Annotated in this window: 51 protein-coding genes and 2 pseudogenes (1 of these 53 cut by a window edge); 17 read left to right on the top strand and 36 right to left on the bottom strand. The window is 64.7% G+C overall.

The features are described 5' to 3' along the window. From AYJ54_RS30135 to hemH, 3 genes and pseudogenes are all read right to left on the bottom strand, one after another. Nucleotides 1-920: pseudogene (locus AYJ54_RS30135) on the bottom strand (SPFH domain-containing protein); the annotation flags it as partial. A 370-nt stretch (nt 921-1,290) separates the two neighbouring features. After that, nucleotides 1,291-2,268: an ABC transporter substrate-binding protein gene (locus AYJ54_RS30140; protein WP_063704764.1), complete on the bottom strand. Its 978-nt coding sequence runs from the start codon at nt 2,266-2,268 to the stop codon at nt 1,291-1,293. 10 nt (nt 2,269-2,278) lie between these two features. Further along, nucleotides 2,279-3,313, bottom strand: a complete 1,035-nt coding sequence (hemH, locus tag AYJ54_RS30145; RefSeq protein WP_063704766.1) for a ferrochelatase — start codon at nt 3,311-3,313, stop codon at nt 2,279-2,281. A gap of 84 nt (nt 3,314-3,397) precedes the next feature. Between hemH and AYJ54_RS30150 the strand changes: the two genes are divergently transcribed. Continuing rightward, nucleotides 3,398-3,796, top strand: coding sequence for an MAPEG family protein (locus tag AYJ54_RS30150; RefSeq protein ID WP_063704767.1), 399 nt, complete (start codon nt 3,398-3,400; stop codon nt 3,794-3,796). Nucleotides 3,797-3,961: 165 nt separating this feature from the next. Here the strand turns inward: AYJ54_RS30150 and AYJ54_RS30155 are convergent, their stop codons facing one another. From AYJ54_RS30155 to AYJ54_RS30165, 3 genes are read right to left on the bottom strand one after another with little or no spacing between them, the layout of a single operon-like run. Continuing rightward, the gene (locus tag AYJ54_RS30155; protein WP_063704769.1) at nt 3,962-5,086 is read right to left on the bottom strand and encodes a nickel/cobalt transporter; all 1,125 of its coding nucleotides are present in this window, start codon (nt 5,084-5,086) and stop codon (nt 3,962-3,964) included. Then, on the bottom strand, nt 5,077-5,715 hold the full coding sequence (locus AYJ54_RS30160) for a DUF1007 family protein (RefSeq protein WP_063704771.1): 639 nt from the start codon (nt 5,713-5,715) through the stop codon (nt 5,077-5,079). The genes AYJ54_RS30155 and AYJ54_RS30160 overlap by 10 nt, the downstream gene beginning before the upstream one ends. After that, nucleotides 5,715-7,805 carry a M3 family metallopeptidase gene (locus tag AYJ54_RS30165; RefSeq protein WP_063704773.1) on the bottom strand — a complete coding sequence of 697 codons (2,091 nt, stop codon included), beginning with the start codon at nt 7,803-7,805 and terminating at the stop codon, nt 5,715-5,717. Before AYJ54_RS30165 ends, AYJ54_RS30160 begins: the two co-directional genes overlap by 1 nt. A gap of 137 nt (nt 7,806-7,942) precedes the next feature. On the opposite strand from AYJ54_RS30165, the gene AYJ54_RS30170 reads away from it, so the two are divergent. The 6 genes from AYJ54_RS30170 to AYJ54_RS30190 all read left to right on the top strand — a co-directional run bounded on the left by AYJ54_RS30170 (nt 7,943) and on the right by AYJ54_RS30190 (nt 12,904). Next, a complete protein-coding gene (locus AYJ54_RS30170) occupies nt 7,943-8,197 on the top strand; it encodes a hypothetical protein (protein ID WP_063704775.1) in 255 nt (84 codons plus the stop codon). A 675-nt stretch (nt 8,198-8,872) separates the two neighbouring features. Beyond that, nucleotides 8,873-10,015, top strand: coding sequence for a type III PLP-dependent enzyme (locus tag AYJ54_RS30175; RefSeq protein WP_063704777.1), 1,143 nt, complete (start codon nt 8,873-8,875; stop codon nt 10,013-10,015). A 146-nt stretch (nt 10,016-10,161) separates the two neighbouring features. Then, entirely contained in the window at nt 10,162-10,749 is a 588-nt protein-coding gene (locus tag AYJ54_RS30180) for a GNAT family N-acetyltransferase (protein ID WP_063704779.1), read from the top strand. Between the two features lie 12 nt (nt 10,750-10,761). Beyond that, the gene (locus AYJ54_RS51505) at nt 10,762-10,932 is read left to right on the top strand and encodes a hypothetical protein (protein WP_201724279.1); all 171 of its coding nucleotides are present in this window, start codon (nt 10,762-10,764) and stop codon (nt 10,930-10,932) included. A gap of 91 nt (nt 10,933-11,023) precedes the next feature. Next, the gene (locus tag AYJ54_RS30185) at nt 11,024-11,413 is read left to right on the top strand and encodes a RidA family protein (RefSeq protein WP_063704780.1); all 390 of its coding nucleotides are present in this window, start codon (nt 11,024-11,026) and stop codon (nt 11,411-11,413) included. Between the two features lie 48 nt (nt 11,414-11,461). Then, on the top strand, nt 11,462-12,904 hold the full coding sequence (locus AYJ54_RS30190) for a homospermidine synthase (RefSeq protein ID WP_063704782.1): 1,443 nt from the start codon (nt 11,462-11,464) through the stop codon (nt 12,902-12,904). A 252-nt stretch (nt 12,905-13,156) separates the two neighbouring features. Here the strand turns inward: AYJ54_RS30190 and AYJ54_RS51510 are convergent, their stop codons facing one another. The 12 genes from AYJ54_RS51510 to AYJ54_RS30250 form a co-directional block, all read right to left on the bottom strand. Next, nucleotides 13,157-13,504, bottom strand: a complete 348-nt coding sequence (locus AYJ54_RS51510) for a hypothetical protein (RefSeq protein ID WP_063704897.1) — start codon at nt 13,502-13,504, stop codon at nt 13,157-13,159. Between the two features lie 101 nt (nt 13,505-13,605). Further along, a complete protein-coding gene (locus tag AYJ54_RS30200) occupies nt 13,606-14,322 on the bottom strand; it encodes an MgtC/SapB family protein (RefSeq protein WP_063704784.1) in 717 nt (238 codons plus the stop codon). Nucleotides 14,323-14,428: 106 nt separating this feature from the next. Continuing rightward, entirely contained in the window at nt 14,429-17,632 is a 3,204-nt protein-coding gene (locus AYJ54_RS30205) for an FG-GAP-like repeat-containing protein (RefSeq protein WP_063704785.1), read from the bottom strand. A 208-nt stretch (nt 17,633-17,840) separates the two neighbouring features. Next, on the bottom strand, nt 17,841-18,860 hold the full coding sequence (locus tag AYJ54_RS30210) for a WD40 repeat domain-containing protein (protein WP_063704787.1): 1,020 nt from the start codon (nt 18,858-18,860) through the stop codon (nt 17,841-17,843). Continuing rightward, entirely contained in the window at nt 18,860-19,912 is a 1,053-nt protein-coding gene (locus AYJ54_RS30215; RefSeq protein ID WP_063704789.1) for a CobW family GTP-binding protein, read from the bottom strand. Before AYJ54_RS30215 ends, AYJ54_RS30210 begins: the two co-directional genes overlap by 1 nt. Nucleotides 19,913-19,967: 55 nt before the next feature. Next, nucleotides 19,968-20,834: a metal ABC transporter solute-binding protein, Zn/Mn family gene (locus AYJ54_RS30220; protein ID WP_063704791.1), complete on the bottom strand. Its 867-nt coding sequence runs from the start codon at nt 20,832-20,834 to the stop codon at nt 19,968-19,970. Nucleotides 20,835-20,840: 6 nt separating this feature from the next. Further along, complete coding sequence (locus AYJ54_RS30225) at nt 20,841-21,710, bottom strand: metal ABC transporter permease (RefSeq protein WP_063704792.1); 870 nt, start codon at nt 21,708-21,710, stop codon at nt 20,841-20,843. Nucleotides 21,711-21,716: 6 nt separating this feature from the next. Next, nucleotides 21,717-22,469 carry a metal ABC transporter ATP-binding protein gene (locus AYJ54_RS30230; RefSeq protein ID WP_063704794.1) on the bottom strand — a complete coding sequence of 251 codons (753 nt, stop codon included), beginning with the start codon at nt 22,467-22,469 and terminating at the stop codon, nt 21,717-21,719. Nucleotides 22,470-22,471: 2 nt separating this feature from the next. Continuing rightward, entirely contained in the window at nt 22,472-22,696 is a 225-nt protein-coding gene (locus AYJ54_RS30235; RefSeq protein WP_063704796.1) for a hypothetical protein, read from the bottom strand. A gap of 43 nt (nt 22,697-22,739) precedes the next feature. After that, entirely contained in the window at nt 22,740-23,240 is a 501-nt protein-coding gene (locus AYJ54_RS30240) for a hypothetical protein (RefSeq protein WP_063704798.1), read from the bottom strand. Next, entirely contained in the window at nt 23,237-23,848 is a 612-nt protein-coding gene (locus AYJ54_RS30245) for a permease (RefSeq protein ID WP_063704800.1), read from the bottom strand. Before AYJ54_RS30245 ends, AYJ54_RS30240 begins: the two co-directional genes overlap by 4 nt. Before the next feature lie 306 nt (nt 23,849-24,154). Next, a complete protein-coding gene (locus AYJ54_RS30250) occupies nt 24,155-24,751 on the bottom strand; it encodes a superoxide dismutase (RefSeq protein ID WP_026312923.1) in 597 nt (198 codons plus the stop codon). Between the two features lie 244 nt (nt 24,752-24,995). Here AYJ54_RS30250 and AYJ54_RS30255 point away from each other — a divergent pair, with 244 nt between their 5' ends. Further along, nucleotides 24,996-25,523 carry a GNAT family N-acetyltransferase gene (locus AYJ54_RS30255; protein ID WP_063704802.1) on the top strand — a complete coding sequence of 176 codons (528 nt, stop codon included), beginning with the start codon at nt 24,996-24,998 and terminating at the stop codon, nt 25,521-25,523. 97 nt (nt 25,524-25,620) lie between these two features. Then, nucleotides 25,621-26,061 (top strand): DUF2147 domain-containing protein, encoded by a 441-nt coding sequence (locus tag AYJ54_RS30260; RefSeq protein ID WP_063704803.1) that lies wholly within the window; start codon nt 25,621-25,623, stop codon nt 26,059-26,061. Nucleotides 26,062-26,366: 305 nt separating this feature from the next. Here the strand turns inward: AYJ54_RS30260 and AYJ54_RS30265 are convergent, their stop codons facing one another. Next, entirely contained in the window at nt 26,367-27,512 is a 1,146-nt protein-coding gene (locus AYJ54_RS30265) for a DUF3095 domain-containing protein (protein ID WP_063704899.1), read from the bottom strand. Between the two features lie 221 nt (nt 27,513-27,733). Between AYJ54_RS30265 and AYJ54_RS30270 the strand changes: the two are divergent. Next, a pseudogene (locus AYJ54_RS30270) lies at nt 27,734-28,119 on the top strand (hypothetical protein). A gap of 96 nt (nt 28,120-28,215) precedes the next feature. Here AYJ54_RS30270 and AYJ54_RS30275 read toward each other — a convergent pair. From AYJ54_RS30275 to AYJ54_RS30300, 6 genes are all read right to left on the bottom strand, one after another. Then, on the bottom strand, nt 28,216-28,806 hold the full coding sequence (locus AYJ54_RS30275) for a hypothetical protein (RefSeq protein WP_136624031.1): 591 nt from the start codon (nt 28,804-28,806) through the stop codon (nt 28,216-28,218). A gap of 96 nt (nt 28,807-28,902) precedes the next feature. Then, nucleotides 28,903-29,103, bottom strand: a complete 201-nt coding sequence (locus AYJ54_RS30280) for a hypothetical protein (protein ID WP_063704808.1) — start codon at nt 29,101-29,103, stop codon at nt 28,903-28,905. A gap of 126 nt (nt 29,104-29,229) precedes the next feature. Beyond that, entirely contained in the window at nt 29,230-29,952 is a 723-nt protein-coding gene (locus AYJ54_RS30285; protein WP_063704810.1) for an SDR family NAD(P)-dependent oxidoreductase, read from the bottom strand. Next, a complete protein-coding gene (locus tag AYJ54_RS30290; RefSeq protein ID WP_063704812.1) occupies nt 29,945-31,327 on the bottom strand; it encodes a class I adenylate-forming enzyme family protein in 1,383 nt (460 codons plus the stop codon). The genes AYJ54_RS30285 and AYJ54_RS30290 overlap by 8 nt, the downstream gene beginning before the upstream one ends. Then, nucleotides 31,314-31,559 carry an acyl carrier protein gene (locus tag AYJ54_RS30295; RefSeq protein WP_063704814.1) on the bottom strand — a complete coding sequence of 82 codons (246 nt, stop codon included), beginning with the start codon at nt 31,557-31,559 and terminating at the stop codon, nt 31,314-31,316. The genes AYJ54_RS30290 and AYJ54_RS30295 overlap by 14 nt, the downstream gene beginning before the upstream one ends. Before the next feature lie 411 nt (nt 31,560-31,970). Next, nucleotides 31,971-33,785, bottom strand: coding sequence for a long-chain-acyl-CoA synthetase (locus tag AYJ54_RS30300; protein WP_063704816.1), 1,815 nt, complete (start codon nt 33,783-33,785; stop codon nt 31,971-31,973). 337 nt (nt 33,786-34,122) lie between these two features. Between AYJ54_RS30300 and AYJ54_RS30305 the strand changes: the two genes are divergently transcribed. Together AYJ54_RS30305 and AYJ54_RS30310 are read left to right on the top strand one after the other, a co-directional pair. Further along, nucleotides 34,123-35,103 (top strand): Bug family tripartite tricarboxylate transporter substrate binding protein, encoded by a 981-nt coding sequence (locus AYJ54_RS30305; protein WP_063704818.1) that lies wholly within the window; start codon nt 34,123-34,125, stop codon nt 35,101-35,103. A gap of 90 nt (nt 35,104-35,193) precedes the next feature. Beyond that, entirely contained in the window at nt 35,194-35,607 is a 414-nt protein-coding gene (locus tag AYJ54_RS30310; RefSeq protein WP_063704901.1) for a hypothetical protein, read from the top strand. Nucleotides 35,608-35,621: 14 nt separating this feature from the next. On the opposite strand, the gene AYJ54_RS30315 is transcribed toward AYJ54_RS30310, so the two are convergent. Together AYJ54_RS30315 and AYJ54_RS30320 are read right to left on the bottom strand one after the other, a co-directional pair. Then, on the bottom strand, nt 35,622-35,891 hold the full coding sequence (locus tag AYJ54_RS30315; protein ID WP_063704820.1) for a DUF3551 domain-containing protein: 270 nt from the start codon (nt 35,889-35,891) through the stop codon (nt 35,622-35,624). 91 nt (nt 35,892-35,982) lie between these two features. Then, nucleotides 35,983-36,261 carry a DUF3551 domain-containing protein gene (locus tag AYJ54_RS30320; RefSeq protein ID WP_063704821.1) on the bottom strand — a complete coding sequence of 93 codons (279 nt, stop codon included), beginning with the start codon at nt 36,259-36,261 and terminating at the stop codon, nt 35,983-35,985. 427 nt (nt 36,262-36,688) lie between these two features. On the opposite strand from AYJ54_RS30320, the gene AYJ54_RS30325 reads away from it, so the two are divergent. Continuing rightward, nucleotides 36,689-39,829: a multidrug efflux RND transporter permease subunit gene (locus AYJ54_RS30325; RefSeq protein ID WP_063704823.1), complete on the top strand. Its 3,141-nt coding sequence runs from the start codon at nt 36,689-36,691 to the stop codon at nt 39,827-39,829. Nucleotides 39,830-40,072: 243 nt separating this feature from the next. On the opposite strand, the gene htpG is transcribed toward AYJ54_RS30325, so the two are convergent. Both htpG and AYJ54_RS30335 read right to left on the bottom strand, forming a co-directional pair. After that, nucleotides 40,073-41,950 carry a molecular chaperone HtpG gene (gene htpG / locus AYJ54_RS30330; RefSeq protein WP_063704825.1) on the bottom strand — a complete coding sequence of 626 codons (1,878 nt, stop codon included), beginning with the start codon at nt 41,948-41,950 and terminating at the stop codon, nt 40,073-40,075. A gap of 270 nt (nt 41,951-42,220) precedes the next feature. Continuing rightward, nucleotides 42,221-43,420: an MFS transporter gene (locus AYJ54_RS30335; RefSeq protein WP_063704826.1), complete on the bottom strand. Its 1,200-nt coding sequence runs from the start codon at nt 43,418-43,420 to the stop codon at nt 42,221-42,223. Nucleotides 43,421-43,603: 183 nt separating this feature from the next. Here AYJ54_RS30335 and AYJ54_RS30340 point away from each other — a divergent pair, with 183 nt between their 5' ends. Further along, entirely contained in the window at nt 43,604-44,746 is a 1,143-nt protein-coding gene (locus tag AYJ54_RS30340) for an OpgC domain-containing protein (protein WP_063704827.1), read from the top strand. A 104-nt stretch (nt 44,747-44,850) separates the two neighbouring features. Next, nucleotides 44,851-45,459 (top strand): TetR/AcrR family transcriptional regulator, encoded by a 609-nt coding sequence (locus AYJ54_RS30345; protein ID WP_063704829.1) that lies wholly within the window; start codon nt 44,851-44,853, stop codon nt 45,457-45,459. Nucleotides 45,460-45,653: 194 nt separating this feature from the next. Here the strand turns inward: AYJ54_RS30345 and AYJ54_RS30350 are convergent, their stop codons facing one another. The 3 genes from AYJ54_RS30350 to AYJ54_RS30360 all read right to left on the bottom strand — a co-directional run bounded on the left by AYJ54_RS30350 (nt 45,654) and on the right by AYJ54_RS30360 (nt 48,593). Beyond that, entirely contained in the window at nt 45,654-46,598 is a 945-nt protein-coding gene (locus AYJ54_RS30350; RefSeq protein ID WP_063704830.1) for a fatty acid desaturase, read from the bottom strand. A gap of 15 nt (nt 46,599-46,613) precedes the next feature. Beyond that, nucleotides 46,614-47,630, bottom strand: coding sequence for an alpha/beta fold hydrolase (locus tag AYJ54_RS30355; RefSeq protein ID WP_063704832.1), 1,017 nt, complete (start codon nt 47,628-47,630; stop codon nt 46,614-46,616). A gap of 159 nt (nt 47,631-47,789) precedes the next feature. Continuing rightward, a complete protein-coding gene (locus AYJ54_RS30360; protein ID WP_063704834.1) occupies nt 47,790-48,593 on the bottom strand; it encodes a hypothetical protein in 804 nt (267 codons plus the stop codon). A 193-nt stretch (nt 48,594-48,786) separates the two neighbouring features. On the opposite strand from AYJ54_RS30360, the gene AYJ54_RS30365 reads away from it, so the two are divergent. Beyond that, a complete protein-coding gene (locus tag AYJ54_RS30365) occupies nt 48,787-49,989 on the top strand; it encodes an MFS transporter (protein WP_063704835.1) in 1,203 nt (400 codons plus the stop codon). Between the two features lie 284 nt (nt 49,990-50,273). Here AYJ54_RS30365 and AYJ54_RS30370 read toward each other — a convergent pair whose 3' ends face one another. Continuing rightward, nucleotides 50,274-51,887, bottom strand: coding sequence for an acyl-CoA synthetase (locus tag AYJ54_RS30370; RefSeq protein WP_063704837.1), 1,614 nt, complete (start codon nt 51,885-51,887; stop codon nt 50,274-50,276). Between the two features lie 213 nt (nt 51,888-52,100). Between AYJ54_RS30370 and AYJ54_RS30375 the strand changes: the two genes are divergently transcribed. Beyond that, the gene (locus AYJ54_RS30375) at nt 52,101-53,303 is read left to right on the top strand and encodes an ABC transporter substrate-binding protein (protein ID WP_063704839.1); all 1,203 of its coding nucleotides are present in this window, start codon (nt 52,101-52,103) and stop codon (nt 53,301-53,303) included. Between the two features lie 55 nt (nt 53,304-53,358). Here AYJ54_RS30375 and AYJ54_RS30380 read toward each other — a convergent pair whose 3' ends face one another. The 3 genes from AYJ54_RS30380 to AYJ54_RS30390 all read right to left on the bottom strand — a co-directional run. Continuing rightward, nucleotides 53,359-53,847 (bottom strand): DUF2059 domain-containing protein, encoded by a 489-nt coding sequence (locus tag AYJ54_RS30380; RefSeq protein ID WP_063704902.1) that lies wholly within the window; start codon nt 53,845-53,847, stop codon nt 53,359-53,361. Nucleotides 53,848-53,887: 40 nt separating this feature from the next. Then, complete coding sequence (locus tag AYJ54_RS30385) at nt 53,888-55,105, bottom strand: OpgC domain-containing protein (RefSeq protein ID WP_063704840.1); 1,218 nt, start codon at nt 55,103-55,105, stop codon at nt 53,888-53,890. A gap of 646 nt (nt 55,106-55,751) precedes the next feature. Then, nucleotides 55,752-56,253: the 3' portion of a transcriptional regulator GcvA gene (locus AYJ54_RS30390; RefSeq protein WP_063704904.1), read on the bottom strand. It continues 482 nt past the right edge of the window; only the last 502 of its 984 coding nucleotides appear in the window; its start codon lies beyond the right edge, outside the window — the gene reads right to left on this strand; it ends in the stop codon at nt 55,752-55,754.

Below are 56,253 nucleotides of genomic sequence, written 5' to 3' on the forward strand. Positions count from 1 at the left end.
GCCGCGCTTTCGCCGAACGTCGCCTTCGCGATCTCGCCGATGCCGGCGAGCGAGCCGAGCATGCTGACGGCCTCCACCGGCAGCATGATGATCTTCTGGTTCGGCGCGTCCTCGAACTGGCCGAACGCCTTTATATATTTGTCGGCGATGAAATAGTTCAACGCGGCAACGTCGCCCTTGGCGATGGCTTCCGACACCGCCTGGGTCGCCTTGGCCTCGGCTTCGGCGAGACGCTCGCGCGCTTCGGCATCGCGGAAGGCAGCCTCGCGGCGGCCTTCGGCCTGAAGGATCTGCCCCTGCTTGGCGCCCTCGGCGCGCAGGATCTCGGACTGGCGCTGGCCTTCGGCGGCGAGGATGTCGGCGCGCTTGACGCGCTCGGCCTTCATCTGCCGGCCCATCGCCTCGACGAGGTCGGCGGGCGGCACGATGTCCTTGATCTCGATGCGGTTGACCTTGACGCCCCAGGGCGAGACCGCGGCGTCGACGACGCGCAGCAGACGCTCGTTGATCTCGTCGCGATGCGACAGCACCTGGTCGAGATCCATCGAGCCCATCACCGAGCGGATGTTGGTCATGGTCAGGACCGTGATGGCCTGGGTGAGGTTGGCGACCTCGTAGCTCGCCTTCGCCGCGTCGAACACCTGGAAGAAGGCGACGCCGTCCACCGTCACGGTGGCATTGTCCTTGGTGATCACCTCCTGCTCGGGGATGTCGATCACCTGCTCCATCATGTTGATCTTGCGCCCGACGCGATCGAAATAGGGCACGATCAGATTGAGCCCGGGGCTCAGGGTCTGGGTGTATTTGCCGAACCGCTCGATGGTCCAGTCGTAGCCCTGCGGCACCGTCTTCACGCCGGCAACCAGCGTCACGATCACCAGCAACACCAGAACAATCGCGAAAATATCGAAACCGCTCATAGCTCCTCCAAGGCGGGAAAACGCCTTCCCCGCAGCCTCCCATTGGTCGGTATCGCTACCCTACCGGTTCAGCGACACAAATTCACGTCGGCGCCGACCGAACTCCCCACAAGAAGTACGGAGCAGGAACCGCAGGGATTAAGTATTTGGAAGGAGGTTCTTGAAAGCGCGCGAGCGCAGCCTAGCGTTGTGACTCTGAGAGTCCATTCCGTCATTCCGGGGCCCGAGCGGAGCGAGGGAGCCCGGAATCCATCGGGCCACAGCGTACGCGGGTGAATGGATTCCGGGCTCACGACTTCGTCGCGCCCCGGAATGACGTCCCCTGAATGACCTTGAGTGAATCAGACGTCAGAGGCGCAGCACTACCAGCCTATTCGATGACGTCGTTCGCGGTTGCGAGCAGGTGCGCGGGGATCGTGACGCCGATCGCTTTGGCGGTCTTCAAATTGAACGCGAGCTCGAACTTGGTGGGATTCTGAACCGGAAGATCGGCGGGCTGCGCGCCTCTGAGAATGCGATCGATATAGGACGCGGCACGGCGCACCTGCTCGGCGCTGTCGGTGCTGTAGGACATCAGCCCGCCCTCGTCGACGAAGCTGCGGCTCCAGAACACCGCGGGGACGCGCGCTTCGGTGATCGCCGCGAGCAGATGCGCCCGGTTGGCCATGGTGAAGAAGTCGGGCAGGACGAGCAGGCCGCCGTCCCTGCGCGAGGCGAGCGCAGCGATGGCGGCGACGTCATGCACCGGCGCGGTCTCGACCGTGACACGAAGCGCGCGCGCCGCGTCCTCGATTGTCTGCAGCATGAGGCCGGCGAACGGCGCGGTCGCGGGATTGTAGACGACGGAGACGCGGGCGACCTTTGGCGTGATCTGCGAGAGCATCTCCAGCCATTTGCCGGCCATTGGGCCGTCATAGTCGGTGAAGCCGGTGATGTTGCCGCCGGGATGGGCGAGGGTTTTGACAAAGCCCTGGCTGACGGGGTCGGTGACCACGGCGAACACGATCGGCGTCGTCGTGGTGCGCCTGTGCAGCTCCTCGACCGACGGGGTGCCGACCGCGAGCAGGATGTCGGGCTTGAGCGCGACCAGCTCGTCCGCGAGCCGCGCGATCCGCTGCCTATCGCCGCCGCCGCTGCGCCAGTCGATCCGAAGGTTGGCCTGCTCCTTCCAGCCGTGCGCGGCCAGCGCCTCAACCAGGATGGCGCTGCGCGTCTGCCCGGCCGCGTCGTCGTCGGCCGTGACCGAGAGCACGCCGAGCCGGCGCGTCGCGTCCGGTTGCTGGCCCAGCGCCGCGCGCGGCAGCGCGGTCATCATCCCGAGAAGCGCCAGGACCTCGCGACGGTTCATGGGGCGTCCATCATATCCAACCCTGAAGCTCGCGCAGCACCAGGGTGCGGATCACGTCCATGCCGGGATCGCTGTCGTTGAGGCAGGGGATCGCGGCAAACTGTTCGCCGCCATTGTGCTTGAAGATCTCGGCGTTCTCCTGCGCGATCTCCTCCAGCGTCTCCAGGCAGTCGGCGGCAAAGCCTGGCGTCACCACCGCAATGCGGCGCACGCCTTCCTTGGCAAGACGCTCCATCGTCTTGTCGGTGTAGGGCTGGAGCCACTCGTCATTGCCGAAGCGGGACTGGAAGGTCAGCAGCAGCTTTGACGTCTCCATCCCGAGCCGGCGGCGCAGCGCCTCGGTCGTCGCGATGCAATGGCCCTGATAGGGATCGCCCTTGTCGACATAGGATTTCGGCATGCCGTGGAAAGAGGCGACGATCAGTTCAGGCTTGAACGGCAGCGTCGCCAGATGCGCCTCGATCGAGGTCGCGAGCGCCTCGATGTAAGCCTCGTCCTCGTAATAAGGCGGCGTCACCCGCAGCGTCGGCTGCGCCCGCAGCCGGGAGAGCACGCGGAACACCTCGTCGCAGACGGTGGCCGATGTCGAGGCGGAATATTGCGGATAGAGGGGCACGGCGAGAATGCGCTCGCATCCCTTGGCGATCAGCGCGTCGATGCCGGCGCGGATCGAGGGATTTCCGTAGCGCATCGCCCAATCGACAACGACGTGCTCGCGGTCCGACAATGCGGATGCGAGTTTGTCGCTCTGCGACCGCGTAATCGTCTTGAGCGGCGACTCGTTCTTCTCGTCGTTCCAGATCTTGCGATAGTCGAGCGCCTTGGTGCGCGGCCGGCGGCGCAGGATGATGCCGTTCAGCACGAGCTGCCAGATCAGGCCCTGGTCCTCGATGACGCGCGGGTCCGAAAGAAATTCCCTCAGATAGACTCGCACGCCGGGAGCATCGGCCGTATCGGGCGTGCCGAGATTGATCAGGAGCACGCCGACGCGCTGGCCGGGTTGCACGGCCGGCTTCGCGGTCTCGATGGGGACAACGGTCGTCATGACAGTGCGTGGGTTCGCGCGTTGCACCGAACTTGTCAAGATCAGCCCGATTTCGCTAGGGTCTACCTAAGCGGGGGAGGACCGATGACACTCGCGGAATGGTGCGTATTTGGAGCGCTGCTGCTTTATCTCGCGACGATCGCCTCGATCAAATGGATCAGGTTTCGCCGTTTCGACAATTCCCGGCCACGCGATCCCGCCTTCTATGAGGATGGCATCTCGCAGCGCGCACTCGGCGCGCACCAGAACGGCATCGAGACCTTTCCGTTCTTCGCCTTCGCCGTGCTGCTCGCCGAATTCCGGGATTCGCCGCAGCGCCTGATCGACGAGCTTGCGGTGCTGTTCCTGATCGTGCGGATCGCCTACGTGCTGACCTATCTCGGCAACCGCCCGACGCTGCGCTCGATCCTCTGGAGCATCGGCTTTGCGATCAATATCGCGATCTTCTTCATGCCGGCGCTGAAACGGTTTCTGCCAGTGTGAGCTTTCTTCCTTCTCCCCATGTGGGAGAAGGTGGCGCGAAGCGCCGCATGAGGGGTCTCTTCCCACGAACTACCGCGCCAGGGCCATTCTCGGAGAGAGACCCCTCACCCGTCTCGCCGCTACGCGGCGAGCCACCCTCTCCCACAAGGGGAGAGGGAAAACAGCTCAAAAACACGTCGTCCGTTCGGCAGCGATGTAGCCGAACAACAGGCCGACGCCGAACAGCAGCACGAGGCCGGCGGCGGCGAATTCGATGCCGCGCATGAACAATGCGCCGCCGCCGTCGCGGGCCGCGCTCAAGCGCTGCGCGATGTCCTTGGCGGAGACGGCGACGACCGCGATGGCCGCAACCGTGATCGCGGTGCCGAGCCCCATCAGCAAGGTCGCGGCGATGCCGGCCCAGAACAGGCCCTGGGCGAGCGCGAACACCAGGACCAGGATCGCACCCGAGCAGGGGCGGATGCCGACGGTCAAGATAGCGGCGAATCCGCGCCGCCAGCCGCCGGGCCCGGCCAGTTCGCTTGGCGCGGGGCCGTGGGAATGGCCGCAATGCTCGTCATGGACGTGGTCATGCCCGTGGTGCTGATGGACGTGGGCCTGACCATGGCCGTGGTGATGATCATGGCCGCGATCATGATGAACACGCGCATCGTGATGGTGATGGTCGCGATCGTGGTTATGCGGCACGCCGGCGATCGCCGGCACCGGCTGGGCCGTCTGCAACGCGCGGATGAAGGCGCCGCCCTTGACCCAGACGAGGCGCAGGCCGAACGCCGCGATCAGCGCGTAGCTCGCAATCTCGATCGTTCCTTCCGCCTTGCACATGGTTTTCGCGGTCGCATTCAGCGCCCAGGCCGAGATGCCGACGATGAGGATCGCCACCAGCGCCTGCATCAGCGCAGACGCAAACGACAGCGCGATGCCGCGCCGCGCGGTCTCGCGGTTGGCGACGAGATAGGAGGCGATCACCGCCTTGCCGTGGCCGGGACCGGCGGCGTGGAAGATGCCGTAGGCGAAGGAGATCGCGAGCAGCGTCCACACCGCCGAGCCGTCGGATTTCGCGGCACGGATGGTCGCGGACATCTGGCGATAGAATTCGGACTGCTTGGCCAGCAGCCAGCCGATGATGCCGCCGGCCTCGGGCTCGGCCGCCGGCCGCGGCCCGCCGAACGGATTCTGCGCGAAGAGATCGTGGAGCGCGGCATCCGCCAGGCTCAACACGAGGAGGACCGCAGCGCAGGCGAGCAGCCCGTGCGCAAGCCGGGAATGGAGGCGCGGGATCAAGGGCAATCCACCGTGATCTTGTTGGCGAACATCATGCCGAAATTGGCGTTCGGGCCATCCATGAAGGTCTGCTCGTTGAGCTTCTGCGCGGTCGCGGTGCCGTCGCTCGGCCGGTCAAGCTTCATCTGACAGCCGGAGGGCGCGCCAACCAGCCCGACCGGGTTGTCCTTGGCCATCTGGAAATCGATGAAGAAGGAGCGGTCGAACACTTCGAGCACCAGTTGCTTGGGCTTGACCGGGTCCTTCAGCGGCAACGTGAAGTGCAAAGTCAGAACCGTATCCTTGTAGTCGAGGAAGTAGTCGACCGGCTCCTGGAAGCGCTCTTTCTTGCCGTCGGCTCGCGCGAAGGTGAAGTAGGCATATTCCTTCAGCGACTCGACATTGGTCTGCGCCAGCGGCCCCAGCTCCTCGCGCGTGTAGGCGCCCTTCTTTTTGCTCTCGAGCCCCTGCACCGCATAGGCCGAGAACATATCGTCGAAGGTCCAGGCGTGACGTACGCCGGTGATGCTGCCGTCCTCGGCGTAGAGCAATTCGCTGGTCGCGGTGATCCAGACATGCGGATGTGCGCTTGCGGCACTCGCCGCGAGCGAGAGGCCGGCGGCGAGCAGCCATCCCAGCAGCGCGCGCATGCCCATCAGGCCGCCTTGGCGTCGTCGAGCAGGCCGCGGCGGCGGAGCAGCGCGTCGGGCTCCGGCGGGCGGCCGCGGAAGGCCTCGTAGGCCGCCTCCGGATCGACCGATCCGCCGCTCGAGTAGATGTCGTCGTGCAGGCGCTTTGCGACCGCCGGGTCGAAGATGTTGCCAGCCTCCTCGAACGCGCCGAAGGCGTCGGCGTCCATCACCTCCGACCACATGTAGCTGTAATAGCCGGCGGCATAATGATCGCCGGAGAAGATGTGACCGAACTGCGTCGGCCGGTGGCGCAGCGAAATCTCCTCGGGCATGCCGATCTTCTCCAGCTCCTTCTTCTCGAAGGCCCGGACATCCTGCGCGGCGGAAGCCGGCTGGGTGTGGAATTCGAGGTCGACCAGCGCCGAGGAGACGAACTCGACGGTGGCAAAGCCCTGGTTGAACTTGCGCGCGGCGAGGAAGCGCTGGAGCAGATCGTCGGGCAGCGGCTCGCCGGTCTGGTAGTGGCGGGCGAACTGCTGCAGCACCTCGGGCCGCTCCTGCCAGTGCTCGTAGAGCTGGGACGGCAACTCGACGAAGTCGGTGAACACGGCGGTGCCCGACAGCGACGGATAGGTCACGTTGGACAGCATGCCGTGCAGGCCATGGCCGAACTCGTGGAACAGGGTACGGGCATCGTCCGGCGACAGCAGCGAAGGCTCGCCGCCTGCTCCTTTCGCGAAGTTGCAGACATTGATGATCAAGGGCGCGATCTCGCCGTCGAGCTTCTGCTGGTCGCGCAGCGAGGTCATCCAGGCGCCGGAGCGCTTCGACGGCCGGGCATAGTAGTCGCCGTAGAACAGCGCCTTATGCTTGCCGTCGCGGTCCCGGACCTCCCAGACCCGGACGTCCGGGTGCCAGGTGGGGACGTCCTTGCACTCCTCGAAGGTAATGCCGAACAGCCGCGTGGCGCAGTCGAAGGCGGCGGCGATCATGTGGTCGAGCGTAAGGTACGGCTTGATCGCGGCGTCGTCGAAATTGGCGCGCTGCAGGCGGAGCTTTTCGGCGTAGTAGCGCCAGTCCCAGGGCGCGAGCTGGAAATTGCCGCCCTCGGTCGTGATCAGCGCCTGCATCTCGTCGCGGTCGGCGAGCGCCCGCGCCCGCGCCGGTTTCCAGACCCGCTCCAGAAGGCCCCGCACCGCGTCCGGCGTCTTGGCCATCGAATCCTCGAGCCGGTAGGCGGCGAAGGTTGGATAGCCCAGGAGATTGGCGCTCTCCTCCCGCAGCTTCAGGATCTCGACGATGGTCGCGTTGTTGTCGTTGGCATTGCCATTGTCGCCCCGCGCCGTGAAGGCCTTGTAGACCTTCTCACGCAGGTCACGCCTCGCAGAGCTCTTCAGGAACGGCTCGACCGAGGAGCGCGACAGCGTGACGATGGCCTTGCCGGCCATCCCGCGCTCTTCTGCCGCGGCCTGAGCGGCGGCGACGAAGCTCTCGGAGAGGCCCTGGCGGTCGGCCTCGCCGAGCTCCATGGACCACTCCTGCTCGTCGCCGAGCAGATGATGGCTGAAGGTGGTGCCGAGCTGGGCGAGCTTCTCGTTGATCTCAGCCATCCGCGTCTTGGCCTCCTCGGAGAGGCCGGCGCCGGCGCGGTGGAAGCGGGTGTAGGTGCGCTCCAGCAGGCGGAGCTGTTCCGGGGTGAGCTTGAGCGCGGCGCGGTTCTCGTGCAGCTGGGCGATGCGACCAAACAGCACGGCATTCATCATGATTGGATTCCAGTGCCGCGCCATCCGCAAGGAGACCTCCTTGTCGATCTCCAGGATGGCCGGATTGGAATGCGCCGAGACCAGGTCGTAGAAGACCGCCGCGACCTTGTTCAGGAGCTTGCCGGAGCGCTCCAGCGCCGTGATCGTGTTGGCGAAGTCGGGCGTTGCCGGATCATTGGTGACCGCCGCGATCTCGGCGGAGTGGTCGGCGAAGGCCTGCTCGAAGGCCGGAAGGAAGTGCTCCGGCTTGATCTCGTCGAAGGGCGGGGTCGTGAACGGCGTCACCCAGGCCTTCAGCAGCGGATTGGCGTCGGCCGGCGCGGTGCCTGTATTTTGGCGGGGTTCTGACATCGTTGGTCCCGTTTTTTTGAGCTGGTTTGTTAAGGCCAGCTATAGCACGCGATGGGGCTTTTTTGGGCCATTTGGCCTTGCTCCCGGCCGCCTTTTCGGGGAGATTGCGGCCCTCGCAGACCACGGACCTTTTGCCTATGAACGCGCCTGCCTCTTCCTCCCGCCAGATCGTCTGGCGCAGCGTCATCACCGTCCTCAGCGCCGCCATCCTGATCGGCGCCGAGGTGTTCGGCGCGGCGTTCGCCGGCGGCTGGGCGCTCGCGATTCTGTTCGGGCTCGGCGACCAAGGCGCGCACATCCTTCAGGCCGTGCTGTTCACACTCGGCGTGCTCGTGATGACCGCCTTCATCCGCGCAGCTCAGCGCGTCGAGCCCTTCACGAAGCGCGGCTGACGCACGTGCGCGCGAGCGACGCGCGCGCTACGCTGAGAAACTTAACGCCTGTTCATCTTCAGCGTCGCTTGCGCATCACAGCGCAAGCAGATGTTAGGCAATTCTGTCCTCAGCCTAAAAAAATTCTTGCGAACCAGAGTCAAAACGCTTATGTGCGGACTTGCCCAATTTCGCACGTGCCTGTGGTCGTGTGTCAGTCGGTAGGTATCCGGACAAGAGGCCGGACAGCCGCCAAGGGGTGAAGAAGCCGAGGGGCTCTTCGGAAGCGCCGAAGTCGGAAGACTGAAGAGGTCTGAAGACGGAGACGACCGAAGCGTCCAGCATCTCTCTCAAAGAGATGCCTTGTCGAAGGTGACTTCGCTCTTTGCAACCGTGACTGGCAGCCGGAGGCGAACCGGCGCACCTCGTTCTCAACGGGGGACGCGACTTAAAGCAACGACGGATCGGGCTTTTTTGGTCTCTACCGGCATTCCAACGCCGGCGCGGGCTACTGAAAAGGCTTGTCCTTCATTGCCAGGTGAGCGGGCGGGAAAATTCCCAACCAATCCACGGCAGCACAAACTGGTCTGAGTTCTTAGGCTCTGTCGCGTCTCCATCGTGCGGCATCGCCAAAGCGCTCACGTCCAAGAACAATTTGAACGGGTCCTTGTCGCAAAGGGCCGTTTGGAGGGTGCTATGACCGAGCGCATCAGGGAATTTTTGCGCAACCGCCGTACCGAGGGCCTCGATACTGAACCCTGCCTCGTGGTCGACCTCGACGTCGTGCGCGACAACTACCAGAGCTTTGCCAAGGCGCTGCCCGACAGCCGCGTGTTCTATGCCGTCAAGGCGAACCCGGCGCCGGAAGTGCTGGCCCTGCTCGCCTCCATGGGCTCCTGCTTCGACACCGCGACGGTCGCCGAGATCGAGATGGCGCTGGCCGCGGGTGCGACGCCTGACCGCGTCTCCTTCGGCAACACGATCAAGAAGGAGCGCGACATCGCGCGCGCCTTCGCGCTCGGCATCCGCCTGTTCGCGGTCGACTGCGCCGCCGAGGTCGAGAAGGTCGCCCGCGCCGCCCCCGGCGCGAAGGTGTTCTGCCGCATCCTCTATGACTGCGCCGGCGCCGAATGGCCGCTGTCGCGCAAGTTCGGCTGCGACCCCGAGATGGCCGTCGAGGTGCTCGACGTCGCCAAGCGTCTGGGCCTGGAGCCGTGCGGCATCTCCTTCCATGTCGGCTCGCAGCAGCGCAAGGTGAAGGCGTGGGACCGTGCGCTGGCGATGGCCTCGCAGGTGTTCCGCGACTGCGCCGAGCGCGGCATCAACCTCTCCATGGTCAACATGGGCGGGGGCTTCCCGACCAAGTACATGAAGGACGTGCCGCCGGTCGTGACCTACGGCCGGTCGATCTTCCGCGCGCTGCGCAAGCACTTCGGCAACCAGATTCCGGAGACCATCATCGAGCCGGGCCGCGGCATGGTGGGCAACGCCGGCATCATCGAGTCCGAGGTCGTGCTCATCTCGAAGAAGAGCGACGAGGACGAGGTGCGCTGGGTGTATCTCGACATCGGCAAGTTCGGCGGTCTCGCCGAGACCATGGACGAGTCGATCCGTTACGCCATCCGCACCCCGCATGACGGGGCGGACATGACGCCGTGCGTGCTCGCGGGCCCAACCTGCGATTCCGCCGACGTGCTGTACGAGAAGAACCCGTATCCGCTCCCCGTCACGCTCGAGATCGGCGACAAGGTGCTGATCGAAGGGACCGGGGCCTATACGTCAACCTACTCGTCGGTGGCGTTCAACGGCATCCCGCCGCTGAAGACGTATCACATCTGATTTGCCACATCTGATCCGCCTCGCTGTCGAGGCTTGATGAACCGGGAGCCGGCCATGCCGGCTCCTCCCTGACATTTTCGATTTCTGACGACGCCTTGGACCGGCGTGCCTGTGGGCATGTCGGTTCAAGCGGGGACTGACGTGCCATGACTGCTCTTCGGAAGCCACAGGTCGCCCTCACCTCGAAAGCCGCTCCGTTCGCGATCCGTGCGGAGCGTGCTGCCGACGTCGCCGCCCGTGAAGCGCTGCTCGATGCCTGCTTTGGCGAGAACCGCCATGGCCGGACCTGCCAGCGCCTGCGCGACGGACGCGCACCCGCCGCCGGCCTCGCGCTGGCAGCTGTGCGCGAGGGAAAACTCGTGGGTACCGTGCGGCTGTGGCACGTCAGCGCCGGAGGCAGGCCCGCTTTGGTCCTCGGACCACTGGCGGTTGATCCTGCCTGCCGCGAGCTCGGGATCGGCGCCGCGCTGATGCATCAAGCGCTGGCCGCCGCCCGGGCGCGCGGGCACGCCGCCGTGATCCTGCTCGGCGATGGCCCCTACTATGCCCGCTTCGGCTTCTCGGCCGAAAAGACCGGCGAGCTGTCGCTGCCCGGCCCATTCGAACGCGACCGCCTGCTCGCGCTCGAATTCACGGCGGGCGCGCTGGACGGCGTCTCCGGGATGATCGTTGCGAGCGGCGCTATCCTGCCCAAACGGCGGGCATCACGCGCCCAGCACGCGCACGCGGCTTAAGGGATTGCCATCATGGCGAAGACCGAAGCCGCATCCGGCGGCGATGTCCGCACGCGCCCGCGCAGCATCGTCACCACGGTCCTTTTGATCCTGATCTCGGTCATGATCGTCAGGGACCTCCTCGTGCGGCGGTGGAGCGGCACTGCGCCGCCGTCGCAGGACACGACACTTCAGTCCCGCTAGGCTCACCCGCCGTCGCATCGCTTTGGGGTTGCGCGGGCCCGCAAATTGCCCCTAAACCCCGCCCAATCGCCTTCAGCCGAGGTCCAACACCATGTCCCGTCGCCTGATTTCCACCGGCTCCCCCTTCGAGAAGACCGCCGGCTACAGCCGCGCCGTGATCGACGGCGACTTCGCCTTCGTCGCGGGAACCACCGGCTATGACTACACGACGATGACAATGCCGGCCGATGTCACGAGCCAGTCACGTAACTGCTTCAAGACCATCGAGGCCGCCCTGAAGGAGGGCGGATTCGAGATGGCCGACATCGTCCGCGCGACCTACTTCCTCACCGACGCCAAGGACGCAGACGCCCATTTCGCCGTCTGCGGCGAGGTCCTCGGTGATATCCGCCCGGCCGCAACGCTTCTGATCGTCAGCGGGCTCTACAAGCCCGAGATGAAGGTCGAGATCGAAGTGACCGCGAAGCGCCGCAGCGCCTGATCCACCACTCACCATTTGTCCGCCAGTACTTTCCGGAGAAACCATCCCATGAGCCCCACCTCGCAGATCTACGCGAAGATTACCGGCCCCATCGTCATGGTCGGCTTCGGCTCCATCGGCAAAGGCACGTTGCCGATGATCGAGCGGCATCTCGATTACGACAAGTCGCGCATCACCGTGATCGATCCCAAGGACGAGGGCCGCAAGGCACATTGCGAGAAGCACAATGTAAGATTCATCCAGCAGGGCCTGACCAAGGCCAATTATCGCGACTTGCTGACCCCGCTTCTCACTGAAGGCGGCGGCCAGGGTTTTTGCGTCAATCTCTCGGTCGATACCGGCTCTACCGACATCATGGAGCTCTGCGACGAACTTGGCGCTCTTTATATCGACACCGTCAACGAGCCCTGGCTCGGCTTCTATTTCGATTCTTCGAAGGGCCCGGAAGCACGCTCCAACTACGCCCTTCGCGAAGTGACGCTGGCCGCCAAGAAGGCGCGCCCCGCGGGCTCGACGACGGCCATCTCCTGCTGTGGCGCCAATCCCGGCATGGTCTCCTTTTTCGTCAAGCAGGCGCTACTCAATGTCGCCGCTGATCTGAAGCTCAATGCCCCCAGGCCGAAGACCAGAGCCGAATGGGCGGACTTGATGCGGCAAGCGGGTGTCAAGGGCATCCACATCGCCGAACGCGATACCCAGCGCTCCAAGTCGCCGAAAGAGCCGGACGTCTTCGTCAACACCTGGTCGGTGGAAGGTTTCCTGTCGGAAGGCGTGCAGCCGTCCGAACTCGGTTGGGGCACCCATGAAAAATGGATGCCCGAGAATGCGCGTACCCACGAAGCTGGCTGCGGCGCCGCCATCTATCTGATGCAGCCCGGCGCCAACACGCGCGTGCGCACCTGGTGCCCGACCCGCGGCGCGCAGTATGGCTTCCTCGTCACCCACAACGAGTCGATCTCGATCTCCGATTACTTCACGGTGCGTGACGCATCGGGCACGGCGATCTATCGGCCGACCTGCCACTACGCCTATCATCCGGCTGACGATGCCGTGCTGTCGCTGCATGAAATGTTCGGCCGCGCAGCGAAGATGCAGGAAAAGCACCACATCCTCGATGAGAACGAAATCGTCGATGGCATCGACGAACTCGGCGTGCTGCTGTTCGGCCATGACAACAATGCCTACTGGTATGGCTCGCAGCTCTCCATCGAAGAGACCCGCAGACTCGCGCCCTATCAGAACGCCACCGGCCTGCAAGTGACCTCCGCCGTGCTCGGCGGCATGGTGTGGGCGCTGGAAAACCCGAACGAAGGCATCGTCGAAGCCGACGAGATGGATTTCGATCGTCTGCTGGAAATCCAGATGCCATATCTCGGCCCGGTGAAGGGTTTCTACACCGACTGGACGCCGCTGACGGATCGTCCGGGACTGTTTCCGGAAGATATCGATACGAGCGATCCCTGGCAGTTCCGGAATATTCTGGTGCGCTAAGGCGGATTCTCTCTACCCGTCATTTCGGGGCGCGCCACTTGGCGCGAGCCCGGAATCGATCAGGCGGCAGTACGTGCGGACAAATGGATTCCGGGCTCGCGACTTCGTCGCGCCCCGGAATGACAACTCCACACACCGCAGTCCTGCCCCGGGGCATCCAGTACGCTGCGGCGTCTCCGTATCCATACACGGTCTCTGGAATACCGGATCATCCGCTTTCGCGGGTGATGACGCCGCATCGACAGAGGGGGCTTACTGCTTGTCCTTGGTCGGCGGCTCCTTGATCGGCGGCGCGATCTTCTCGGCGGGCGCCTGCGGCAGGACGGGCTTCGCCGCGCCCTGCGTCTGCGGATCGGGGCGCGCGGGCTCGGGCGCCGGCGTGGTCGGGCGCTCGCCGCCGGGCTTTGCTTGCGCCGGAGTCTTGCTCTGATCGTCGGACGGCTTGCCCTGGAGTGGTCCCGTCGCCTGCGCCGTCTGCATCCGATACTCAGCCCGGATCTGCGCCAGCGACAGGCCTGACACCACGGCGCCGGCTGCGAACAGCGCGCTGGCGATCAGCAGGTCTCGTCGAAGTCTGCGTTTGTCAGGGTTGCCGGTCATATCGATCACCGCCATTCATCCGCGGGATCAACGAATTCGCCGGATCGCAGTTCCGCGCCCGGAGAGGCGGAACCTCACGCTTGCGCGCCAAAACGCCGCGCTCACTCCGTTGTGCTGACTTCCCAGGTGGCGTGACGCACGCCGGGCAAATGCTGCAGATCGGTCGCCACCGCGTTCAGTTCATTCGGATCGACCGCGGTCGCCACCAGCTTCGCGACGATCTCCAGAATGTCGTCGCCGATCTCGACCACGTCGACATCGGCCACCGGATATTGCGCGGCGTCGAGCTTGTCGACGAGGCGGTCGCGCATGTCGGGCAAGGCCTCTGTCGTGACCGCGAGCTTGAAATAGTAGGTCGCCTCCAGGGCCCTCTCGTTCAGCGGGATACGGTTGATCGCATTAACCAAGGGTCGCAGCAGCGTGTTGCCAGCGATGATGAATACGGTCAGCACCGTGGCCTGGGCGACCAGGTCGGCGCCGGCGCAGGAGCCGACCGCCGCCGAGGCCCACAATGTCGCCGCGGTGTTGAGGCCGCGCACGTCCATGCCCTGCTTCATGATGACGCCGGCGCCGAGGAAGCCGATGCCGGAGACGACATAGGAGATCACCCGCACCGCGCCATCGGCACCCGTCAGATGCATCGCGAGGTCGACGAAGGCGGCAGCCCCAACCGCGACCAGCACGTTGGTGCGCAGGCCCGCGGTGCGCTGCCGGTACTGCCGTTCGGCCCCGATCAGTGTGCCCAGCACGAAGGCCGTGAACAGGCTGATCAGCGTGTCGATGAAGTCAGCAATCTGGAAAGTCGTCAGAAACCGCATGGCCCCTCGCACGGTCGCCAGACGATCTATGCGAGAGTGTCGCCGAGGTCAATTTGAACGGGCATCGGCTGTGGAAGCCGATGCCCGTCCGCACCCAGTGCAGGCCTCAGTGGGTCGCCGCGAGGAGCGCCTGCTGGGGCGGCTCGTAGCTCAGCAAAGTTCCGCCGAGACCGTCGGACGAGAGCACGAAGGACGAGGCCGAGTACTGCGCGAGCAGAGCCCACGAGTAGCTCTGGCCGCCGTCGGTTGTGACCGTCAGATTGTTCGCGCCATCGACATCGACGCTGCTGATCACGGTGTTGCGGAAATCGATGCGGTCGTCCGCACCGAAATTGGCGATCGAGCCGGCGAGACCCGACGGCGTCTCCAGCACCAGCGTCGCGCCGGCCGTGCCGCCGAAATCGACGTTCTGAAGGACGCCGCCGCCATAGACATGCCCGGTGCCGCCGTCCAGATGCGTGTTCGAGGCCGTGCCGCTCGCGCCGACGTCCTGCTCACCGCCGCCGCTCACGTTCGCGCCGTTCGCCGTACCCGCCACAAACTGGAAGCCACCACCGATCGTGGCGTTGCCGTCGGTGGCGCCGGCGTCCACGTATTGGAAGCCGCCGGTCGCAACCGTCGTCGCGGTCGTCGCACCGCCCGAGCCGACATACTGCCGTCCGCCGGCATTGATCGTGGTGCCGGCGGCATGGCCGTCGGTGAGGATCTGCTGATCGCCCGCGAGCACGACGTTGGTGACGGTTCCGTTGGCGACGTCCTGATAGCCGCCGGCCTCGACCGTGGTGCCATCGGCACTGCCGCCTTGATAGACGTGCTGCCAGCCGCCGCTTTCGACAACAGCGCCGGTCGAGGTCCCGTAGTCGTACTGAACGCCGCCGGCGCCGATGGTCGCACCGTAGCTGCTGCCGCTGGCATATTGCGTGCCGTAGATCGTCGCGCCGTGCTCGTCTCCGCCCGCGGCGAGCTGCATCACGCCGGAGAACTCGATCAACGTGTTGGTTGCATGGCCACCGTTGGCGACGAATTGCTCGCCCCCGGCCTTGATCGTAGTGTGAGCCGCGGTGCCGCGAGCGTAGACCTGCTCGAAACCGTACAACACGGTATCGGTCGCGATCGCGGAGTTGCGCACGTCCTGATAGCCGCCGGCTTCGATCGTCGCCGCGGTTGTGCTGACGCCAATGACGTGCTGCGCGCCGCCGCTCTTGACCACCGATCCGGTCGAGGTGCCGTAGTCCTCTTCGATTCCGTTACGAAGGACAATCGCCCCGACCGAGGTCGCGCCACCGCCGACGACGAGGCTCGGGTTGAAGGTCGAGGGAGACGCCACGACGATCGCGTTCGCAAGTGATGTGCCAGCAGGTATTGTGTAGCCGTAGGCGAGCGGGATGGCCTGCGATATGCCGGTATTGCCGGCTGCGTCGCGCAGACGGGCCGTCACATAGGAAAGTCCGGTTGCGGGAAACAGATTATCCAGCCGCCAGGTGCCGTCGGTGCTGGTGACAGAGAGATCCGTCGCACCGAACGACAGGGTGAGCGTGGCCGGCGCGTCGGCCACATCGAGCGTGCCCAGGACGCTGATGCGGTTGGATGTTGCATCGGAGTTTTCGATGCTCGTGATCGCGAGGACGGGAGCGGTCGTATCGACCGTGAAGTTGAACGCGGGCCCGGGATTGCTGTGGTTACCCAGCGTGTCCGTGGCAGTCGCCACATAGCTGTAGGTCGAGCCGTCCTCAAGGCCCGACACGCCGAGGCTCCAGCTGCCGTCGCTGCCAACCGTGGTGACGCCAACGACGGAATTGTCGCCGGCGTTCGTTACCGTGACGGTGTCTCCGGCATTGCCGGAGCCGGACAGGGTCGTCGTCCCGCCATGGAAATGAGCCGCGTTGATGTAATTGTTGCCGTCGGCGCCCGGCGTCACGTCCGCATCGACAATCGCCAGAGCCGGCGGCGTGCGATTGATCGTGTACACGGTGGTCGTTGGATTGGGAGCGGTGAGCAAAACATCCTCGCCGGTCGAGGCGTTGCTCGTTGTCCACTCCACCACCACGTCGGCCTTTCCGTCTCCATTGAAGTCGCCGATGGTCAGTGGGCCGGCAGTGGCGTCCAGGGGCACCGTCACGGCCGGGCCAAACGTGCCGTCACCGCGGCTGTAGAAGGTCGAAAGCGTGTTGTTGGTCCCTTCCACGACGATGTCCGCCTTGCCGTCGCCATTGACGTCCGCGGCTGTCGCGTACCAAATCGGTGCCGGCGTCAAGAAGGTCTGAGGCGATGCGAAGGTGCCGTCGCCGTTGCCGAGCAGGATTGCAATCGAGTTGTTGGTTCCGAGCGCAAGATCAAGCTTGCCGTCACCGTTGAAGTCACCGCTCAACGTGGTCGATGCAGTGCCGGCCTCGATCGGGGATTGGAACGTGCCGTCCCCGTTGCCAAGGCGCACGGCAACCGGCGAGCTTGACGAGGTCTTCACCAGCAGGTCGATCTTTCCGTCGCCGTTGAAATCTCCGCTCGCGAAGGCACCGGAGACGTCCGTGGCAACCGGCGATCCGAAAGAGCCGTCGCCGTTGCCGAGCAGCAGCGACGTGCCATTGTTGTTCGACATGAGCACGTCGGCCTTGCCGTCGCCATTGAAGTCGGCAAGCGCCCTGATAAAGCCGTTATTACTGCCACCCGTCGCATACTTCGTCGTCGCCGCGAACGTGCCGTTGCCATTGCCCAGCTTGACGTCCAGGGTCCCGGTGGTGATGTTGCCCATCAGGACGTCCAGCTTGCCGTCGCCGTTGACGTCGGCAAGTCGAATCGACCCTTCCAGCTCCGAGGCGCCGGTAAATGTGGTCGACGTGAATTGGCCCGCGCCGCTATTGGTTCTGACATCGAGAAAGTAAGCGGAGGCGCTGACGGTTCGGATGTACACCATATCCTGCTTGCCGTCGCCGTTGACGTCGCCGACCGCGGCCGAGTTGATGATGCTGAAGCGCGGGCCGCTCATTTGCGATTCGGACTGGAAGGGTCCGACATAGTAGCCGCTGGAATCGTGCACGTTGGTGCCGGTCAGTTGCAGCCCCAGCGTGCCGCTCCCCGAGCCGGTGTTCACCGTGACCACGTAGCTCGCGCCGTTGCTGCCGGCCACCGGCGTGATGTCCGTGATGCCCGCACCGCTGATGCCGCCGGTCGTTGCGAGGGTGAACTGGTCGACCGTGACGCCGGACACCGGCTTCGAAAAGGTGACTGTGTAATGCACGACGGAAGCGTCCGTCGATGACGGATCGGTGCCCGTGATGCTCACGAGCGTCGGAAGAACGGGGATGCTTGGCATGGGATTTCCCTGGCGTGGCGCTTTGATGCGAGGATTCGAATTGCACGCAGGCCCGGAAAGACCGGCACCAGGAGCAATTGATCGCGCGACGGCAATTCGAAATTGCACGTCGCGCGCTCTACATCTGCGACCTTACAGGGGCAGCTTGTAAGTTATGTTACACGATAACAAAGATAACATAAATCGAGAAGCTGCGGGCGAGCAAGCCTCACAGCTCCAGCAATCCGCCGTCGCCGTTTTCGTCCGCAAAGGCGAGCAATGTGCCCTTGGCGTTCCAGGCAAGCGCTGCAACGGGCTCCGTGCCGTTGCGACGGACCAGGATCTCGGCGCCGTCCTCCAGCCGCACCATCAGCACGGTGCCGTCGCTGTAGCCGGCGGCGAGGATATCGTTCTTCGGGTGGCAGGCGACCACCGACACGCGCGCCGACAGCGGCGCGAGCATCGCGGGCTCCTTGCCCATCGGACCGTCCTTGCTCGCGAACGGCCACAGGATGACAGTGTCGGCACCCGACGTCGCCAGTGCCTTGCCGCCCGCGCTCCAGGACATCGAGCGGACGCGACCGGGATAGCCGGTCATGCGCATGTGCCGGTTGTCGGCGAGCCGCCAGCCATGGAGCGCCGGTTCGTGCATCGTGGTGACCAGGAATTTGTTGTCCGGGCTGAAGGTGACGCCGAGATGCGAGCCGGCCCAGGGCAGGAATTCGGCTGTGGCCGCCATGTTCGGAAACCACAGCGTCGCGCCGTTGTAATGGGCGATTGCGAGCCGCAGGCCCTTCGGGGCGAACGCAAGGCCGCCGACGGTCGAGGGCACCTCGATCGATTTCTCCTCCAGCTTGCCGCTCTTGACGAAGGCTGTCTTGCCAGCCGACCAGGCGAAGGCGCCATCGGCGTGCAGCGCCACCGCATCGATCCAGCGCCGCTTCGGATCGGTCGCGAGCAGCGTCACCTCGCCCTTGGCGTCGAGCGCGACGACCTTGCCGTCGTCACCGCCCATCACGAGGCGCTTGCCATCACTCGCGGTGGAGAGAATGCCGCCGCTATGGACGGCGACCTTGCTGATCTCGCCCTTGGCATCAACGAGCGCGACGTTCTCCTCGCCGCCGACAAAGGCGGCGCGGTTGGCGAGGAAATGCGCCGAGGTCACAGCCATCCCGAGCGCGACCGGCATGACGCGGTCGGTGACGGAGACGATCGAGGGCGAATCGGGGGCCGGCGTAAACTCTTTCATCACGAGACGATGCAGCTCTCAAAACCCTTGCGGATGGCCTCTTCCGGCAGTTCGCGTCCGATGAAGATGAGGCGGCTCTCGCGCGGCTCGCCGTCCTTCCATTTCCGCTGGTGGTTACCCTCCAGCATCATGTGGACGCCCTGGAAGACGTAGCGGTCATCGTCGTCGTGGAAGGCGAGGATGCCCTTGGAGCGCAGGATCTTCTGGCCTTCCATCTGCACCAGATTCTGGAGCCAGGGCATGAACACGTTCGGATCGAGCGGCTTATCGGTCTTGAGCGACAGCGACTGCATCTCCTCATCGTGATAGTGCTTCAGGCCGTGGCCATGGTCATGGTGGTGATGATGGTCGTGGCCGTCGTGGTGATGATGATCATGGTCGTGGTCATGATCATCGGCCTCCAGGAAGTCCGGCTCGATGTCGAGGATGCGGTCGAGATCGAAGGCACCACGATCGAGCACATCCGCCAGAGCCACCGAGCAGCGCTCGGTCCGGTGGAGTTTTGCATAGGGGTTGATACAGCGGATGCGGGCCTCGACTTCTGCAAGCTCAGGTCTGGTGACGAGATCGGTCTTGTTCAGCACGATGACGTCGGCAAAAGCGATCTGGTTCTTGGCCTCGGGCGCGTCCTTGAGCCGGTCGGACAGCCATTTGGCGTCAGCGACCGTCACGACCGCATCGAGGCGGGCATTCTTCTGCACGTCCTCGTCGACGAAGAAGGTCTGGGCGACCGGAGCGGGATCGGCAAGGCCGGTGGTCTCGACGATGATGGCGTCGAACTTGCCCTTGCGCTTCATCAAGCCGTCCATGATGCGCACGAGGTCGCCGCGCACGGTGCAGCAGATGCAGCCATTGTTCATCTCGAACACTTCCTCATCGGCGCCGATGATGAGGTCGTTGTCGATGCCGATCTCGCCGAATTCGTTGACGATGACGGCGTATTTCTTGCCGTGGTTCTCCGACAGGATGCGGTTCAAAAGCGTGGTCTTGCCGGCGCCGAGGTAGCCGGTCAGGACGGTCACGGGAATCTTGGGGGAGGTCGCTTCAGACATAACAACTCCGGACATCGGGCTTTTTCGCGCGACGCGAGGCAGGGTGGCCCCCGCCCTATTGGTCAAGCGCGCTGGACAGGCCCTTTATATTGTGCCTGACCATGTCAATGTAAGTGGGGGCAGGCCCCTTTTCGCCCGTCAAACCGTCCGAAATCAGGGTCCCGCCGACCTTTGCCCCGGTCTCCGCCGCGATCCGCCGGATCAGCCGGTCATCGCTGATATTCTCCAGGAACACGGCCGGGATTTTTTGGGCCCTGATCTGACCAATGATGGCTGCGATATCGCGCGCGCTGGGCTCGGTTTCCGTAGATACCCCCAAGGGCGCGATGAACTGGATACCGTATTCGGCGGCGAAATAGCCGAAGGCGTTGTGGGTCGAGATCACCTTGCGCCGCTCGGACGGGATCTTCGCCACCGCGTCGCGCACCTCGTGGTCGAGTGTTTCGAGCTTTTCCAGATAGGTGCTGGCCTGGGCGCGGAAGAACTCGGCATCATCGGGGTCGGCTGCGGCCAGAGCATTGACGATGTTCGTCACATAGACCTTGGCGTTCGGGACCGACTGCCAAGCATGCGGGTCGGCGTCCGAGCCGAGTTTCAGGGGGGCGATGCCAGCACTGGCCGTGACCACCTGCGCCTTGCTACCTGCCGATTGCACCAGCCGCGGCAGCCAGCCCTCGAGCCCGAGCCCGTTGACGATGACGAGTTTTGCTTCCGCGACGCGCTTCGCATCGCCCGGTGCCGGTGTGTAGACGTGGACGTCGCCGTCGGGGCCGACCAGCGTCGTGAGGCTGATACGGTCGCCGCCGACATTGCGGACGAAATCGGCGAGGATCGAGAAACTCGCGATCACGTTGAGCCGCTCCGCGGCGTGCAGCGGCGACGCCGTCAGGAGCAGGGCCAAAAGCAGAAGGACGCGCCGCATCGTCCGTCACGCCTCCAGATGGCGGCCAGGAAACATCTGGCGAACAAGGCCGCCGACACGGCCGAACAGGACCGAGCCGACGTAGAACACCGTGGCCACAAGGATGATCGCGGGGCCCGAGGGCACGCGGGTCTGGAATGACAGCACGAGGCCAGCATAGCCCGAGACGGCGGCAGCGATCACGGCGATGCAGATCATGGCGGTGAGATCGCGCGACCAGAACCGCGCGATGCCGGCCGGCAGGATCATCAGGCCGACCGCAAGCAGGGTGCCGAGCGCCTGAAAGCCGTTGACGAGGTTGATGACGACGAGTGCGAGGAAGGCAAGATGCGCCGGTCCCCCGGCGCGGCTGACCGTGCGCAGGAAGAGCGGATCGACGCTCTCGATCACGAGTGGGCGATAGATCACCGCGAGCACCAGGAGTGTGACCGTAGCGTTGAAGGCAACCACCAGCAGCGTCTGGTCGTCCATGGCGAGGATGTTGCCGAACAGCACGTGCAAGAGGTCGATATTGGTACCCTTGATCGAGACGATGGTGACGCCCAGCGCCAGCGAGGCGAGATAAAAGGTCGCGAGCGAGGCGTCCTCCTTCAGCCCGGTCGAGCGCGCGACCACGCCGGCGAGGATCGCGACCGCAAAGCCCGCGATCAGGCCGCCCGCGGTCATCGCGAACAGATTGAGGCCAGAGAGCAGGAAGCCGACCGCCGCGCCCGGCAGGATCGCGTGCGCCATGGCGTCGCCGACGAGGCTCATCCGCCGCAGCATCAGGAACACGCCGATCGGCGCACCGGCGAACGACAGCGCGATGACGGCTGCGAGCGCGCGCCGCATGAACTCGAATTCGGTGAACGGGCCGATCAGGACATCATGGATCATCGGATGTCACGCCGCCTGCGAGCGCCCATCTTCGCCGCAGGCCGCGGCGCTGTCGTCGAAGGCTTCGCACATCCGCATCGCGACCATCAGGTTGTCCGGCGTCAGCACCTCGGCCGTCGGTCCCCACGCCACGGGTCCGCGCGCCAGCACCAGGGTCTCGGTGAAATGGTTGCGCACCATCTCCATATCATGCAGGGCCGCGAACACGGTGCGGCCCTCACCGTGCCAAAGCTTCACCAGCGCCAGCAGATCGGCCGTGGTCTTGCTGTCGATGGCGTTGAAGGGTTCGTCCAGCACGATCAGCCTCGCGTCCTGGAGCAGCACGCGCGCGAACAGCACGCGCTGCATCTGACCGCCGGAGAGCGTGCCGATCGGACGGTTCTCGAAGCCGCTGAGGCCAACGGCCGCGATCGCGCGGAGGATCTTGTCCCGCGCCGCCTTGCCGATGCCGCCAAACAGGCCGGTCCCGCGCCACAGCCCGGTGCCGACGAAGTCGAACACCGAGATCGGAAAGCTGCGGTCGATCTCCGCGCTCTGCGGCAGATAAGCGATGTCCCTGCTGTCGAGCCCGCCAAGATGGATGCTGCCGTCGAGCGGCCTCAGGATGCCCACGATGCCGCGCAGCAGCGTCGACTTGCCGGCGCCGTTCGGCCCAATCACCGCGACCAACGCACCGGGCGCGACCTCGCCATTGAGGTGATGGACGGCCGGATGCCGGTCGTAGCCGAGCGTGACGTTGTGGAGGTGCAGCGCCGCCATGGTCACCTCATCGCCAGAAAGACCAAGCCCCATAGCACGGCGCAGACGGCGAGCGCCGCAGTCAAGCGGCCCGCCATGGTCATGCGCAGGATCGACCAAGGCGCGGCCTGGGCCGGATGCGGCGAGGCGGCGTCATGGACGTGGGCATGCGAGTGGCCGTGCCCATGGGAATGGGCGTGATCGTGGGAGTGGTCGTGATGATGGACATGGGACGCGGCAGGAACCATTTGAGGACGTTATATTATAACATTACGACTGTCCACGTCCGGATTAGGGCTTGCCGATCACCATCGCGATGGCCGCCGCCACGAACGGGAACGGAACCGAGACGGCGCAGCGGAACCAGACGAAACGGGCCGGCATGAACGGGATTTCCCACAGAATCACCCGCTGGAAGGCGAACAGGGCCCAGGCGACGACATAGGCGACCACCTGCGGCACCCCGCCACCCGACTTCAGCGCCACCGTCCCGATGGAGAAGCCGATCACGGGGCCGCCGGGCGTCGCGGCACCGGCGACCACGGCGGTCGCGACCCCAACCCAGCCGCTGTCCGGCCCGAGCCAGCCGGTGATCACCTCCTGGGGGATGATGGCGGCGATATAGCCGGAGCCGATCACGCCGAGCGCGATACGCGGCACGATGTTGACGAAGTCCATCGATCCTTCGCGCAGAGACGCCTTGAACACCGGAGGGCCGCGGCGGAAGGCGATCAGGCCGACGCCGAGCACCGAGCCCCACAGCAGGATGTCGATGAGAAGCGCGGCGCTCACGTCTCGTCGTCCTTCGCGGCCGGCTTCGGATAGAGCCGGACATAGACGAAGCGGCCGAGCGCGCCGGCGAGCACCGGCAGCGGCAGCGAAATGACGATCCGCCACAGCGTGAAATCCGTACCCATGATCGGGATTTCCCAGGCGACCGCGCGGCCATAGCCGATCAGCGTCCAGCTCACGACCATGGCGATGGTGGCGCCGAAATCGGCGCCGACCGCGAGCAGCGCGCTCGCCACTGGATAGGCGGTGAAGGGCCCGCCCGGCAGGATCGCGCCAAAGGCGGTGCCGATCAAAAGGCCCATCAGGCCGGACTTCGGCCCGAGCGAGCGCGAGACTTTTTCGTGCGGCAGTATCTCTGAGATGAACGCGCCGAGCAGGCAGCCGGCCAGCACGCGCGGCAGGATGCCGCCGAACAGCGAGAGGTCGTGGGTCAGGATTTCGAGGACGCCGCTGGTGCCGTCACGTCGCCAGACCAGCGCCGCGCTCACCGCCACCAGCGCCGCGATGATGATCGTCGACCAGCCGATCGGCTTGCGGGTTCGCCCAGGCCGCGGCTCGGACTCCGCGTCCACGGCAGGCGCCGGGTCTTTCGGGGAAGGTTCTGACAACGGGCTCGGGTCGGATCGAGGAGATTCCCGTTCTGATTAAGGGCGCCGTCATGGTGATGCAAACAGAACGAGGACGGGAGCGATGCGTGTATTGCGCAGGGCCATGCGGGGCGCGGAGAATTCCGCACAGCAAAAAGGCGGCCGCGCATGCGACCGCCTCTGTTGCTTCCGTCATTCCGGAGCGCGCGTAGCGCGGAGCCCATTGCGCAATCAGCGCAATGGGGAATCTTGAGATTCCGGGTTCGATGTTCCCGGGCCGCGCCTCGCGGTCCCGTCGCATCGCCCCCAGAATGACGAGTTAAAGCCTCACGCCTTGTCGAACAGGGACTCGACGTATTCCCAGTTCACGAGGTTCTCGACGAACGCCTTGAGATAGTCCGGGCGGCGGTTGCGATAGTCGATGTAGTAGGAGTGCTCCCAGACGTCGCAGCCGAGGATCGGGGTGGCGCCGTGCACCAGCGGATTCTCGCCGTTCGGGGTCTTGGAGATCTCGAGCTTGCCGTTCTTGACCTGGAGCCAGCACCAGCCGGAGCCGAACTGGCCGACGCCGGCTGCCTGGAAGTCAGTCTTGAACTTCTCGAAGCCGCCGAGGTCCTCGTTGATCTTCTTCTCGAGCTTGCCCGGCAGCTTGGTGCCACCGCCATTGGGCTTCATCCAGCTCCAGAAGTGGATATGGTTGTAATGCTGGCCGGCATTGTTGAACACCGCAGGGTTCTTGCCGAACGAGCCCTTGACGATCTCCTCAAGGGACTTGCCTTCCCATTCGGTCCCCTTGAGCGCGTTGTTGCCGTTGGTGACGTAGGCCTGATGATGCTTGTCGTGGTGATATTCCAGCGTCTCCTTCGACATATACTGGCCGAGGGCGTCATAGGCGTAAGGGAGTGGGGGCAGCGTAAAGGTCATGGGTTCTTGTCCGCAACTGGTGGGGAACTAGCTTAACGGAGACTCTTATAGAAGGTTCCTTGGCCGTTAAATACCGCGAAGTTTGCCAAAACGCGTGATGCGGCCGCATGGCCCGATTGCACGATTTCGCCGCAGGGGAAGCGGCATCAAGCCGGCCCGGTCGTTCGCCGCAAAATATCATTGCCTTTGAAGCGCTTATGACAGAACGAATGCACCCCGCAGCCGAGATGCGAAAGAGAGAGCAATGAGCATCGAGATCGACATTTTGAACGGCGACGCCTCGTGGCCGATCGCCGAGCCGCTGCATCAGGCGGTCTGGGATCCGCACATTGTCGAGAAGCTGCCCTGGGGCCACGTCAAATGGGCCAATGCCGATCTCCGCGTGCTGATCGAGACGCCGGAGGATGGCCTCGTCTGCCATGTCGGCATCTACTTCCGCACCATCAGCTGGAACGGGCGCAAGGTTCATGTCGGCGGCATCGGCGGCGTCTGCACGCGTGAGGACTGCCGCGGCCGCGGCTACGCGACGATGGCGATCGAGGCCGCAGTCCACACCATGCGGGCCAATGAGGCCGTCCGCTTCGCGATCCTGTTCTGCGAGCCGCACAATTTCGAATTCTACCAGGCCCGCAACTGGCACCCCTTCACCGGCGAGGTCTATTGCGAACAGCCGGAGGGGCGTATCCGCTTCGACTATATGGCGCCCTTCGTATTCGATGTCGTCCGTGCGCCGCGCCAGGGCACCATCGACCTCTGCGGCCTGCCCTGGTGATTTCGCTGGGACAAATGAACGCAGGAACGTGATTCCATCGAGCGTTGCACTATCCTGATTTGCTGCTATGGAGGCGCCTCCATTTTCGGGGCTCTCCATGTTCGCTAGATTCGCCGCACTCACAGTCCTTCTGGGCACGCTGCTCGGCGTGACCGCCGCCCATGCGCAGAGCACTGACGCGAGCGGGACCTGGCTGACCCAGGCGGGCGATGCACGCGTAAAGATCAGCAAATGCGGCGGCGGCATCTGCGGCGTCATCGTCTGGCTGCGGGAGCCCTACGACACAGCGACCGGCCAGCCAGCCACCGACAGCAAGAACCCCAATCCCGCGCTCGCCCGGCGCCCGATGATCGGCTTGCCGCTGTTCAGCAGCATGCAGCCCACGAGTCCAAACAAATGGTCGGGCCAGATCTACAATGCCGACGACGGCAGCACCTATGCGAGCAGCATCACCGTGACCGGCGCGGAAAGCCTGCGGGTCGAAGGCTGCGTCGGCGCGCTCTGCGGCGGTGAGACCTGGAGCCGTGTCGGGCGCTAGAACATGATGAAGCTAGATTCGGTTGGCTGTGCGAGGTTCACCTCTCCCCATCGGGGAGAGGTCGGATTGCACCTGGCGATGCGAAGCATCGTCCAGTGCAATCCGGGTGAGGGGCCGCAGCGATCGGTGAGACCGTAATCCCTCACCCGGATCGCATCTACCGATGCGACATAGCCGAAGCTTCGCTTCGGCGTCCTTAATTCAAGAACGGCCGCCAAAGGCGGCCTCTGCCTCTCCCTACGGGAGAGGTAATTCGAGTTCCGGGCTCGCACAGATTCGACCAAAACTCATCTCGATTTGCTCGCTCACACCATCATCGCCTTCAAGGCCGTTGCTGCCGACGCATAGCCGCCCCGCGCGCCGTCGATGAAATGCACGTGGTCGCTGCGCAGCGCCGACGGCGTGAAGCAGGTCATCATCGCGGCGTCCTGCCGGTGCAATCCGTAGCGCACGACGCCGTCGCGCGCGCCGGCGGCGAGGCGCTCGCTGAGCGAACGATCGAGCTCCGGCGTGCAGTCGAGGATCATGCGCAGGCCGTCGTCATATTTGCGGAAGTCGGAATTCTCGACCACCTGCCGCTTGTAGAGCTTCGGCGCGAAGCCGCCGATCTTGATGTCGAAGCGCATGATCAGATAAGCGAACAGCGTGTACATGAGCACGCCGGCGCGGCGCTTGAACAACGGCCCGCCGCGCGCCGCCCGCGCCTCATAATCGAGCCCCTGCGGCGGCCATTTCAACGGCGGCCCCTGCGGCGGAACGGGACGGCCGGCATCCGGACTGCGCTCCACGAGGTGGATCACATCCTCGATCACCTTCCGGAACGCGAGCGGATCGGCGCTGCGCGCCGGCACTACCAGTATCGACAGGATCAGGCCGCGCGCGGCCGGGATCTCCTCGAAGCGACAGGAAAGACCCGAGAGATCCGGCTGCGTGCCTACGGGCGCCTGGGCGACCGCGAACTCGCCCCGCTTCATCGCGGCTTCGGCCCAGCCTAGCCCGCCGCCGGAGAACATCGCATAGGACAGGTTCGCCGACGGGCCAAAGCGCGCAACGCGGACATCGAGGCCCTGCGCGCGAATGGCGCTCACCGGCACCAGCGCAACGCGCATCTTCAGATCGAGATCTTCCCTGACCCAGAGGGCGGTCGCAGCCAGCGCCTCGCGGGCGCGATCGAGATCAGCTTGCGCGACCGCAAAGCTCGCGCCGTCGCCGCCGAACACGAAGGGGAATTCCCGCCCCTCCAGCGCGTTGGTCACGGACGCGATCACCGCGGCCCCGGCCATGTTGACCGCCTTGTAGCGCTGCGCCGCGATCGCCTTGGTGGAGTCGACGATGTCGGCGACGCCAACCGTCCAGTCATCCGGCAGCGGCGAATAGAGGGCGGGGTCCATCAGGCTGGTGAAGCCGCGGAAGACGGGGATGCTGCCGTAGAAGGATTCGCCTGATGTCATCGCGTGGTGCCGGATGTTGGAACGCGTCCGAAAGAGATACGTGGCAGGATCGATCCGGGGTTCGCCGGCCGGCGCGCCCTCGACGTCCCGATCTTTGGCCGAAACAGGCGCGGACAACAAGATCGCGCCGCGCCGGCAATGCCGCAGCCGCTCTTTGACCGGCATCAAACAGCCAGCCTGAGACGTCGCTTACTATTCGGTGGTTTGAAGGGATGGTTGGGATGATCGAGGTGTCCGACTTCGGTAACAAGGATTCGACCTCTCCGGTGCGCGGGCGGGGGTCGACGCGATCAGCGCCGTGAAGATGCCGGCGGGGCTGACGGCCGCCGTCGATGCCTGGGCCGAGGCCCATCAACTGGTGCGCTCGGATGCGATCTGCAGGCTGGTCGAGCTCGGCCTGAAGCGTGCGCCCGCAGCGCCGCCGCCATCCAGCGCAACGATCGCATCCGACTTTGCCAGGATCGAGGAGCGCGCGGTGCACGAGATCGATCGTCTGCTCGATCCCGCGCTGCCTGCGGACGAGCGCGAGCGCCGCATTCGCCGCCTCACCGAGGGGCCGCCGGAATTCTCACACGAGCGGATTGATCTGCCGAAGGTGCGGACGTGAGGTGCCGATGCGCTAGTTGACCTCCTGCTCGAAGAGCGGCGCTACGGTGCTGCTTGCCGAGGGTAAGAGGTCCTACACAGGATCTCATCGCTTTGCTCACTCTGCCGCCTTCGACGGATTCCAGACCCCTGCAGGCGACGGCAATGAGGGCATCAAGCTTGCACCGGCAAAGCCTGCCATTTGCGTCGAGATTTCGCAAATCTCCTGCACCGAGCGCTGCATGGATAGGCGGGGATAGGTCTCGGCCAGCGTCGCAGAGGTCGCGGCGTGCGCGGCCGCGGGATCGTCGAGCACCGCCTCGACGGCGGCAGCGATGCTGTCGGCATCCTGAGCGAAGCTGAAACGGGACAGACGCGGGAAATTCTCTCTTGAAAAACTGTCGGCGTCGAAGATCGGCACGGTTGAGGCGCCGAGCGCGAAGAACACCCGGTCATGCACCGAGAGCTCGACATTGGGATTGAGGGAGACTGCGGCAAGATAGGTGCCGAGATTCTCGCGTAGCGTTTCGAACGGCATCGCACCAAGGAAACGGGCATGGCGAGTCTCGGCCTTGAAGTCGTCCCAGCCGCCACCGATGAAATCTACCGGATAGTTCGAAAGCACCGCCCCCACCTCGCGGGTGCGGCAGAAGCTAGCTGCGCCCGCCGCGATGGTTGGTTGAGCCGTCGGTTCGGCGTGCAAGCGCACGCGCTGCGCACCCTGCCAAAGCGGCGGTGCCGATTCGTATCGTCGAAGCGACCGATAAGTTGCCAGTAGGCCTGGGCACGGGCCCATCCGCGAAGACTAGTGCAGCTTCTCATCCTGCGGTTTGCGCAATGCGGAGGCCGGCACGTCGTGACAGCCCACAAGGTGCACGAATTGCTGCGGATACATTTCGTGGCCGTGACCACCGGAATTCTGATGCGACATCGGCTGGCAGTTGATCTCGCCCGGCTTCGCGCGAGATTGCTCTGCCGAGACCCGGTCCTGGTTCGAAGTGGCCATGGACTGCTCCCTGTCGATTAGGGCAGATCGATTGACGTAACCCAACCGATTGCGGGGCATCTTACGACCAAATCCGGTGAAATGAAATTGAGCCGGATCAACTCAACTGCGGCGGCGAGGTTCCGCCTACGCGGTATTCCCCGCGTCGATCGTGAACACGGTGCCGGTCACGTTGCGACCGCCTTCGCCGAGCAGGTATTCCACCATGCGCGCGACGTCGTCCGTCTCCGGCAGCCGTCGCAACGCGCTGCGGCCGGCGATGCGCTTGCGTCCCTCGTCGGACAGATTGTGCGTGAGCTCGGTGTCGATGAAGCCCGGCGCGATCGCGTTCACGGTGATGCCGAGCTTGCCGACCTCGCGCGCGAGCGAGCGGGTGAAGCCGGTTGCGGCCGCCTTGGTCGCACCGTAGACAGAGAGGCCGTTATAGCCGGTGGTGGCGATGATGGATGAGATGTTGATGATGCGGCCCGCTCCATCCGCCATCATCTGGCGCGCGACATATTTGGTGAGGATGATCGGCGACAGCACGTTGAGCTGCACCAGCGCCTCGATCTCGGAATTATGCATGGTGGCAAGCAGGCCCTCGGTGCCGAGGCCGGCATTGTTGATGAGGCCATAGATCGCGCCGAACTCGTCGCGCACGAGCTTTGCGAAAACCGGGATCGCATCGATCACGGCGAGGTCGCAGGCGCGGAAATGCAGGCGGCCTTCGGACTCGCCGATTGCGGCCTTGAGCTCCTCGCTCTCGCGCCGCGCGGCGGCGATCACGTTGTAACCGGCGCCGACCAGGCGCGTGGCGATCGCAAGCCCGATACCGCGGCTGCCGCCGGTGACGAGGACGTTATGCATCGGTGCGCGCCAATTTGCCGGCCGGGGTGACGTCGAGCGTCTCGACGAAGCGGATCACCGCCGGCACCTTGTGCGAAGCGAGCTGCGCCCTGCACTGATCCAGGATCTGGTCGCGGATCTCCTTCGCCCGCGTCGGGTCGGTGCCGTCGGCGAGGATCACATCGGCCACGACGATACCACCCGTGATCGGGCTGCGCCGCGATTTCGCCCGCGACATCCGCACGTCGGGATGACGGTTGATGGCCGCCTCGATCTCCTCGGGATGAACCTTCAGCCCGCCGATGTTGATGATGCCGCCGCGGCGGCCTACGAAATAGTAGCGATCGCCGCGCAGCTCGACCATGTCGCCGCTGTCGACAAATCCGTCACCGTCGGTGAGCGCGGTGGCGTTGCGGCCGATATAAGCGTGGGCCGTGCGCGTCGAGCGGATGCGCAGCGAGCCGTCGACGACTTTCATCTCGACGCCGTTGCGGTTGCCGAGATAGTCGGCCGGAAAGCCTTCGAGCCCGTCATTGACCGCGAAGCCGACGCCGGCTTCGGTCGAGGCGTAGGCATGGCCGACCGAGGCCGGCGGGAACGCCGCCTTCAATCCGTCAAGCACCGCCTGGTCAGCGATCTCGCCGGACAGGCGAACGTAGCGCGGCGCGAATTGCGCCGCCGAGCCGCTCATCAGCAGCTTGCGCCAATGCGAGGGCGTACCGGAGATGTGGGAGACTGCGCGCGCATTCAGCCGCGCGACGTGATCGGCGAGCGCCTCATGCGGGTCCGACAGCACCATCGAGCCGCCGGAGAGGATCGCGCGGAGGAAGATCTGCAGGCCGCCATAGCGGCGAATGTCGTAGAACGTGGCCCATACCGGCGCAGGTCCGCGCGCGGGGCCTTCGGCGACGATCGCGCCGGTCAGCGCTTCCAGCGTATGGCCGACGATCTTCGGCACGCCTGACGTACCCGAGGTGAGCATCAGCCATTCGGTGGCGCGCTCAGTCTGAACTGGTGAGGCCGACGCGAGCGGCAATTGTGCGGTGACGATCAGCGCGACGCCGCTATCGGTCCAGCGCGCCGGCTCGTCGGTGACGACGGCATCGATCCCGGCATCAGCGATCAGCGCGTCGAGATGCGCCGGGTTGAGATCCGGCGGACACAGCAGCATGCGACGGGCGATGCCGTCGAGCTCGATCATGGCAAGGCCCGAGCGGAGCTGATCGGACAGTTTGAGCAGCACTGCGCGGCCAGACAGTTGGCGCAGGCGGCCGCCCAAAACCGTCTGCGACAGGATATCCGTCAGCGACACGCTAACGTGCGCGTCCGACAGGGTGCGGCCCTTCAGCTCAGCGCCGAGATGGTCGCGGAGCGCAAAGATCTCACGCGGGGACATTTTCGTAGGCCCGCACGAAATCGCCCACCGTGGCGGGGAACGCTGCGTCCTCGGAAATGGTGAAGGGATCGACGCCGGTCTCATCCTCCAGGCGCGCGACCAGGATCGCGAAGGCGAGCGAGTCGAAGCCCGTCTCGTGCAGGGACAGCTCGTCCGAGAGTTCGGGAAGCGTGACGTGCTGCTCTTTGGCGATCTGCTTGATCGCTTCAATGACCTTTAACCTTACCGACATGGCTGGCTCGCTTTTCGTTATCGATCGTTCGTGTTGCGGCGGCTCTTGATGACCGCCTCCCCATGGCCCACGTTGTTTACCGGAGAGAAGTAAATGGCTTCTTGGACAATTCAGATAAAATTGGACCCATCTCCGAATTTGCTGCGCTCGTGTTGCGATTCCTTGAGATGCGCGATGTGAGGCCAGCGGACGGACGTGAGGCGGGCACCACACCCGCATTCCCTCCCCCCTTGCGGGGGAGGGGCAGGAAGGGGGTGCCACACGGCACGCTCTCTCTGTTGAACGCAGAGGCGCTGCGTGTTTGAGACGACGGATAGACCTTTTCCTGGGCTACCCCCCTCCCCAGCTCTCCCTCGCAAGGGGGGAGGGAGCGCACCGTGATCGCGGTGAGCGCGTGAGCTCATCATTCCTCTACAGCCTGATCGCGCCGTCCACGATCTGCGCATACGTCTCGGAATCCATTGCGACATAAGCGCCGGATTTCGGATCCGCCATGAACAGCGGATCGGAGACCGCGCTCGGGTCAAATCCCTCGCGCGCAAGCGCGCCCTTCTTCTGCTTGAACGTCTCGGTCGCGTCGAGCTCGCGCGAGATGCGGATGAAGACGGGGCGGGCATAGGCCGGCAGGCGCCGTGCGAGATGCGCCGGCAGCGCGGTGATGTCGAACCCTTCGTTCACGACGACTGCGCTCATGCCGGCGCGGCCGTCGGTGCCGGGAATGCTGACGCCGTAGGTGGTGGCGTCGACCACGCCGGTGAAATCGCGTACGGCGTCGTTGACCTCCGACGTCGCGACGTTCTCGCCCTTCCAGCGGAAGGTGTCACCGATGCGGTCGACGAAGTGGAAGAAGCCCTTGTCGTCGATCCGCATCAGATCGCCGGTGCGGAACCACGCATCGCCCTTGGCAAAGACATCGCGAAGAATCTTCTTCTCGGTCTCGCCGGCATCGGTGTAGCCCTCGAAGCGGCCGCCGCCCTCGTCCGCCGTGCCGATGCGGCCGATGGCTTCGCCGGTCTCGCCGCGGGCGCTGGCGACGCAGAAGCCTTCTTCATTGCGCAGCGGCGCACCGCTGTCGGGATCGAGCTTGACGAGGCTCGCGGGGAAGCGATGCGCGAGCAGTGGCGGAATGCGGCCGATCGCGCCCGGCTGGCCCTCGACATTGAACAGCGAGAAGTTTCCTTCCGTCGCGGCGTAGAATTCGAGGATGCGGGGAATGGAAAAGCGCGCCTGAAAATCTTCCCAGATGTCGCCGCGCAGGCCGTTGCCGCAGATCAGCCGCAGGCGATGGCGGTTCTCGTATTCCGACGGCGGCGCCTTCAGCAGATAGCGGCAGAGCTCGCCGATATACTGGAACAGCGTGCAGTCGTGCCGCACGATTTCGGGCCAGAAGTTCGAGGCCGAGAATTTTTCCGCAATCACCACCGATCCGCCTGCGGCGAGCATGCTGCAGGGCGCGACGATGCCGCCGACCGAATGGAACAGCGGCAGGCAGTCGTACAGGCGATCCTGCGGCGCCGCACCGGTAAGGCCGGCGAACCAGAAACCCCAGTTGAGGATGCGGCGGTGGCTGATGCTGGCCGCCTTCGGCTGGCCTGTCGTGCCGGAGGTGTAGATCAGCAGCGCGCGATCATCGATGGTGACGCCGCCGTGCTCCTCCTGCGAGAGCGGACCGTCGTCGATCGCTGTGAGCGCAACGTCGATGGCGCGCTCGCCGCGGGCGTCGCCATGGATCCAGATCTTGGCCTGCGTCTTCAGATGCGGCGCCGCGCCGTCCAGGATCTCCGCCAGCTCATGGGCGATGATGATGTGCGAGGGCTTTGCGACATCGATGCAATGCGCGAGCGACAGCCCGACGAGCTTGGTATTGATCAGCGCGACTACGCCGCCGACCCGGCTGATGCCGAGCCAGGCGGCGAGATAGTCGATGCCATTCGGCATGATCAGACCGACGGTGTCACCCTTGGTGACGCCGACCAAGCGCGCCCAGCGCGCATAAAGATTGATGCGCTTCGACAGTCCCTCATAATCGAGCCTTGCGTCGTCGGTAACCAGCGCGGCGCGGTCGGGCTGGCGCAGCGCCCAATCATCGACCACATCGGCGAACAGGCGACCCGGCAGCGTCTCGATGCGCGCGGTGAGCTCGATCGCCTTCAGCCAGATCTTTGAAGCCGAGGGCGCGCGCGCGGCTTTCGGCTGCTCGATGACGCCGGTGATCATGTCGTTCATTCTTTCGGGCCGTCTCTGCGTGGTCCGGCAACTTAGACCGCGGGCCCTGCCCAGGTGTTAAGAGACAAGGTAAAACTCGGTTAGCTCACGATTAACTCCAGTCATCCTTTACCAAGCCGACGGGAACGGCGTGCGAGGCGGCGGGATTCTTGCGATAGCAGCTCCAGTCACTCGGGCACGCCGCGCGTGTCCCTCTCCCCGCTTGCGCGGGGGGAGGGTCAGGGTGAGGGGGAGTCTCCACAATTTCGGTGACAGACGACTTGCGGAGACTCCCCCTCACCCGGCGCTTCGCGCCGACCTCTCCCCGTAAGCGGGGCGAGGTGAACTGGAGGCCATCATGATCACCAAGAGACTCTTCCTTCAGACCGCCGCGTACGCCACCGCAACCCTGGCAGCGCCGCGCGCTTTTGCGATCGGCAACCCGTCCTATCCGTCGCGCAGCGTGAAATGGGTGGTGCCGTATGCGCCGGGCGGCGCGACCGACGTGCTGTCGCGGCTGATCTGCCAGCGATTGTCGGATCGGCTCGGCCAGACTTTCGTCGTCGAGAACAAGCCCGGCGCCGGCAGCAATATCGGCACGCAGGCGGTGATCACCTCGGTTCCCGACGGCTACACGCTGCTGCTGACCTCGACCGCGAACGCGATCAACGCCTCGTTCGATCCGACACTGCCGTATGATTTCGCCAAGGGCATCGCACCGGTCGCGGGCGTCGCGCGCATTCCGCTGGTGCTGGTCGTCAACAACGATCTGCCGGTGAAGACCGGCGCCGAGTTCATCGCCTACGCCAAGGCCAATCCCGGCAAGATGTCGATCGCCTCTTCCGGCATCGGCACCTCGCTGCATCTCTCCGGCGAGCTGTTCAAGGCGCTGGCCAGCGTCCAGTTCACGCACGTCCCCTATCGCGGCTCGGCACCGGGACTGACCGACGTGATGAGCGGCCAGATCCAGGGCATGTTCGACAACGTCACCTCGTCGTTCGAGCTCGTGCGCGCCGGCAAGCTGCGCGCGCTCGGCGTCACCACGCGCGAGCGCTCGGAGATTTTGCCCGACGTGCCGCCGATCGCCGAGACGCTCCCCGGCTACGAGACGAGCTCCTTCTACGGGGTCGGCGCCCCGCACGACACGCCGCGCGAGATCGTCGACCTCCTCAATCGCGAAATCGACGCCGCGCTCTCCGACGCAGAGATCAGGACCCGCATCGCCGAGCTCGGCGCGATCCCGCTGCACGGCAACGCGAACGAGTTCGGCAGCATGCTTACCGCCGAAACCGACCGCTGGCGCAAGGTGGTGGAGCTATCGGGGATCAAGAAGGAGTAGCGGCTGGAACGCAGCTTGCGTCCAGCTCATCCACACCCCCCATCCCTAGCGGCTTGCTCTTCTCTCATGTGCGCGCGCATCTTGCCGCGCATGACGGCCAAATCCCGCGAGCGAATCTACGGCGCCTCCGTCCGCGCGGCAGCGGAGCGGGCGGCGGAGGCGCGGAAGGAAGCTGATCGCCTCGCCTGCGAGGCCTGGAACAAGCGGATGCTGGGGTTCCAGGGGCCGGCGCAGCCGTCGCCAACGCTGGGCGACGCGTTGAACGCGGGCTACCTCTATCTTGAAGTAAAATGCCTGGGCTGCGAGACGCACCAGACAGTGGCGCTCGACATCGTCAGGCGCAGGAAGTCGACGCCGATCCACGACCTCGAACGCTACATGCGCTGCCGGCAGTGCTCGGAGCTGGCGGGCCGTCCCTATAAGCGCAGCCATCTCGTGGCGTTGCGCCGCACGAAGATTTCCGCGCGCGACCCACGCTCGGACTGGTGGCCCGGGGAGCGGTGATCGCGATGCGCACGCTAGTAGACCGGCCTGTGGCGACGGCGGGGCGATGGTTCGTTGGTGGCAAAATAGGGATTGAGATCACAGCTCGCGGAAAGGCCGGAGGCCGTGGCGCGGCATTGCGGCAGCGAGGTGAAGGAGCAGTCATACCAGTCGCCGCCACCGCCACTCCCGCCGGAATAGACATGCATGCAGACGGGGTAACGGGGATCGTAGGTCTGCGCATGAGCGGTGGCCGGCGCCAGCACGACACCGGCGGCCAAGATCAAACCGAACGAGAAACGCATGAGACTTCTTCCTGGTGAGGCACGGGCCATGCGGCGCCCCGCGGCGCCGCATCAGCCACCTTCTCGTGCATCCGACGCTATGCGCGGATCGCTAGTACACCTTCTTGTGGCGCCGTCGCGGGGGTGGCGGAGGCTCGTCGAAGGCATAATAGGGATTGAGGTCGCAGGTTGCGGAGCGACCCGACGCCGTGGCCTGGCACTGCGGCAGCGAGGTGAAGGAACAGTCGTAATAGTCACCGCCACCGCCCCGGCCGCCGAGTGTGTAAACATGCATGCAGACCGGAAAACGCGGATCGTAGGTCTGCGCGCTCGCCGGCGCGACGGCTTGCAACGTGGCAATCGCCGTGATGGTCAGAAGCGGTAGGCGCATCGGAAATTTCCTCGAATCGGTGGCGACGGCAGGCGTTATGCCATTTTGATATGACACAACAGCACGGGAGAAGCGATCGTTCCGCAACATACCTCTCCCGCTTGTGACGTACGCCTGAAAGAACCGAGACGCGGCGCCGCACCGGCAAAAAAATGGAAAAACGGCCCGCTTCCGGCCTGCACAGAACGCATATCTCGCTGCACCTGTCCTTCGACAAAGGTCGCAAGCCTCCGGCGCAGGATTCGGTTCGCAGGCCGGTGCGAACGGCATAGTCTCACGATGACAATTCTGCCCCGGACCGACGACGTTCCGGGGCGATCAACAAACATATGGGCTAAAGGAAACGCACATTCGCGCTCGGGGCTCTCGGGCGCGACTCCGCCGCATGCGAGGAGAAGATGCGCTGGCCAGGCGATGGTTTCAGGGCATGCAAGAGAGCTTCTCGTCTCTGTTCATCCGCTATCCGATCGGCACATCGCTGCTGATGGCGGGCATCCTGTTCGTAGGCCTCGTGGCCTATCCGCTGCTGCCGGTTGCGCCCCTGCCCCAGGTCGACTTCCCGACCATCCAGGTGTCGGCGTCGCTTCCGGGCGGCAGCCCGGAGACGATGGCCTCCTCGGTGGCACAGCCGCTCGAGCGCCAGCTCGCGCAGATCCCCGGCATCTCGCAGATGACCTCGACGAGCTCGCTCGGCTCGGCGTCAATCACCATCCAGTTCGATCTCAACCGCCTGATCGACGCTGCCGCCAACGATGTGCAGGGCGCAATCAACGCGGCGAGCGGCCAACTGCCGAAGAACCTGCCCTCGCCGCCGACCTATCGCAAGGTCAACCCGGCGGACTCGCCGATCATGATCCTGTCGGCAACCTCGGACACGCTGCCGCTGACCACCGTCAGCGACCGCACCGACGCCCAGCTTGCCCAGCAGATCAGCCAGCTTCCCGGCGTGGCGCAGGTGTTCGTCGGCGGCCAGCAGAAGCCTTCCGTGCGCATCCAGGTCGATCCGGCCAAGCTCGTCGCCAAGGGATTGTCGCTGGAGGACGTGCGCAGCCAGATCGCGAACGCGACCTCGGACAGCCCGAAAGGCAATATCGACGGCCCACGGCGCGCCTACACCATCTACGCCAACGACCAGCTGCTCGAAGCCGCGCACTGGAACGACGTCATCGTCGCCTATCGCAACGGCGCGCCGTTGCGGATCCGCGATATCGGCGAGGCCGTGGCAGGGCCGGAGGACATGAAGACCGCGGCCTGGGCCGACGGCCAGCGCGGCGTGTTCCTGGTCATCTTCAAGCAGCCCGGCGCCAACGTCATCGAGACGGTCGACCGCATCAAGGCGCAACTACCGCGGCTGATCGCGGCGATTCCGCCGGCGGTCAAGATCAAGATCATCAGCGACCGCACCATCACCATCCGCGCCGCGGTCGAGGACGTGCAGATCACGCTCATGATCACCATCGCGCTCGTGGTCATGGTGATCTTCATCTTCCTACGGAGCTTCTGGGCCACGATCATCCCGAGCATCACCGTGCCGCTGGCGCTGCTTGGGGCCTGCTCGCTGATGTGGGTGTTCGGCTATTCGCTGGACAATCTCTCGCTGATGGCGCTGACCATCGCGGTCGGCTTCGTCGTCGATGACGCCATAGTGATGCTGGAGAACATCACGCGCTATGTCGAGCGGGGCGAGCGTCCGCTCGCCGCCGCCTACAAGGGCGCGGCCGAGATCGGCTTCACCATCGTCTCGATCAGCATCTCGCTGATCGCCGTGCTGATCCCGCTATTGCTGATGGGCGGCATCATCGGCCGGCTGTTTCGCGAGTTCGCGGTGACACTGTCGATGGCGATCTTCGTCTCGCTGGTGGTATCGCTGACCTTGACGCCGATGATGGCGTCGCGCTTCCTGCGCGCCGACCACGAGGCGCGGCATGGCCGCTTCTACCAGTGGAGCGAGCGGATGTTCGAGCGTCTGCTCGGCGCCTATGAGCGCGGGCTGGACGTCGCGCTGCGGCATAGCTTCGTCACGCTCTGCATCTTCTTCGCCACCATCGCGCTGTCGGCCGTGCTGTTCATTATGATCCCGAAGGGCTTCTTCCCGCAGCAGGACAACGGCCTCCTGACCGCGGTGTCCGAGATGCCGCAGGACATCTCCTTCGCCGAGATGAAGCGGCGGCAGGAGGAGCTCAACGCCATCGTGCAGGCCGATCCGGCCGTCGATTCGATCGCGATGTTCATCGGCGGCGGCGGCACCGCGCTGAATTCGGGACGCATGTACATCACGCTGAAGCCGATCGTGGAGCGCGACGCCAATGCGCAGCAGATCATCGCGCGACTCCGGCCGAAGCTCGCCGAGGTCGAGGGTGCCCGCCTCTATATGCAGGCCTCGCAGGACGTGCGCCTCGGCGGCCGCGCCACCCGCACCCAGTTCGAGTTCACGCTCCAGGACGCCAACCTTGCCGAGCTGAACGAATGGGCGCCGAAGATCCTGGCGAGCATGAAGGGGTTGCCGCAGCTCCGCGACGTCGCCACCGACCAGCAGACCGAAGGCACGACGCTGCAGCTAACGATCAACCGCGACACCGCATCGCGCTACGGCATCCAGCCGCAACTGATCGACGACACGCTCTACGACGCGTTCGGCCAGCGCCAGGTGGCGCAGTATTTCACCCAGACCAACAGCTATCACGTCGTGCTCGAGATCACGCCGGCCCTGCAAGGCAAGCTCGACACGCTCGACAAGCTCTACATCAAGTCGCCGCTGACCGGCGACCAGGTGCCGCTCTCGGTCATCTGCACCTGGACCAACGAGCCGGTGCGGCCGCTCGCGATCGCGCATCAAGGCCAGTTTCCGGCGGTGACGATCAGCTTCAATCTCGCCGAGGGCGTGGCGCTGGGACAGGCGACCGATGCGGTGCTGCGCGCGGTCGGCGAGATGGGTGCGCCGCCGACGCTGGCGACGAGCTTCCAGGGCACCGCGCAGGCGTTCCAGCAGTCGCTCGGCACCGTGCCGTTGCTGATCCTCGCCGCGCTCGTCGTGGTCTACCTGGTGCTGGGCGTGCTCTATGAGAGCTACATCCACCCGCTGACCATCCTCTCCACGCTGCCGTCGGCCGGCGTCGGCGCGATCGCGATCCTGATGATCTTCGGCTTCGATTTCAGCCTCATCGCCCTGATCGGCGTCATCCTCCTGATCGGCATCGTCAAGAAGAACGGCATCATGATGGTGGACTTCGCGATCGTCGCCGAGCGCGAGCAGCATCTGACGCCGGAGCAATCGATCCGCCAGGCGGCGCTCTTGCGCTTCCGCCCGATCATGATGACGACGATGGCAGCCCTGCTCGGCGGCGTTCCCTTGATGCTCGGCCACGGCACCGGCGCCGAGATCCGCCAGCCGCTCGGCTATGCCATGGTCGGCGGCCTCATGGTGAGCCAGGCCCTGACGCTGTTCACGACCCCGGTCGTCTATCTCTACCTCGACCGCTTCTCCAACCTGCTGTCACGCTGGATGGAGAAGAAGCCGCAGGCGGCGGTGAAAACTGCCGATGAGGAGCGGAAGGATGCGGCCGAGTGAGCGCGGGCCTTGCGTGAGCAACGATCGTTGGACAAGCGCGAGATGTGTTCCCTCCCCCCTTGTGGGGGAGGGTTAGGGAGGGGGGTGCCACACGGCACGCTCGCTCTGTTGGACGAATTTGCGCTGCTTTGATCGGGAGGACGACGAGCACCTTTTGCTGGGCCACCCCTCTCCCCCGCCCTCCCCCGCAAGGGGGGAGGGAGCGCAGTTGGGCGTGCGGCGATGGCGTCCGTCTACAGCGCGCTAGCCACCCAGCCCCTGCAGCACCAGCCGGTTCAGCCTTGCAGCAAAGGCAGCCGGGTCCTCCGGCAATTCGCCGTCGAGGATCTGCGCCTGCTCCAGCAGCAGCAGGCTGAGGTCGTCGACGACCTTTGAGCCAGCCTGGGTCCTGGCGATTGCCGCCACCATCGGATGGCGCAGATTGATTTCGAGGATCGGCTTGGTCCGCATGCCGCGGTTCTGCTGCGCCAGGATGCGCTCGAGCTCGCGGCTCGGGCCGTCGGTGCCGGCGACGAGGCAGGAGGCGGAACTGGTGAGGCGCGTCGACGCCTTGACGTCGCTGACGCGCTCGCCGAGCGAAGCCTTGATCACGGCGATGGTGGCCGCTTCATCCGCGGGCGGCTCGTCCTTCTTCGCCTCGTCCTTCTCGTCGAGACGCGGAATCAGGTCGAGGTCGAGATCGCCCTGGCTCAGCGACTTCAGCGGCTTGCCGTTGAACTCCATCGGCATCGACGTCCAGAATGCGTCGACGGGATCGGAGAGCAGCAGCACCTCGATGCCGCGCGCGGTCGCCGCCTCGAGCCGCGGATTGGACTTCAGCCGCTCGATGCTGTCGCCGACCAGATAGTAGATCTCGGTCTGGTTCGGCCTGAAGGCGGCGACGACGTCCTTCAGCGAACGCTTCTCGCCGGAGGTGGTGGTGAAGCGCGACAGCGCGAGCAGCTTTTCGCGACGCTCGAAATCCTCGTAGATGCCCTCTTTCAGCACCGCGCCGAAGGCGTCCCAGATCTTGGCAAAGTTGTCCGCATCCTTCTCGGCAAGGCTTTCGAGTTCGCTGACGACGCGGGTGGCGACCGCTTTCCGGATCTGCGCCAGCTGTGGATTGTTCTGGAGCATCTCGCGGGAGATATTGAGCGGAAGGTCCTCGCTGTCGACGACGCCGCGGATGAAGCGGAGATAGCCCGGCAGGAGATCAGCGTCGTCGGTGATAAAGACACGCCGGACATAGAGTTTGACGCGGCCCTTGCGTGAGGGCTCGAACAGGTCGAACGGCTTCGTCGACGGCGCGAACAGCAGCACCGCGTAGGAATAGCGGCCCTCCGCGCGATAGTGCAGCGTCATCGCGGGATCATCGAAGGCGGACGCGATCTGCTGATAGGCCTTCTTGTAATCCTCCGCCGTCAGCTCGGATTTCGACCGCTGCCACAGCGCGCTCGCCGAATTGATCTGGCGCGGCTCGCCCTCTTCCGGCACGAGCTCGATGGGAAAAAGTATGTTGTCGGAATAGGCGCCGACGACGCGCTCGATCTCGTAGGTCTCGAGATATTTTTTTGCATCGTCCTTCAGGTGCAGGACGATCTCGGTGCCGCGCTTCACGCGGGCGGCGTCCTCGTCGCTGGCGCGGGCGATCTCGAAGCCGGAACCGCCGGAGGACGTCCAGGTCCACACGTCGCTCTCACCGGCGCGGCGGCTGATGACGACGATTTTCTCGGCGACCATGAAGGCGGAATAGAAGCCGACGCCGAACTGGCCGATCAGGCCGAGGCCGTCCTTGGCCTCCTTCAGCTTGGCCACGAAGGCCTTGGTGCCGGAGCGGGCAATGGTGCCGAGATGGTCGATCAGCTCCTGGCGCTCCATGCCGATGCCGTTGTCGGCGATCGTGAGCGTCTGGGCCGCCTTGTTCGGGATGATGCGGATCTTGAGCGCGTCGCCCTCGCCGAGCAGCGCCGGATTGGCGATCGCCTCATAGCGGAGCTTGTCGCAGGCGTCCGAGGCGTTGGAGACGAGCTCGCGCAGGAAGATGTCGGTCTCCGAATAGACGGAGTGCACCATCAGGTGCAGGAGCTCGGAAACCTCGGCCTGGAAGGACTGCGTATGCGCAGCCGTATCGGTGGTCGTCATGCGTTCTACCCAGTCAATACGAAACGGAGAAAACCGGGATATAGCGCGATGAGGCAGGGGATCAAGAGGATGTGAGGGGGGGACTTACCCTCCAGGGGAGGGTAAGAATCGCTGCGAAATCACCCCGGGGCTGCGGCCGATGCAGATCGCGCCACGGCCAGCGGGGTCGCTGGGGCAGCCCAGTATAACGGCAGCCACAGGCCCTCCTGGCCGAGCAGTGCCGACAACGCGGGCAATCGAACGCCTGTGTGCCCGTCATAGCCGATCCGGTCACGCCGGTTGAAGCAGCTGCTCCTCGCGTCGCGGCGAGAACACCAGCGCCACCAGCACCGCCGCGAGCGCAATGCCGGAGGCACCGAGATAGAGCCAAGCGTAGCTGTTGTTGGCGTCGAAAATGCGCCCGCCGGCCCAGGGGCCGAACGCCATGCCGATCGCCGAGACCATGGTCAGGGCGCCGAACACGGTACCCATGATGCGCTGGCCGAAGGATTCCCGCGCCAGCACCGCATAGAGGGGCATCACCCCGCCATAGGCCGTACCGAACACGACCGCGATCGCATAGAACGCCTCGAGCCGGTTCACGAACAGATAGGCCGCAATGCAGACGGATTGCACCAGGAGCCCGGAGATCAGCACCGGCTTTGCACCGAAACGATCGGCGAGCAGGCCGAGCAGCAGGCGGCCGCCGAGCCCGGACAGGCCCTCGACGCTGTAGATCGACACGGCCGCGAGCGGAGCGATACCGCAACCGATGGCGTAGCTCACCATGTGGAAGATCGGGCCCGAATGCGCACCGCAACACAGGAAGAAGGTCAGCGCCAGCACGATGAATTGCGGCGAGCGCAATGCCTCGCCGATGCTGAGCCCTGGCTCATCGATGGCGCGCGCCAGACCCGACGTGAGCTCTGCCGGTGCGCGCCGCACGAGCAGCGCGGCGGGGACCAGCAGGATCCACGCGGCGATGCCGATCGTCATCATCGCCGTGCGCCAGTCATAGGTCGAGATCAGGTAGCGCGCGAATGGCGAGATCGTCATCGGCGCCACGCCCATGCCGGCGGAGACCAGCGACACCGCAAGGCTCCTGCGCTTCAGCTCGAACCAGCCGGTGGCGGCCGCGATCATCGGCGCGAAGAAGGCGCCGGCCGCAAGCCCGACCAGCACGCCATAGGTGAGCTGGAACGAGATCAGCGACGTCGTCCCGCTCGCCAGCACGAGGCCAAGCCCGAGCAGGCACGCGCCGGTCAGCGTCACCGCACGCGGTCCGATGCGATCCGACAGCGCGCCCCAGCCAAAGCCGGCCGCGCCCATCACCAGGAAGTCGATCGTCATTGCGCTCGAAATGCCGGTGCGTGACCAGCCGGTGTCGGCCGACATCGGCTGAAGATAGACCGCGAGCGAAAACATCGCGCCGATACCGACGCAGGTCATCAGGGCCCCGCAGGCCACGATCACCCAACGATAGGAACTCATGTCGTTTCCCCTTTTGCAGAAGTTGCGCTGGCTGCAAGACGAACGGGTTTGCGGGAAATCGACAGGTCGATATGCGAAATTTTTCGCCGGCCGCCCAAGCCGGGCCGCGTTCACGCAAACGCTACTCGGATAGGGCGGTCGTTGCGCTAAAAGCAGCGCCCCTGATTCCAAAAGCTTTATTCGATGAGACCGTCCGTCAAGGCGAACCTCGCCGCATTTCATCACGATGCCCGGCTCTATTTGACGCTCGGGATTGCCAACTGGTCGATCTTCATCGACCACATCCCGAACAATGTTGCCAACCTGCTGACATTGCGCAACTTCGGCTTCAGCGGCGCTGCTGACCTGTTCGTGTTCGTGGTCGGCTATGGCGTTGCCATCATTCACGGCAAGATGGCGCTGGAGCGCGGCTACATCGTCGCGGCGACGCGGATCTTCCGCCGCGTCTGGCGGCTCTATGCCGCCTATGTCGTGCTGTTCGTGATCTATATCGACACCATCGCCTATGTCGCCTCGCAATCGATGGCGCCGGAGATCATCCACGAATACAACATCTCCGGCATTCTGGAGCATCCGCTGCGAATCCTGGTGCGCGGGCTCGTGCTCCAGGAGGAGCCGCTGAACCTCGACCTCCTGCAACTGATGATCCCGCTGATGGCGTTCTTTCCGTTTGCGCTGTGGGGATTGTTGCGGCGTCCGAACCTGATGCTCGCGGCATCGGTCGCGCTGTATGTCGCCGCGCGCTGGTTCGACTGGAGTTTTCGCGTCTATCCGGATCAGGAATGGACCTTCAATCCGTTCTGCTGGCAGATGCTGATGGTGCTCGGCGGCTGGTTCGCCGTGACCGGCGCGCCCGGCCGCGCGCTGCACGGCATGGCCTGGCTGCGCGTGCTCGCGGGCGCCTATCTGGTGTTCGCGATGGCCATCACGCTGATGCGCCATTCGCCGGCTCTGGCCGCCTACCTGCCGGATATCGTGCTCAACATCATGACGCCAACCGACAAGGAAAACCTCGCGCCCTATCGCGTGGTGCACTTCCTCGCGCTCGCCTTCCTCGCCACGCATCTGGTGCCGGCCGACCATCCGGCCCTGCAATGGAAGCCGCTGCAAATGGTCATCAGATGCGGCGAGGAGTGGCTCGCGGTGTTCTGCGTCGGCGTGTTCCTGTCCTTCGCCGGCCATCTCGTGCTGATCACCGGGCCCAATCTGGTGGTGATGCAGATCGTGGTGAGTCTCGCTGGTTTCGCCGCCATGACCGGGGTCGCCTATTACATCTCCTGGTCGAGGCGGCAGGACCTGCCGGCAGCCTTGCGGCAGCGCGCTTAGGCACTCGCGCCGCGCGATTTCCGCTAGGCCGGGCACGGCGGCTGCGCTATGCCGGGCAGAACAACCGCGCAGTGGTAGGCGGCGCACGGGGACCGGACGAGGCCATGGCGAAAGGCACGAGTGAAGCGGCTGACGTGACGCCGCGGCGTGGCCGGCCCCGCTCGGTCGAGACCACCAACGCCATCCTCGAAAGCGCCTATGCGCTGATGGCGGCCACCGGCCTTGCCACCACCAACATCGATGCGGTGGCGCGTCATTCCAACGTCTCCAAGATGACAATCTACAAATGGTGGCCGTCGCGCGAGGCGCTTTTGATCGACGCCTTCCTCCACCATGCCGCGCAGATGTTGCCGCTGCCTCCAGCGAGTTCCGGCACCCCGCTGGCACGCGCGCGCCGCCATGCCGCGGCCTATGCCGAGGCGCTGCAAGGCGAGTTCGGCAAGGTGCAGCTCGCGGTGATTTCCGAATGCATCTCCAAGACCGGCTCCGCCGAGCTGTTCTATGCGCGCTATCTGCAGTTCCGCCGCGATGCGCTGGTGGAGATGATCGCCGCGGGCCAGGCGGATGGCAGCATCTCGGCCGACGCTCCGGCCGAAGACCTCTACGACGCCATCTACGGCAGCCTGTTCTACCGCTACGTCTTCGGCATCGCCCCGATCACGCCGGCCTATGCGCGGACTTTGGTCGATCTGGTGTTGCGGCCGAAGGGTTAGCCGCGATGACGCGACGACGGTGCACCCTCTCCCCTTGTGGGAGAGGGTGGCTTCGCGACAGCGAGGCCGGGTGAGGGGTTTCTATCCGCGATGAAGGCGATGCAGTTGGAATCGCGGATAGAGACCCCTCATCCGGCGCTTCGCGCCACCTTCTCCCACAAGGGGAGAAGGAAGGGCAACGTGCGCTTGGCTAACTACACCTGCCGCTGCCCACGAAACCACGCCCAGGTCTCGCGCGTCGTCGCGATATACCCGCGACCGCGGTAGATGATCTCGCCGTCGACGATGCTGTTCAGCTTCGGGAGCGCGTGAAACGGGATCGAGGGATAGGCGTGGTGCTCGACGTGGTAGGGCATATTCCACGCGAACCATTTGACGATGGCGCCGGTATAGGTGGTGCGGGTGTTTTGGAAGGCGCTACGGGTCCGCTCGCAGCCGGTGTGCTCGGCATAGAGATAGGGCCGCAGGAAGCATTGCCCGACGAGCACCGGCACGATCCAGACCCAGAGCAGCAGCGCGGAGGAGAACCAGAGCGACGTCGCGAGCAGCAGGACATAGAGAGCGACATAGACACGCGCCTCGGTCACGATGATGGCGCGCTTGTTCTCGGGGATCCAGGGCACGGTGACCTTGCCGGTGACGGCATGGCCGAGCATCAGCCAGAGGCGGCCGGCGACCTGGAGCAGGCCGCTATAGGCGATCGCGAGCTGCGTGTCGGATTTCGGCTTCACACCGACGATCAGCTCCGGGTCCTTGTCCGGATCCTGGGTGTAGCGGTGATGGTCCCAGTGAAACAGGCAGTAATATTCGTAAGGAAGTCCGATGATGAAGGCCGAGAGATAGCCGACCGCGAGGTTGAGGCCACGGCTCCTGAACGCCGTCTTGTGCGCGGTCTCGTGCACCGCCATGAACAGGAAGGCGACGAAGTAGCCCTGCACCGCCATCAGCGGCAGCGCCCAGAGAACGCCGTAGCTCGAGGCGACCTTCCAGATCAGCGCGCCGACCAGGACGACCACCCCGTAATGGACAACGCTGCGCGCGGCGCCCTTGAGATTGGAGCGGACCGACAATTCGCGCAGCATCGCCGGCGTCAGCGGCTTCAGTCGATGGCCGGACTCTGAAACGGTTGCGTCAGTCATGATCGGGCGCCCAAGTTACTTGCGGAGAAGCTCTGCGATTTTGGCCTTGATGAAGACGTGATCGCGCGGGTTGTTGACGGGATTGCCGGCGCGATGGCCATGCACCGACGGGATCGGGTGCAGCACGGCGGAGCGGGCGTTGACGAGCCGGCCGAGTTCGTCCTCATTGTCGCGCACGTCGAAATAGCGATCGGTCGCGCCCGGCATCAGCAGTATGTGCGCCTTGATCGCGGCGAGCGCGCGATCGAAATCGCCGCTGAAAGCAGCGCACCGGCTGATGTCACCGTTCTGCCAGATGTCAATCTGCGCCAGCAGATCGTTGGCGTCGCGCCGCGCGAAGGTCGAATCCCAGGCGCGAACGAGATAGTCCTCCAGCGAGGTGAAGCCGGCCTCGCGCCAGACTTCGTCGCGGTAAAAACCGTGCGACATTGCCCAGCCGGCGTAGACCCGTCCCATCGCCCGGAAGCCGGCAACGGGCTTTTCGACGAAGCGGCCGTCGCGGAAGGCGAGGTCGGCGGTCAGCGCGGCCTTCACGCCTTCGAGGAACACATGATTATAGGGCGCGCAGCGGGCGCTGCCGCAGACCACCGCCGCGCGCTCGACCATGTCGGGATGAGTGGCCGCCCAGTGATAGGCCTGCATGCCGCCCATCGACCAGCCATAGACCAACGCGAGCTTCGAGATGCAGAAGCGCTCCGTGAGTAGCCGGTGCTGGACCGCGATCGCGTCGTGATAGGTGACTTTCGCGAACGGCGCGGCGGAATTGGAAGGCGAGGACGACAGGCCGTTACTGAAGAGATTCGGGATGATGATGAAGTAGCGCTCGGGATCGAGCGCGCCGCCCGGCTGGATCAGCCATTCGGTGTCGTAGTGCTGGGCGCTGAACGAGGTCGGGTAGAGGATGACGTTGTCTTTGGCCGGGCTCAGCGTGCCATAGGTCTTGTAGGCGAGCTTTATGGCCGGGAAGTCCGTGCCGGACTGAAGGGTGACGTCGCCGGCCTCGAATATCTCGTAGTCGCGCTGTGCCGTCATGCGTCTAACTCCCGCTCACACGGCCACAGAACACGCCGCTGAAACGACGATGCATCGATCGTGCCGAACCAGCAAACGCCTCGTTGCGTCACGCTTAATAACTGTACTACTAGTACAGTTATTAAGCGAAGGCAAGACGGATTCTGGTCGTCGCGCGGCTCAGGCGATGGCCGCGATATATCGCTCCACCGAAACCGCGAACGCGGCCTTGGCGCCTTCAGCGATGTTGCGGCCCCACCAGGCGCCATAAATGCGGTCGAAGGCGAGCGGATCGACCGCGGCCGCGATCCGCCGCACCGCAGCTGCATTGAGCGGCATGTAGTTCGGATAGGAGTACATGAAGCTGACGAAGCGGCGGTCCATCGTCACCTGCGCAATGTCGCCGGTGAGCAGCGCACCCTTGCCGTCCGCGCCGCGCGACCAATGCAGCATGGTGGCGCCCGCAAAATGACCGCCGGTGCGCAGGAGCAGCACTTCGTTCGAGATGCGATGGCTGTCTGCCGTCCAGTGCACGATCGAAGGATGCGGCCGCGTCACCCATTGGCGATCATCCGCGTGCAGATAGACAGGCACGCCGCCGAACGCCTCGCTCCAATCGGCGAGCGCGCCGTAGTAATGTGGATGCGAGATCGCGATCGCCTTCAGCCCGCCGAGCGAACGGACCTGCGCGATCGCCTCCGAGGTTGCCAGCGGCACGCAGTCCCACATCACGCAGCCGTCTCCTGTCGGCACGAGCAGCGCGCGCTGGCCGATGGCAAAGCTCGGCTCGAGCGCAAGGCCGGTGAGGCCGAGATCGTCGCGCCAGACCAGGCGGTGACGTTCCGCTAACGCCTCGCGGGTGAGAAACGTCTGCCCCTTCCAGTTCACAAACTGCCGCTCGTCCTCGCAAATCGGACACGAGGCCGGCGGACTTTCGCTGTTCGGGAATTGCGCGCCGCAGGTTTCGCAGGTCCAGAGGGGCATTGGGTGCTCCAGAAAGACGCCTTTCGGACGGGACAGGAACGAGGTGATAGCGCGAGCCCGCGATCGCAAGGGGGACGGAACCAACGCGATCAGTGCCAGTTAGGTTTTTGTCCGCGCCGGCACGATCGACCGGCGCCTAGCGTCACCTTGCACGAGACCATATTCGATTGGCACCGTCACCTTCTGCGTCTCGATGACATCGCGTTCCGCGTCCTCGACCCGTCTTTGGCCCCTGTTCGCACTCAATTTCTTCATGGCCGACATGCAGTCGGGCATCGGGCCGTTCGTCGGGGTCTTCCTGCAGGAGCACGGCTGGGCGAGCGGATTGATCGGCACCGCGATGACGATCGGTAACGTCGCGGGGATGCTGATCACGACGCCGATCGGCGGCTTCATCGATGCCAGCCGCAACAAGCGGCTGTGGGTGGTGATCCCCGGCATCTGCGTCGTTCTGGCCTCGGCGATCATCCTCGTCTCGCAGAATTTCTGGGCCGTGACGTTCTCGCAAGTGGCGCAGTCGCTGGCGAGCGCCGCGATCGTGCCGGCGGTGACCGGCATCACGCTCGGCATCGCCAAGCAGAAGGGTTTTAATGCGCTGAACGGCCGCAACCAGGCGTTCAACCACGCCGGCAACATGGTCGGCGCGGCGCTGTCGGGCTATCTCGGCTTCAAATTGGGTTACGTCATCGTGTTCGTGCTCGCTGCCGCGTTCGGCGCCATCGCGATCGCCTGCGTGCTGATGATCCCGGCGAAGTCGATCGACGACCGTGCCGCACGCGGCAGCAAGGAGGACGACCCCGACAGCCCGCCGAGCGGGTTGACCGTGCTGCTAAAACATAAGCCGCTGCTCGTGCTGGCGCTAACGCTCGCCATCTTCCACCTCGGCAATGCTGCGATCGTTCCCCTGTACGGGCTCGCGGGCGTCGCCGACGCCAACGCAAATGGACCGAGCTTTGTCGCCACGATCGTGGTGATCGCGCAAGGCACGATGGTCGTGACCTCGCTCATTGCGATGCACGTGGCAGGCAAGCGCAATTACTGGCCGGTGATCCTGGCGTCCTTCATCTGCCTTCCCATTCGCGGCGTGCTCGCCTTCTTCCTCACGGGATGGTGGGGCGTCGCGCCGGTGCAGGTGCTCGACGGCATCGGCACGGGCCTTCAGACCGTCGCCGTACCCGGCATGGTCGCGCGCTCGCTCAACGGCACCGGCCGCATCAATCTCGGCCAGGGCGCGGTGATCACGGTGCAAGGCGTCGGTGCAAGCTTGAGCCCCGCACTCGGCGGCTGGATCTCGCAATGGATCGGCTACGGCCCGACCTTCCTGCTGCTCGGCGGCTTCGGTTTAACCTCGGTGGCGCTGTGGCTGGCGTTCGGGGCAGCGGTGAAGAAGTATTGAGGTGCATCTCCCTCTCCCGCCCTTCGCGGGGAGAGGGTTGGGGTGAGGGACTGCTTCCGCGACCACGACAAGAGTTGGACCAGCGCAGCCTCCTCCTCTCCGTCATTGCGAGCGCAGCGAAGCAATCCAGACTATTTCCGCGGCGACGGTCTGGATTGCTTCGCTGCGCTCGCAATGACGATGTGAATGCGGACTTGCTTCAAGCCTGGCGGACGGACTTGCGGAGACTCCCCCTCACCCGGATCCGCCTTCGCTAAAGCTTCGCGGGACAAGCGCGGGGAGCCTCACGTTCCAAAATTCTTCTGGATCGCCTTGTCGAGCGTCTCGCCGCCGACGAAGCGCTGGCGCAATTCGCGCTTGAGCAGCTTGCCGCTCGGGTTCTTCGGCAGGCTGTCGACGAAGATGACGCGCTTGGGCACCTTGAAGTGCGCCATCTGGCCGGCGCAGTGCTTGATGACGGCGTCCTCGTCGAGCGTCTCGCCGGTCTTGACCACGACGATTGCAGTGACCGCCTCGATCCAGCGCGGGTCGGGCAGGCCGACGACGGCGACCTCGGAGACCGCCGGGAGGCGGTAGACCATCTCCTCGACCTCGCGGCTTGCGACATTCTCGCCGCCGGTCTTGATCATGTCCTTGACGCGGTCGACCACGGTGATGTGGCCCTCGGCATCGACGGTGGCGAGATCGCCGGAGTGAAACCAGCCGCCGGAGAACGCCGCAGCCGTCTTCACGGGATCGTTGTAGTAGCCGGACAACAGGTGTGGCGAGCGGTGCACGATCTCGCCGACCTCACCGATCTTGACGTCCTCCATCGAGACGTTGACCACGCGCGTCTCGACATTGAGCACGGGCTTGCCGGCCGAGCCGGCCTTGCGGAGCTGGTCCTCAGGCCGCAGCACGGTCGCGAGCGGCGCGATCTCGGTCTGGCCGTAGAAATTCCAGAACTTGACGTTCGGCAAACGGCGTTGCAGCTCGAGCAGCACCTCCACCGGCATGATCGAGGCGCCGTAGTAGCCCTTTTGCAGCGTCGACAGGTCGATCTTGTCGAAGTTCGGCGAGCGCAGCATCGCGATCCAGATCGTCGGCGGCGCGAAGAACGAGGTGATCTTGTGCGCCTGGATCAGCGTCAGGATATTGTCGGCGGTCGGCTTTCCCGTGATCACGCCGGAGGCACCGAGATAGATCTGCGGGCCCAGGAAGACGTCGAGCTGGGCGCAGTGATAGAGCGGCAGCGCGTGCAGACATCTGTCCTCCACGCTCATGCCGCCGTCGATGATGCAGCTGACATACTGCCACATCACGGCCTCATGGGTCAGCATCGCGCCCTTCGGCAGGGACTCCGTGCCGCTGGTGTAGACGATCTGCGCGAGATCGCGGTTGTCGACGGAGGCCTCCAGAAACGAGCTGTCGGCATGCAGGAGATCGTCGAAGCTGGTCAGGCCCGCGGGCGCCGTGGCGGGATCTTCGCCCGGCAGCCAGATCAGCTTCTCGACCGCGCAGTCCTTGGCACTTGCGGCGCGCGCGGGCTCGACGAAATCGGGGTGGGTTGCCAGCAGCTTCGCGCCGGAGCTCTTCAGGATGAAATGGATCTCATCGGGATTGAGCATGAAGTTGATCGGCACGAGCACAGCGCCGATCCGCGCCACGGCGAAGCGCAGTGCGGCGAAGGCGTGCGAGTTGCGCGAGAGCACGGCGAGGCGATCGCCCTTCTTGACGCCGAGGCCGAGCAGGCCGCGGCCGAGCCGGTTGCAGATCGCATCCAGCTCGGCAAAGCTCCAGCTGATGCTGCCGCAACTCACCGCGAGCTTGTTCGGCTCGCGGCCCGCCGAGCGGCGCAGGAGATCGCCGATGGAATGCTCGCGGGCTTTCGAGATGGTGGCTGTAATGTCGCCGGTCATTTCCGTCCCCCTGAATTTGCAATCTGCGTGAATGTCGACCCGCCGTTGGTCAGGCCATCGCACTCACACATTTCTCGCGTTTGCGCAAAGCGTAGTCGGCGCAACCGGCCGCGTCAAATCAGCCAGCGAACGCGGCGCCGTTACGCAAGAATTGACGCTTCAGAGAGGTAAATCTGGGTTGGCACACCAGCTATAAATGAGGGGGAAATGTCCATGTACCGGATTACGCGTGCCGCTTTCGCGGCCGGACTCGCAGCATTCGCGATCAGCCCGTCTCTCGCCCAGCAGACCTCGCTCAAGATCGGCGTGCTTTCCGATTTTTCCTCGGTCTATTCCGACATCGGTGGCATGGGGAATGTCGAGGCCACAAAGATAGCGATTGAGGACTTTGGCGGGCAGATGTTCGGCAAGCCGATCGACATGGTCAGTGCCGATGTGCTGAACAAGCCCGACGTCGCTGCCTCGATCGCGCGCAAATGGTGGGAGACCGAGGGCGTCGACATGATCATCGACCTGCCGACCTCGGCCACCGCGCTCGCGGTGATGGAGCTGTCGAAGCAGTACGAGAAGGTGATGATCGTGACGGATGCGGCGAGCTCCGACATCACCGGCAAATCCTGTTCGCCCTACACCGCGCACTGGACCTACGACACCTATTCCAATGCCCACACCGTCGGCAGCGCCATCGTCAAGAACGGCGGCGACACCTGGTTCTTCCTCACCGCGGACTACGTGTTCGGCCATTCGATCGAGCGCGACACCGGCGATGTGGTGAAGGCGGCCGGCGGCAAGGTGCTCGGCAGCGTCAAGCATCCGCTCAACACGGCCGACTTCTCCTCGTTCCTGCTCCAGGCGCAGGCCTCCAAGGCCAAGATCATCGGGCTCGCCAATGGCGGCGGCGACACCATCAACGCAATCAAGCAGGCCGGCGAGTTCGGTATCGTCGCCGGTGGACAGAACCTCCCGGCGATCGTGATGTTCATTTCCGACGTGCACAGCCTGGGGCTGAAGCTCGCGCAGGGGCTGATCATCACCGAGGCCTATTACTGGGATCTTAACGACAAGACCCGCGCCTTCGGCAAGCGCTTCATGGAACGCGTCAAGCGCATGCCGACGATGAACCAGGCCGCGACCTACAGCGCGACGCTGCATTACCTCAAGGCGGTGCAGGCCGCCGGCACCAAGGACACCAAGACGGTGATGGCCAAGATGCGCGAGCTGCCGGTGCGCGACGCCTTCACCGATAACGGCAGCTTGCGCGATGACGGTCGCATGGTGCACAGCATGTACCTGTTCCAGGTTAAGAAGCCCGAGGAATCGAAGGGCCCGTGGGACTATTACAAGCTGCTCGCCGAAGTCCCCGCCGACCAGGCCTTCCGGCCGCTGAAGGACGGCGGTTGCCCGCTGGTGAAGTGAGCCAAAGAGCACGCGAGGCAGGCTCTCGCGTGCTCCAACTCGCCCGTGATCAATCTCAGAGCTTGTGCCCCCTCTGGCGCAGCGCCTCGATCAGGCGCTGCTTGAGGTCGTCGGCGGCCTTCTGGCTCACGTCCTGGCCGATCTGCGCGCTCGCTTGCGCCAGCGCATCCGACTTCTCCAGAAACTTCTGACCGGCCGGCTGGGCATAGAAGGCCTCGATCTGGCGCAGCTCATCGACGGTGAAACTGGCGGCGTAGACGGCCGCAATCTGTTCGATCATCGAGGCGAGGAACGGAGCGTAGATATCGGAGCCCGGCGCCGTCATCGCATCGTAGTCGCGCTCGATCTCCGGCCTGTCCTGCGCGACCACGGGCCTCAGCTTGAGCAGGAGCTGCGGGAGAGCCGCACGGTACTGGTCCGCGATCTTCAAGGTGACGACGAGCTTGCGCGCCGCGCTCATCGCCTCGAGCGAGGGAGCCTCAGCCGATGCACCGCAGACGAGGAGCAGGAGGATGCCGGCGATCGTCAAAACACGTCTGGACATGGACATCTCCATGAGAATGCGGGCTGGCGCCGCGATGCCTTCAGCGGCTCGCAGGCGCTACAGTGGCGGCCGCGACTGGCGCGGCCTCGACCAGGGCTTCGGGCTCCTCGACCTCCGTCACCTTCACGAACAAATTTGGCACCCGGTCGGCGCGATCGAGCAGCCACGCGGCGCCGATCATGATGACGATCCCGGCAATCGAAACCGCAAGCTGCTCCCACACCCCCTTGGTGTACTGGGTCAGGATCCAGTGGGCCGAGAATGACAGGAACACGCCGAGACAGAAGATCGGCAGCGAATGCTGGCCACAGAGGATCACGGGACGCAGCCAGACCGTGTGCAGCGCCTTCCACTTGCGCGAGACGAAACGGGTCACCCAGATGGCCAGCGCCAGGAAATGCGTGAAGCGCAGCATGTCGAGATCGGTCTTGTCGATCGGGTAGATCGCCTTGATCATCCATTTGGGGATCATCGCCTCGAGCGCGTGGATGTGCCAGGTCATCACGATCAGCAAGGCGAACACAAGCCAGGCCGCAGCCAATCCCATCGTCGCTTTCGACCAGACCCAGTTGGCGATCTTGTCGATCTCTCCGACGCCGCACCAGGCCGCGAACACGAACATGAACTGCCAGCAGAACGGGTTGAAGTACCAGGTCGCGCCGGGCGGATAGGAGGCGACGTTCCAGTCGAACCAGCGCGACAGCACGTAGAGCACCGCGGACGCGGCGAGGATCAGGTTCGGCCGGCGCACCAGGCACCACACGATGAAGGGCGAGACAAACACCAGCGTGATGTAGAGCGGCAGTACGTCGAGATTGACCGGCTTGTATTTCAAAAGGATCGCCTGCCCGATCAGCTCGTCCGGATGCGCCAGGAAATTGAACACGTTGAACTCGTGCTCGTACATCGGATTGTCGAAGCGGCGCGCGGTGCGGGCAATCTGCGCCGTGAACAGCAAAAACAGCATGATGTGGGCGACGTACAGCTCGGCTGCGCGCCGCCACAGCCGCTTGAGGGCGGCGAGAAACCAGCCACCGGCGACGATCGGCCCGTAGATCCAGCCGACGAGATAGCCGGAGATGAAAACGAAGAATTCGGCGGCGTCGCTGAAGCCGTAATTGCGCAAGGTGAGCCAGGCCACGACGTCGTGCGGGATGTGATCGAGGAAGATCATCCACAGGCCGATGCCGCGGAAAAGATCGAGCCGCAGGTCGCGCTCGATCGGCGCCAAGAGAGCTGCCTGGTCCCGTATGATCATGGCCCCGCCTCTTTCGGTAGGCGTCGCGCCGTCGCGGCGCCGGCAAAATCGGATGCTAAAAAAGCTTAGTCAAAAGATCACCTAGCCCTGCGGCTAGCAGCCAACGGTAACCCACCTTGGCGTCCGCGCAAGGGACTTTGTCATCACGACGGCGAACGCCACCCTCTGGCCCCGACGAAAATGTCGAAAACAACCCCATGCAAAGTAGCCGATGAGGCGTAAAGCCTTGTGTCGCCTCCGAAACCCATTTGACTCGTCGGGCAAAACACCGGCACGATGGTATGATCGCGCGCCAAACCAGCAGAGAGACAGGGGTCAGTTCATCGCCCCGGGCGAGCATGTCGTTCAGCATCGCCTCGGCCTTCTGCTCGAGCGGCAGCGCGCCGCTTTCGGAGGCATCCCCGGGCGGGAGCATCCGCTTCTGTCAACAAGGTTCGCCGTTGCAGCCCTTACGTCCGCCAGGAGCGCAAGCGCTGTACGACGGCCTCCAATGATTCCATCGAAAGGAGGCTTGAGGGCGCATTTGGAAAAGGAAGCTTGGCAGTGATCTCCTCCTCCGCCTCAACGCAGCGATAAACGGTTCATCGGAGCTTTGGTCCTGAAGCGGCGCGACAGTTCGGCGTTGCGTTGCGGCCGCGCGCTCGGCCTAGCGAGGGCTCGCGACGCGACTTTTTGGTTTCCCGCGGCGACTGTTCGGCTCGGCTTGAGTGCCCGGCCGCTGAGCCAAGCATTTTAGCTGTCGCAAGTCCGCCGCCGCTTCCGCCAGCAGCCAATCCCGAAAGGTTGTAATCTTCGGCAGCGCCGCAGTCGCCTTCGGGCATACGATCCAATATGTCTTTGACACCGGAAGGGATTCTGGGAAGGCCATCACGAGCCTACCATTGATCAGATCCCAAGCCGCCAATGTGGTGCGCGCAAGCGCAATGCCCTGCCCATTGATTGCGGCATCGATCACCATGCTGGCGCGATTGAGCACCGGACCGTGGGTAACGCCTGCGTCATCTATGCCAACACCGCGTAGCCATTTCTCCCAGTCAGAACGGCTGTCGAGATGTATCAGGGGAAACTTCAGGATGTCGGCTGCTCCAAGGCGTCGTCGACGACCGGACATGAGCTTGGGACTGCACACGGCAAAGAGCCGTTCTTGG

The sequence above is a fragment of the Bradyrhizobium centrolobii genome (assembly GCF_001641635.1).
Lineage (GTDB): Bacteria > Pseudomonadota > Alphaproteobacteria > Rhizobiales > Xanthobacteraceae > Bradyrhizobium > Bradyrhizobium centrolobii.

Excerpts from the sequence above, each read along its gene's own strand:
- AYJ54_RS30140 (WP_063704764.1), bottom strand. The coding sequence starts at position 2,268 with ATGAACCGTCGCGAGGTCCTGGCGCTTCTCGGGATGATGACCGCGCTG.
- hemH (WP_063704766.1), bottom strand. The coding sequence starts at position 3,313 with ATGACGACCGTTGTCCCCATCGAGACCGCGAAGCCGGCCGTGCAACCC.
- AYJ54_RS30150 (WP_063704767.1), top strand. The coding sequence starts at position 3,398 with ATGACACTCGCGGAATGGTGCGTATTTGGAGCGCTGCTGCTTTATCTC.
- AYJ54_RS30160 (WP_063704771.1), bottom strand. The coding sequence starts at position 5,715 with ATGGGCATGCGCGCGCTGCTGGGATGGCTGCTCGCCGCCGGCCTCTCG.
- AYJ54_RS30165 (WP_063704773.1), bottom strand. The coding sequence starts at position 7,805 with ATGTCAGAACCCCGCCAAAATACAGGCACCGCGCCGGCCGACGCCAAT.
- AYJ54_RS30170 (WP_063704775.1), top strand. The coding sequence starts at position 7,943 with ATGAACGCGCCTGCCTCTTCCTCCCGCCAGATCGTCTGGCGCAGCGTC.
- AYJ54_RS30175 (WP_063704777.1), top strand. The coding sequence starts at position 8,873 with ATGACCGAGCGCATCAGGGAATTTTTGCGCAACCGCCGTACCGAGGGC.
- AYJ54_RS30180 (WP_063704779.1), top strand. The coding sequence starts at position 10,162 with ATGACTGCTCTTCGGAAGCCACAGGTCGCCCTCACCTCGAAAGCCGCT.
- AYJ54_RS51505 (WP_201724279.1), top strand. The coding sequence starts at position 10,762 with ATGGCGAAGACCGAAGCCGCATCCGGCGGCGATGTCCGCACGCGCCCG.
- AYJ54_RS30185 (WP_063704780.1), top strand. The coding sequence starts at position 11,024 with ATGTCCCGTCGCCTGATTTCCACCGGCTCCCCCTTCGAGAAGACCGCC.
- AYJ54_RS30190 (WP_063704782.1), top strand. The coding sequence starts at position 11,462 with ATGAGCCCCACCTCGCAGATCTACGCGAAGATTACCGGCCCCATCGTC.
- AYJ54_RS51510 (WP_063704897.1), bottom strand. The coding sequence starts at position 13,504 with ATGACCGGCAACCCTGACAAACGCAGACTTCGACGAGACCTGCTGATC.
- AYJ54_RS30200 (WP_063704784.1), bottom strand. The coding sequence starts at position 14,322 with ATGCGGTTTCTGACGACTTTCCAGATTGCTGACTTCATCGACACGCTG.
- AYJ54_RS30205 (WP_063704785.1), bottom strand. The coding sequence starts at position 17,632 with ATGCCAAGCATCCCCGTTCTTCCGACGCTCGTGAGCATCACGGGCACC.
- AYJ54_RS30210 (WP_063704787.1), bottom strand. The coding sequence starts at position 18,860 with ATGAAAGAGTTTACGCCGGCCCCCGATTCGCCCTCGATCGTCTCCGTC.
- AYJ54_RS30215 (WP_063704789.1), bottom strand. The coding sequence starts at position 19,912 with ATGTCTGAAGCGACCTCCCCCAAGATTCCCGTGACCGTCCTGACCGGC.
- AYJ54_RS30220 (WP_063704791.1), bottom strand. The coding sequence starts at position 20,834 with ATGCGGCGCGTCCTTCTGCTTTTGGCCCTGCTCCTGACGGCGTCGCCG.
- AYJ54_RS30225 (WP_063704792.1), bottom strand. The coding sequence starts at position 21,710 with ATGATCCATGATGTCCTGATCGGCCCGTTCACCGAATTCGAGTTCATG.
- AYJ54_RS30230 (WP_063704794.1), bottom strand. The coding sequence starts at position 22,469 with ATGGCGGCGCTGCACCTCCACAACGTCACGCTCGGCTACGACCGGCAT.
- AYJ54_RS30235 (WP_063704796.1), bottom strand. The coding sequence starts at position 22,696 with ATGGTTCCTGCCGCGTCCCATGTCCATCATCACGACCACTCCCACGAT.
- AYJ54_RS30250 (WP_026312923.1), bottom strand. The coding sequence starts at position 24,751 with ATGACCTTTACGCTGCCCCCACTCCCTTACGCCTATGACGCCCTCGGC.
- AYJ54_RS30255 (WP_063704802.1), top strand. The coding sequence starts at position 24,996 with ATGAGCATCGAGATCGACATTTTGAACGGCGACGCCTCGTGGCCGATC.
- AYJ54_RS30260 (WP_063704803.1), top strand. The coding sequence starts at position 25,621 with ATGTTCGCTAGATTCGCCGCACTCACAGTCCTTCTGGGCACGCTGCTC.
- AYJ54_RS30265 (WP_063704899.1), bottom strand. The coding sequence starts at position 27,512 with ATGACATCAGGCGAATCCTTCTACGGCAGCATCCCCGTCTTCCGCGGC.
- AYJ54_RS30280 (WP_063704808.1), bottom strand. The coding sequence starts at position 29,103 with ATGGCCACTTCGAACCAGGACCGGGTCTCGGCAGAGCAATCTCGCGCG.
- AYJ54_RS30285 (WP_063704810.1), bottom strand. The coding sequence starts at position 29,952 with ATGCATAACGTCCTCGTCACCGGCGGCAGCCGCGGTATCGGGCTTGCG.
- AYJ54_RS30290 (WP_063704812.1), bottom strand. The coding sequence starts at position 31,327 with ATGTCCCCGCGTGAGATCTTTGCGCTCCGCGACCATCTCGGCGCTGAG.
- AYJ54_RS30295 (WP_063704814.1), bottom strand. The coding sequence starts at position 31,559 with ATGTCGGTAAGGTTAAAGGTCATTGAAGCGATCAAGCAGATCGCCAAA.
- AYJ54_RS30300 (WP_063704816.1), bottom strand. The coding sequence starts at position 33,785 with ATGAACGACATGATCACCGGCGTCATCGAGCAGCCGAAAGCCGCGCGC.
- AYJ54_RS30305 (WP_063704818.1), top strand. The coding sequence starts at position 34,123 with ATGATCACCAAGAGACTCTTCCTTCAGACCGCCGCGTACGCCACCGCA.
- AYJ54_RS30310 (WP_063704901.1), top strand. The coding sequence starts at position 35,194 with ATGACGGCCAAATCCCGCGAGCGAATCTACGGCGCCTCCGTCCGCGCG.
- AYJ54_RS30315 (WP_063704820.1), bottom strand. The coding sequence starts at position 35,891 with ATGCGTTTCTCGTTCGGTTTGATCTTGGCCGCCGGTGTCGTGCTGGCG.
- AYJ54_RS30320 (WP_063704821.1), bottom strand. The coding sequence starts at position 36,261 with ATGCGCCTACCGCTTCTGACCATCACGGCGATTGCCACGTTGCAAGCC.
- AYJ54_RS30325 (WP_063704823.1), top strand. The coding sequence starts at position 36,689 with ATGCAAGAGAGCTTCTCGTCTCTGTTCATCCGCTATCCGATCGGCACA.
- htpG (WP_063704825.1), bottom strand. The coding sequence starts at position 41,950 with ATGACGACCACCGATACGGCTGCGCATACGCAGTCCTTCCAGGCCGAG.
- AYJ54_RS30335 (WP_063704826.1), bottom strand. The coding sequence starts at position 43,420 with ATGAGTTCCTATCGTTGGGTGATCGTGGCCTGCGGGGCCCTGATGACC.
- AYJ54_RS30340 (WP_063704827.1), top strand. The coding sequence starts at position 43,604 with ATGAGACCGTCCGTCAAGGCGAACCTCGCCGCATTTCATCACGATGCC.
- AYJ54_RS30345 (WP_063704829.1), top strand. The coding sequence starts at position 44,851 with ATGGCGAAAGGCACGAGTGAAGCGGCTGACGTGACGCCGCGGCGTGGC.
- AYJ54_RS30350 (WP_063704830.1), bottom strand. The coding sequence starts at position 46,598 with ATGACTGACGCAACCGTTTCAGAGTCCGGCCATCGACTGAAGCCGCTG.
- AYJ54_RS30355 (WP_063704832.1), bottom strand. The coding sequence starts at position 47,630 with ATGACGGCACAGCGCGACTACGAGATATTCGAGGCCGGCGACGTCACC.
- AYJ54_RS30360 (WP_063704834.1), bottom strand. The coding sequence starts at position 48,593 with ATGCCCCTCTGGACCTGCGAAACCTGCGGCGCGCAATTCCCGAACAGC.
- AYJ54_RS30365 (WP_063704835.1), top strand. The coding sequence starts at position 48,787 with ATGACATCGCGTTCCGCGTCCTCGACCCGTCTTTGGCCCCTGTTCGCA.
- AYJ54_RS30370 (WP_063704837.1), bottom strand. The coding sequence starts at position 51,887 with ATGACCGGCGACATTACAGCCACCATCTCGAAAGCCCGCGAGCATTCC.
- AYJ54_RS30375 (WP_063704839.1), top strand. The coding sequence starts at position 52,101 with ATGTACCGGATTACGCGTGCCGCTTTCGCGGCCGGACTCGCAGCATTC.
- AYJ54_RS30380 (WP_063704902.1), bottom strand. The coding sequence starts at position 53,847 with ATGTCCAGACGTGTTTTGACGATCGCCGGCATCCTCCTGCTCCTCGTC.
- AYJ54_RS30385 (WP_063704840.1), bottom strand. The coding sequence starts at position 55,105 with ATGATCATACGGGACCAGGCAGCTCTCTTGGCGCCGATCGAGCGCGAC.